At 40.4% G+C, this 49,878-nt stretch carries 60 protein-coding genes and 1 pseudogene; 41 read left to right on the top strand and 20 right to left on the bottom strand.

From position 1 onward, the window contains the following. The 3 genes from H7U02_RS09395 to H7U02_RS09385 all read right to left on the bottom strand — a co-directional run. The coding region (locus tag H7U02_RS09395; protein ID WP_201043240.1) for a diacylglycerol/lipid kinase family protein at window positions 1-657 on the bottom strand (657 nt) is incomplete at its 3' end. A 103-nt stretch (window positions 658-760) separates the two neighbouring features. Beyond that, window positions 761-1,786 (bottom strand): DUF389 domain-containing protein, encoded by a 1,026-nt coding sequence (locus H7U02_RS09390; protein WP_037603941.1) that lies wholly within the window; start codon window positions 1,784-1,786, stop codon window positions 761-763. A gap of 43 nt (window positions 1,787-1,829) precedes the next feature. Further along, complete coding sequence (locus tag H7U02_RS09385) at window positions 1,830-2,201, bottom strand: hypothetical protein (protein WP_037604021.1); 372 nt, start codon at window positions 2,199-2,201, stop codon at window positions 1,830-1,832. A gap of 699 nt (window positions 2,202-2,900) precedes the next feature. On the opposite strand from H7U02_RS09385, the gene H7U02_RS09380 reads away from it, so the two are divergent. From H7U02_RS09380 to H7U02_RS09340, 9 genes are all read left to right on the top strand, one after another. Next, on the top strand, window positions 2,901-3,140 hold the full coding sequence (locus H7U02_RS09380; protein WP_049545819.1) for a GlsB/YeaQ/YmgE family stress response membrane protein: 240 nt from the start codon (window positions 2,901-2,903) through the stop codon (window positions 3,138-3,140). 61 nt (window positions 3,141-3,201) lie between these two features. Then, entirely contained in the window at window positions 3,202-3,768 is a 567-nt protein-coding gene (gene amaP / locus H7U02_RS09375) for an alkaline shock response membrane anchor protein AmaP (RefSeq protein WP_070574846.1), read from the top strand. 11 nt (window positions 3,769-3,779) lie between these two features. Then, complete coding sequence (locus H7U02_RS09370; RefSeq protein ID WP_070574849.1) at window positions 3,780-3,950, top strand: DUF2273 domain-containing protein; 171 nt, start codon at window positions 3,780-3,782, stop codon at window positions 3,948-3,950. Between the two features lie 14 nt (window positions 3,951-3,964). Next, window positions 3,965-4,525, top strand: coding sequence for an Asp23/Gls24 family envelope stress response protein (locus H7U02_RS09365; protein ID WP_049546105.1), 561 nt, complete (start codon window positions 3,965-3,967; stop codon window positions 4,523-4,525). An 85-nt stretch (window positions 4,526-4,610) separates the two neighbouring features. Continuing rightward, on the top strand, window positions 4,611-4,814 hold the full coding sequence (locus H7U02_RS09360; RefSeq protein ID WP_038675683.1) for a CsbD family protein: 204 nt from the start codon (window positions 4,611-4,613) through the stop codon (window positions 4,812-4,814). Window positions 4,815-5,372: 558 nt separating this feature from the next. Continuing rightward, the gene (gene lpdA / locus H7U02_RS09355) at window positions 5,373-6,713 is read left to right on the top strand and encodes a dihydrolipoyl dehydrogenase (RefSeq protein WP_201043238.1); all 1,341 of its coding nucleotides are present in this window, start codon (window positions 5,373-5,375) and stop codon (window positions 6,711-6,713) included. A 103-nt stretch (window positions 6,714-6,816) separates the two neighbouring features. Further along, entirely contained in the window at window positions 6,817-7,890 is a 1,074-nt protein-coding gene (locus tag H7U02_RS09350) for a thiamine pyrophosphate-dependent dehydrogenase E1 component subunit alpha (protein WP_049545232.1), read from the top strand. A gap of 16 nt (window positions 7,891-7,906) precedes the next feature. Next, on the top strand, window positions 7,907-8,938 hold the full coding sequence (locus tag H7U02_RS09345) for an alpha-ketoacid dehydrogenase subunit beta (protein WP_002890539.1): 1,032 nt from the start codon (window positions 7,907-7,909) through the stop codon (window positions 8,936-8,938). Window positions 8,939-8,948: 10 nt separating this feature from the next. Next, complete coding sequence (locus H7U02_RS09340) at window positions 8,949-10,178, top strand: dihydrolipoamide acetyltransferase family protein (RefSeq protein WP_201043237.1); 1,230 nt, start codon at window positions 8,949-8,951, stop codon at window positions 10,176-10,178. 181 nt (window positions 10,179-10,359) lie between these two features. Here the strand turns inward: H7U02_RS09340 and H7U02_RS09335 are convergent, their stop codons facing one another. After that, complete coding sequence (locus H7U02_RS09335) at window positions 10,360-10,953, bottom strand: class I SAM-dependent methyltransferase (protein ID WP_201043236.1); 594 nt, start codon at window positions 10,951-10,953, stop codon at window positions 10,360-10,362. 155 nt (window positions 10,954-11,108) lie between these two features. Between H7U02_RS09335 and H7U02_RS09330 the strand changes: the two genes are divergently transcribed. The 3 genes from H7U02_RS09330 to H7U02_RS09320 all read left to right on the top strand — a co-directional run bounded on the left by H7U02_RS09330 (window position 11,109) and on the right by H7U02_RS09320 (window position 12,964). Next, on the top strand, window positions 11,109-11,696 hold the full coding sequence (locus H7U02_RS09330; protein WP_201041585.1) for a TetR/AcrR family transcriptional regulator: 588 nt from the start codon (window positions 11,109-11,111) through the stop codon (window positions 11,694-11,696). A gap of 110 nt (window positions 11,697-11,806) precedes the next feature. Then, on the top strand, window positions 11,807-12,118 hold the full coding sequence (locus tag H7U02_RS09325; RefSeq protein ID WP_037600327.1) for a hypothetical protein: 312 nt from the start codon (window positions 11,807-11,809) through the stop codon (window positions 12,116-12,118). 96 nt (window positions 12,119-12,214) lie between these two features. Further along, window positions 12,215-12,964, top strand: a complete 750-nt coding sequence (locus tag H7U02_RS09320) for a type II CAAX prenyl endopeptidase Rce1 family protein (RefSeq protein ID WP_201043235.1) — start codon at window positions 12,215-12,217, stop codon at window positions 12,962-12,964. 257 nt (window positions 12,965-13,221) lie between these two features. On the opposite strand, the gene H7U02_RS09315 is transcribed toward H7U02_RS09320, so the two are convergent. Beyond that, on the bottom strand, window positions 13,222-13,419 hold the full coding sequence (locus H7U02_RS09315) for a bacteriocin immunity protein (RefSeq protein ID WP_201043234.1): 198 nt from the start codon (window positions 13,417-13,419) through the stop codon (window positions 13,222-13,224). A 98-nt stretch (window positions 13,420-13,517) separates the two neighbouring features. Next, window positions 13,518-13,937 carry an SP_0198 family lipoprotein gene (locus tag H7U02_RS09310; RefSeq protein ID WP_201043233.1) on the bottom strand — a complete coding sequence of 140 codons (420 nt, stop codon included), beginning with the start codon at window positions 13,935-13,937 and terminating at the stop codon, window positions 13,518-13,520. 175 nt (window positions 13,938-14,112) lie between these two features. Between H7U02_RS09310 and H7U02_RS09305 the strand changes: the two genes are divergently transcribed. The 8 genes from H7U02_RS09305 to H7U02_RS09270 all read left to right on the top strand — a co-directional run bounded on the left by H7U02_RS09305 (window position 14,113) and on the right by H7U02_RS09270 (window position 19,624). Next, window positions 14,113-14,505 (top strand): YbgA family protein, encoded by a 393-nt coding sequence (locus H7U02_RS09305; RefSeq protein ID WP_060972385.1) that lies wholly within the window; start codon window positions 14,113-14,115, stop codon window positions 14,503-14,505. Further along, on the top strand, window positions 14,502-14,864 hold the full coding sequence (locus tag H7U02_RS09300) for a TIGR02328 family protein (protein ID WP_037603926.1): 363 nt from the start codon (window positions 14,502-14,504) through the stop codon (window positions 14,862-14,864). Before H7U02_RS09305 ends, H7U02_RS09300 begins: the two co-directional genes overlap by 4 nt. Before the next feature lie 12 nt (window positions 14,865-14,876). Further along, window positions 14,877-15,254 carry a hypothetical protein gene (locus H7U02_RS09295; RefSeq protein WP_183137125.1) on the top strand — a complete coding sequence of 126 codons (378 nt, stop codon included), beginning with the start codon at window positions 14,877-14,879 and terminating at the stop codon, window positions 15,252-15,254. A 4-nt stretch (window positions 15,255-15,258) separates the two neighbouring features. After that, window positions 15,259-15,621 carry a hypothetical protein gene (locus H7U02_RS09290; RefSeq protein ID WP_183137126.1) on the top strand — a complete coding sequence of 121 codons (363 nt, stop codon included), beginning with the start codon at window positions 15,259-15,261 and terminating at the stop codon, window positions 15,619-15,621. Window positions 15,622-15,724: 103 nt separating this feature from the next. Then, the gene (locus tag H7U02_RS09285; RefSeq protein WP_014634191.1) at window positions 15,725-16,336 is read left to right on the top strand and encodes a CPBP family intramembrane glutamic endopeptidase; all 612 of its coding nucleotides are present in this window, start codon (window positions 15,725-15,727) and stop codon (window positions 16,334-16,336) included. 26 nt (window positions 16,337-16,362) lie between these two features. Then, the gene (locus H7U02_RS09280; protein WP_183137127.1) at window positions 16,363-17,004 is read left to right on the top strand and encodes a GDSL-type esterase/lipase family protein; all 642 of its coding nucleotides are present in this window, start codon (window positions 16,363-16,365) and stop codon (window positions 17,002-17,004) included. 95 nt (window positions 17,005-17,099) lie between these two features. Next, complete coding sequence (locus tag H7U02_RS09275) at window positions 17,100-17,714, top strand: hypothetical protein (protein ID WP_022495941.1); 615 nt, start codon at window positions 17,100-17,102, stop codon at window positions 17,712-17,714. A gap of 248 nt (window positions 17,715-17,962) precedes the next feature. Next, window positions 17,963-19,624, top strand: a complete 1,662-nt coding sequence (locus H7U02_RS09270) for a SulP family inorganic anion transporter (RefSeq protein WP_201043232.1) — start codon at window positions 17,963-17,965, stop codon at window positions 19,622-19,624. Between the two features lie 52 nt (window positions 19,625-19,676). On the opposite strand, the gene H7U02_RS09265 is transcribed toward H7U02_RS09270, so the two are convergent. Genes H7U02_RS09265 through H7U02_RS11525 form a run of 3 tightly spaced genes read right to left on the bottom strand, consistent with a single transcriptional unit; the run spans window position 19,677 to window position 21,531 of the window. Beyond that, window positions 19,677-20,492, bottom strand: a complete 816-nt coding sequence (locus tag H7U02_RS09265; RefSeq protein WP_037620388.1) for a TIGR03943 family putative permease subunit — start codon at window positions 20,490-20,492, stop codon at window positions 19,677-19,679. Beyond that, window positions 20,492-21,394, bottom strand: coding sequence for a permease (locus tag H7U02_RS09260; RefSeq protein WP_201043230.1), 903 nt, complete (start codon window positions 21,392-21,394; stop codon window positions 20,492-20,494). The genes H7U02_RS09265 and H7U02_RS09260 overlap by 1 nt, the downstream gene beginning before the upstream one ends. Window positions 21,395-21,399: 5 nt before the next feature. After that, window positions 21,400-21,531 (bottom strand): SPJ_0845 family protein, encoded by a 132-nt coding sequence (locus tag H7U02_RS11525; RefSeq protein ID WP_002885949.1) that lies wholly within the window; start codon window positions 21,529-21,531, stop codon window positions 21,400-21,402. Window positions 21,532-21,811: 280 nt separating this feature from the next. On the opposite strand from H7U02_RS11525, the gene H7U02_RS09255 reads away from it, so the two are divergent. From H7U02_RS09255 to H7U02_RS09225, 7 genes are all read left to right on the top strand, one after another. Continuing rightward, window positions 21,812-23,944 (top strand): Tex family protein, encoded by a 2,133-nt coding sequence (locus H7U02_RS09255; RefSeq protein ID WP_201043228.1) that lies wholly within the window; start codon window positions 21,812-21,814, stop codon window positions 23,942-23,944. Further along, on the top strand, window positions 23,931-24,371 hold the full coding sequence (locus tag H7U02_RS09250; protein WP_002890560.1) for a SprT family protein: 441 nt from the start codon (window positions 23,931-23,933) through the stop codon (window positions 24,369-24,371). The genes H7U02_RS09255 and H7U02_RS09250 overlap by 14 nt, the downstream gene beginning before the upstream one ends. A gap of 65 nt (window positions 24,372-24,436) precedes the next feature. Continuing rightward, window positions 24,437-24,700 carry a PspC domain-containing protein gene (locus H7U02_RS09245; protein WP_002885986.1) on the top strand — a complete coding sequence of 88 codons (264 nt, stop codon included), beginning with the start codon at window positions 24,437-24,439 and terminating at the stop codon, window positions 24,698-24,700. A gap of 126 nt (window positions 24,701-24,826) precedes the next feature. After that, window positions 24,827-25,756 (top strand): HPr(Ser) kinase/phosphatase, encoded by a 930-nt coding sequence (gene hprK / locus H7U02_RS09240; RefSeq protein ID WP_155198148.1) that lies wholly within the window; start codon window positions 24,827-24,829, stop codon window positions 25,754-25,756. Continuing rightward, window positions 25,756-26,547 carry a prolipoprotein diacylglyceryl transferase gene (gene lgt / locus H7U02_RS09235; protein WP_155198149.1) on the top strand — a complete coding sequence of 264 codons (792 nt, stop codon included), beginning with the start codon at window positions 25,756-25,758 and terminating at the stop codon, window positions 26,545-26,547. Before hprK ends, lgt begins: the two co-directional genes overlap by 1 nt. Before the next feature lie 124 nt (window positions 26,548-26,671). Further along, a complete protein-coding gene (locus tag H7U02_RS09230) occupies window positions 26,672-27,070 on the top strand; it encodes a DUF948 domain-containing protein (RefSeq protein ID WP_179968731.1) in 399 nt (132 codons plus the stop codon). 12 nt (window positions 27,071-27,082) lie between these two features. Next, entirely contained in the window at window positions 27,083-27,523 is a 441-nt protein-coding gene (locus H7U02_RS09225; protein WP_179968732.1) for a YtxH domain-containing protein, read from the top strand. Between the two features lie 56 nt (window positions 27,524-27,579). Here the strand turns inward: H7U02_RS09225 and H7U02_RS09220 are convergent, their stop codons facing one another. Continuing rightward, complete coding sequence (locus tag H7U02_RS09220) at window positions 27,580-27,876, bottom strand: DUF3270 domain-containing protein (RefSeq protein WP_179968733.1); 297 nt, start codon at window positions 27,874-27,876, stop codon at window positions 27,580-27,582. Between the two features lie 248 nt (window positions 27,877-28,124). Here H7U02_RS09220 and H7U02_RS09215 point away from each other — a divergent pair, with 248 nt between their 5' ends. The 3 genes from H7U02_RS09215 to H7U02_RS09205 all read left to right on the top strand — a co-directional run bounded on the left by H7U02_RS09215 (window position 28,125) and on the right by H7U02_RS09205 (window position 30,753). Then, window positions 28,125-29,054 carry a peptidase U32 family protein gene (locus tag H7U02_RS09215; protein WP_070839865.1) on the top strand — a complete coding sequence of 310 codons (930 nt, stop codon included), beginning with the start codon at window positions 28,125-28,127 and terminating at the stop codon, window positions 29,052-29,054. A gap of 95 nt (window positions 29,055-29,149) precedes the next feature. Continuing rightward, complete coding sequence (locus H7U02_RS09210) at window positions 29,150-30,436, top strand: peptidase U32 family protein (RefSeq protein ID WP_004182776.1); 1,287 nt, start codon at window positions 29,150-29,152, stop codon at window positions 30,434-30,436. Next, the gene (locus tag H7U02_RS09205; protein WP_118171917.1) at window positions 30,436-30,753 is read left to right on the top strand and encodes a CHY zinc finger protein; all 318 of its coding nucleotides are present in this window, start codon (window positions 30,436-30,438) and stop codon (window positions 30,751-30,753) included. The genes H7U02_RS09210 and H7U02_RS09205 overlap by 1 nt, the downstream gene beginning before the upstream one ends. Before the next feature lie 47 nt (window positions 30,754-30,800). On the opposite strand, the gene H7U02_RS09200 is transcribed toward H7U02_RS09205, so the two are convergent. After that, the gene (locus H7U02_RS09200; protein WP_037600379.1) at window positions 30,801-31,340 is read right to left on the bottom strand and encodes a biotin transporter BioY; all 540 of its coding nucleotides are present in this window, start codon (window positions 31,338-31,340) and stop codon (window positions 30,801-30,803) included. Between the two features lie 95 nt (window positions 31,341-31,435). Then, complete coding sequence (locus H7U02_RS09195) at window positions 31,436-31,720, bottom strand: hypothetical protein (protein WP_004182773.1); 285 nt, start codon at window positions 31,718-31,720, stop codon at window positions 31,436-31,438. 124 nt (window positions 31,721-31,844) lie between these two features. On the opposite strand from H7U02_RS09195, the gene H7U02_RS09190 reads away from it, so the two are divergent. Beyond that, window positions 31,845-32,057 (top strand): YdbC family protein, encoded by a 213-nt coding sequence (locus H7U02_RS09190; protein WP_002886106.1) that lies wholly within the window; start codon window positions 31,845-31,847, stop codon window positions 32,055-32,057. Between the two features lie 35 nt (window positions 32,058-32,092). Here the strand turns inward: H7U02_RS09190 and H7U02_RS09185 are convergent, their stop codons facing one another. Next, window positions 32,093-33,427 (bottom strand): Nramp family divalent metal transporter, encoded by a 1,335-nt coding sequence (locus H7U02_RS09185; RefSeq protein WP_021144417.1) that lies wholly within the window; start codon window positions 33,425-33,427, stop codon window positions 32,093-32,095. A 196-nt stretch (window positions 33,428-33,623) separates the two neighbouring features. Here H7U02_RS09185 and H7U02_RS09180 point away from each other — a divergent pair, with 196 nt between their 5' ends. Further along, entirely contained in the window at window positions 33,624-33,932 is a 309-nt protein-coding gene (locus H7U02_RS09180; RefSeq protein WP_201043226.1) for a hypothetical protein, read from the top strand. A gap of 39 nt (window positions 33,933-33,971) precedes the next feature. Here the strand turns inward: H7U02_RS09180 and H7U02_RS09175 are convergent, their stop codons facing one another. After that, the gene (locus tag H7U02_RS09175; RefSeq protein ID WP_179968737.1) at window positions 33,972-34,517 is read right to left on the bottom strand and encodes a hypothetical protein; all 546 of its coding nucleotides are present in this window, start codon (window positions 34,515-34,517) and stop codon (window positions 33,972-33,974) included. A 53-nt stretch (window positions 34,518-34,570) separates the two neighbouring features. Further along, window positions 34,571-36,061: a lysine--tRNA ligase gene (gene lysS, locus H7U02_RS09170; RefSeq protein WP_179968738.1), complete on the bottom strand. Its 1,491-nt coding sequence runs from the start codon at window positions 36,059-36,061 to the stop codon at window positions 34,571-34,573. Between the two features lie 227 nt (window positions 36,062-36,288). Between lysS and H7U02_RS09165 the strand changes: the two genes are divergently transcribed. The 4 genes from H7U02_RS09165 (at window position 36,289) to H7U02_RS09150 (ending at window position 39,789) form a co-directional block, all read left to right on the top strand. After that, complete coding sequence (locus H7U02_RS09165; protein ID WP_179968739.1) at window positions 36,289-37,596, top strand: LysM peptidoglycan-binding domain-containing protein; 1,308 nt, start codon at window positions 36,289-36,291, stop codon at window positions 37,594-37,596. A 13-nt stretch (window positions 37,597-37,609) separates the two neighbouring features. Further along, window positions 37,610-38,089: a hypothetical protein gene (locus H7U02_RS09160; protein WP_004182767.1), complete on the top strand. Its 480-nt coding sequence runs from the start codon at window positions 37,610-37,612 to the stop codon at window positions 38,087-38,089. 319 nt (window positions 38,090-38,408) lie between these two features. Continuing rightward, complete coding sequence (locus H7U02_RS09155) at window positions 38,409-39,311, top strand: HAD family hydrolase (protein WP_002890593.1); 903 nt, start codon at window positions 38,409-38,411, stop codon at window positions 39,309-39,311. A gap of 58 nt (window positions 39,312-39,369) precedes the next feature. Then, a complete protein-coding gene (locus tag H7U02_RS09150; RefSeq protein ID WP_145516258.1) occupies window positions 39,370-39,789 on the top strand; it encodes a hypothetical protein in 420 nt (139 codons plus the stop codon). Window positions 39,790-39,888: 99 nt separating this feature from the next. On the opposite strand, the gene H7U02_RS09145 is transcribed toward H7U02_RS09150, so the two are convergent. The 4 genes from H7U02_RS09145 to H7U02_RS09130 form a co-directional block, all read right to left on the bottom strand. Then, complete coding sequence (locus H7U02_RS09145; RefSeq protein WP_129852396.1) at window positions 39,889-40,527, bottom strand: histidine phosphatase family protein; 639 nt, start codon at window positions 40,525-40,527, stop codon at window positions 39,889-39,891. 2 nt (window positions 40,528-40,529) lie between these two features. Then, a complete protein-coding gene (locus H7U02_RS09140; protein ID WP_014634221.1) occupies window positions 40,530-41,003 on the bottom strand; it encodes an aminoacyl-tRNA deacylase in 474 nt (157 codons plus the stop codon). A 112-nt stretch (window positions 41,004-41,115) separates the two neighbouring features. Then, window positions 41,116-42,018: a glycoside hydrolase family 25 protein gene (locus tag H7U02_RS09135; protein ID WP_037600402.1), complete on the bottom strand. Its 903-nt coding sequence runs from the start codon at window positions 42,016-42,018 to the stop codon at window positions 41,116-41,118. A 190-nt stretch (window positions 42,019-42,208) separates the two neighbouring features. Further along, window positions 42,209-42,598: a hypothetical protein gene (locus H7U02_RS09130; RefSeq protein ID WP_037600404.1), complete on the bottom strand. Its 390-nt coding sequence runs from the start codon at window positions 42,596-42,598 to the stop codon at window positions 42,209-42,211. A gap of 151 nt (window positions 42,599-42,749) precedes the next feature. Between H7U02_RS09130 and H7U02_RS09125 the strand changes: the two genes are divergently transcribed. After that, on the top strand, window positions 42,750-43,592 hold the full coding sequence (locus H7U02_RS09125) for an HAD family hydrolase (RefSeq protein WP_118189085.1): 843 nt from the start codon (window positions 42,750-42,752) through the stop codon (window positions 43,590-43,592). Between the two features lie 37 nt (window positions 43,593-43,629). Here H7U02_RS09125 and H7U02_RS09120 read toward each other — a convergent pair whose 3' ends face one another. Continuing rightward, the gene (locus H7U02_RS09120) at window positions 43,630-44,256 is read right to left on the bottom strand and encodes a Pr6Pr family membrane protein (RefSeq protein ID WP_002890606.1); all 627 of its coding nucleotides are present in this window, start codon (window positions 44,254-44,256) and stop codon (window positions 43,630-43,632) included. Between the two features lie 110 nt (window positions 44,257-44,366). On the opposite strand from H7U02_RS09120, the gene H7U02_RS09115 reads away from it, so the two are divergent. The 4 genes and pseudogenes from H7U02_RS09115 to H7U02_RS09100 all read left to right on the top strand — a co-directional run. Then, on the top strand, window positions 44,367-45,524 hold the full coding sequence (locus H7U02_RS09115; protein ID WP_201043224.1) for an Mbeg1-like protein: 1,158 nt from the start codon (window positions 44,367-44,369) through the stop codon (window positions 45,522-45,524). Window positions 45,525-45,555: 31 nt separating this feature from the next. Continuing rightward, window positions 45,556-46,320, top strand: a complete 765-nt coding sequence (locus H7U02_RS09110; RefSeq protein ID WP_201043222.1) for an SDR family NAD(P)-dependent oxidoreductase — start codon at window positions 45,556-45,558, stop codon at window positions 46,318-46,320. A gap of 121 nt (window positions 46,321-46,441) precedes the next feature. Beyond that, window positions 46,442-49,432: a type I restriction endonuclease subunit R gene (locus H7U02_RS09105; RefSeq protein WP_201043220.1), complete on the top strand. Its 2,991-nt coding sequence runs from the start codon at window positions 46,442-46,444 to the stop codon at window positions 49,430-49,432. Between the two features lie 18 nt (window positions 49,433-49,450). After that, window positions 49,451-49,878, top strand: a pseudogene (locus tag H7U02_RS09100) (hypothetical protein); the annotation flags it as partial.

The raw sequence follows: 49,878 nt of genomic DNA, 5'->3' as shown, positions 1-49,878 counted from the left end.
AATCAAGATATTTCCATATCCATCTGTATTTTCATCAAATAGTTTTTTGTCTGCATAGTAATTAGATAGAAGAACTAGGACCTGACTAGCTTCACCTTCATAATTGCCATTTTCGCTTTCAATACGAACATTAAATATATCGTCTTCCACAACGGACTTCATCGTATTGATTGCATATGCAAAGATACCGTACTTTGTTTTATCTTCAATATCAACGTTATGAATAGCTTCTGGTAAAGATCCAACACTAAAAATATAGCCAAAATAATTTTGATTAGCTTTTCCAACATCAATGGTTTTAGTAAAATTGAAATCAAGTTCTTCAATCGCTTGATCAATACTTTGGTTGATTTCTAATAGCTTAGTGATTAAATTACCAGTTCCACCAGGAATAATCCCAAGTTTTGGAATGTGATTTTTTTCAGCAATCCCTGAAATAACCTCATTTACAGTACCGTCTCCACCAAAAACAATTACTGCATCATATTTTTCTTTAGAGGCTTTTTCAGCAAATTGAGTTGCATCTTTGGCTTTTTGCGTAATCTTAGTTTCAACATAATCAAAATACTCTTTAGCCTTATTCTCCAAGCTCTCTTTATAATCTAATGCTGTTTCTCCTCCAGAAGTTGGATTAATAATTATCATTACTTTTTTCATTGATATTTTCTCCTATGGACTACTAGTGACAATACTTTTCAACGGTTTCTTATGCTTATCAAATTAATATCTCACATTACTTGTTGTTATTTGGGGATTCTTTTTACTTATCCTTTTCTATTTGTTGAAGATCATCATCGTTTTTATATTGAATGATGTAGTCGACTAATTCTTTTTCAGTTAATCTATCATTTGTTAATTGTGAAACCTGAATCGAGATATTTTTCAAACCATATTCATTTTGTTTGTTAATGATACCTTGTAACTCAGCTTCTGAAAGATATTTACCTGAAATGGTTAGCTTTAGTGTATTATTTTCTTTACTATATTTCTTTTTCAAAATAGTATGGTTTTCAAATTGATCAGATAGATAATTATTGATAGACTCATTGATTAGCGTATCTCTAACTAAGGTAGTTGCAGAAGCTAAACTTGGAATAATAAGAACAAGCGAGACTAGAATTAATATTTTTCGCATTTTAGAGGCTTTACGATTATGTTTAACATAAGGATTATTAACCATCATCACATTAGTGCCAATATATGTAGCAATCATAATAAAACTGCAGTTAATGGAGAACAAATATGACGCCCCTATCATATACTCAAGATTTCCTGTGGCAATAGAATACCCCACGGTACAAACAGGTGGCATAAGAGCAGTTGCAATGGCGACACCAGGAACAATGTTATTAGCTTCTTTCTTTCGTGCTCCAATAATGCCGGCTAATCCACCGACGAATGCTATTACAACGTCCCAAATTGTGGGCGAAGTTCTAGCAATAATTTCCGTACTTGCATAAGAAATGGGCGAAATTAAAAAATAAAGTGTAGAGGCTAAGAGGCTTACTGCAACTTGAATAAAAAGAACTTTAAACGATTTTTTGAGAAGTTTTGTATCTAATATTGCTAACGCAAAACCTACTCCAAGGATAGGTGTCATCAATGGAGAAATCAACATTGCCCCTATAATTGTTGGAATAGAATTCATATTCAAACCAATAGATGCAATCAATATCGCACACAATAAAGTGGTTAAGTCACTTTTTGATAAATCTAAATCCTCATAGATTTTGTCCCTAAATTCTATGAGAGAATAAAGTTTACCATCCTTCAAAACTTTTTCCATAACAGTACTCCCTCTTTGTTACTATAGTCAACTTTTGAAGAAGTTAATCGGTATCGTTTGATCTCTTTTGTAAGGAAAGGATTTCCTGAAGAAATAACTTTTTAGCTTCGTCCTCTGATGATGTTTCTAAATCGTCAATCATTATTTTTGCAACTTCTTTACGAGAGCTTGTTCCATATTCTTCTTTCAATTCATAATCAATTCTCTCCTCAAAATTGGTATAAGGATATTGACCAAGTAGTACATTTATACGTTGATCAAATTCATAATCAATCCACCACTTCTCAAACAATTCTTTGAAAGCTTGCAAATCTATTTCAGAATCCAATAGGGTTAATGCATCCATAAAACCTGTTTTATATCCATTAATTTCTGAGCATAAACCAACGACCTCATCCTTATTAATTTTGGCCAATTCCTGACGCATTTCAAGCAAATCCTTGTCTGCAAAGAGTCGTTCAAAGCCCTCAAGTTGTTTACTAAATTCGTCTAATTTAGTGTAATCCTGACGATTCAATGTTTCTCTAATATCCATAATTATCTCCTTTTTGAATTTTAAACTCCTACTGAAAATAACACAGTATCCTGTGTATGATTTAGGTTTTTTATTGGATGATACTTCATAAAGAAAAAGTGTGTAAGGGTTTACATATTTCAATTATACATTTTATTTCCACTTTCGTCACTCTCACTTCTTAGGGAGTTTTTTTAACGTTTTAATTGGCTAAAAATCTTATGGTCATACCAACATAATCAAATGTTTTATTGATGAATCATTCAATTATCAGAATGGTCTGATAATAATAACTATAAATGTAGAGTATTTACAAAACTGTTCAAAAAACTACAAGAATCATAACATAAAATACTTGCAAATCTATGCAATCGTTTGCAAAAACGATTAATGCTTTCATTCTATTTTTTTGTAAGCGCAAACATTTTCATTGACTTATCAATTTGATTAACTTATACTGTTATTAACAGGTATATACTTACATTAAACTTATGATTGTTAAGATTAATATAAAAAATGTTTTAGCTAAAATGTAACTCTTTAGATTGTTTGATTTTCCAAACAATCTAACTTTCCTCAATTTAGAAAGGGGGAGACATTATGCTTTGGGCTATTATCGTAGGAGGCTTTATCGGTCTTATTGCAGGTGGAATCACTAAAAAGGGAGGTTCCATGGGAATAATCGCTAATATCTTTGCAGGTTTAGTAGGTTCATCTGTTGGACAATCACTTTTCGGTGCATGGGGACCTAGTCTAGCAGGAATGGCATTAATTCCATCAATCTTGGGAGCGGTCATTGTTGTTGCAGTAGTATCATTTTTCCTAGGGAAAAAAGAATGAACTTGAATCTTTTTGACAGGAATAGATCACAGTTCAAATTCTGTTGATGAAAGGATTCAATATGTCAAAAACCAAAAAAATACTTTACCTTATTTTATGTATTTTAATCTTGACAATTTTGATTCCTATTTTGCTAGATTATCATAAAGTCAGTGGCTTAGGACTTCATTTAGTTGATTGGAAACAAATTTCCTTTCTGGAATTTTATCTTTCAAGATATATTTTCTGGGGTACTCTAGTTCTTTCAGCTGTAGTGTTGTTCCTAATGCTTGTTATACTCTTTTATCCTAAACAATATTTAGAGATTCAATTACCTGATGTTGATGGTGAACTAAAATTAAAAAATTCAGCTATTGAAGGATTTGTGCGTTGTGTGGTTGCTAATCACAATTTTATAAAGGATCCTACTATTAAGGTAAACAGTCGTAAGAATAAATGTTTAGTTCACGTAGAAGGACAAATGCTTCCATCAGACAACATTATTAAACGAACTCAAATAATTAAAGATGAGATTGCTGATGGATTGACACAGTTTTTTGGAATGAATCATCGTGTAAAACTGTATATTTCTGTAAAAGAATACAAGCCAAAACCACCACGTAAAAAAACTGTTAGTCGTGTAAAGTAAGGAAGTAAAAAATGGAATGGTTTAAAAAATACCAATATCCATTTCTTTCCGGATTAGCGGGTGCTATCTTAGCTTGCTTCATCCTATCCTATGGTTTTTTTAAGACTTTATTTGTCTTGATTTGCGCCACTCTAGGAGTTGGAATTGGATATTATATTCAACAAAAACAATTATTTAAATAGTAAAGGAGATTCATATGTCAAAAGTAGAAAAAAAAGTAGAAGAAGTAAAAGGCGAATTGACCTACGAAGATAAAGTCATTCAAAAAATTATTGGTCTTTCTTTAGAAAATATTCCAGGCTTGTTGGCTATTGATGGAGGCTTTTTCTCAAACCTAACTGAAAAACTTATCAATACTGATAACGTTGCAAGCGGAGTCAATGTTGAAGTTGGTAAAGAGCAAGTTGCTGTTGATTTGAACGTAATTGTCGAATATCAAAAGAATGTTCCTGAACTATACAAGAAAATCAAAGAGGTTGTTGTTTCAGAAATTTCTAAGATGACTGATTTGGAAGTGGTTGAAGTTAATGTAGATGTTGTTGATATCAAGACTAAAGAGCAACATGAAGCAGACTCAGTAAGCCTACAAGATCGAGTAACTGGAGTTGTTGAATCAACAAGTGAATTTACTTCCGATAAATTTGAAAGCGCAAAACAGGGATTGAGTGATGGCTTCTCAGCTGCAAAGGAAAAAGTTAGTGAAGGTGTTGAAGCTGTCTCTGAAGCGACTGCTAAAGCAGAACCAAGAGTTCACTAAATTCTTTTATGCCTAAAAAAATTTAAATGAATTGTTTAAAAACGTTCATTTTCAATAATCTGATTTTCCAATGGAGGGTAACACTATGTCAGTAGAAGAAAAACTTAATCAAGCTAAAGGCGCTATTAAAGAAGGTGTCGGAAAAATAACTGATGATAAAAAAACTGAAAAAGAAGGAGCTGCTGAAAAAGTAGTTTCAAAAGTTAAAGAAGTTGCCGAAGATGCCAAAGAGGCTGTTGAAGGGGCTATCGAAGGCGTTAAAAATATGGTTAAAAAGGACGATAAATAGTTCTAAAATCGATTGATTTTTCACTTAAAACATGGAAATTGCTCTACAAGAAATTTAAGGTTGTTTTACTCCTAACTACTCACTTTTAAAACAACACCAAAAACTATGACAAATCCTTAACATTACGATATTACTCAGGTGAAAAATCAACTTTCTTTAGATTAATTTAAATTCCTTTTTAAATCCATATATTCTTTCTAATAGTAAAAGCACTCTAATTTCTATAGTTTTATCCAAGCTATAGACGCTAGAGTGTTTTTTATAACATTTTGAAGAATTATTTAATGATTGGGGGAGATTTGTATTTTTCTAGTTCTTATACAAATTAGCAAAGTATAAGTGCTAACGTCATCCCGAATAGGGAATGGCAAACGTTTGCATTACTTGTGAATGTTTTCACCACCAAAACATCGCATTTTCAGTGAATTACTTGATTTTCATAAGTATTAGTTTTATAATCAAAGTATAGAAAACGCTTTCAAAAATATCTCCGAGTTTTTGTCCTACTTGAAGTGGTTCGGCTAACAGCCGACTTCCATTCTAGAAAGGAGTATTGTTTTGAGTCAATGTGATATTCTCATTATAGGGGCAGGTCCTGGTGGTTATGTTGCTGCTGAAGAAGCTGCCCGTTTAGGTAAAAAGGTAACTGTCATTGAGAAAAACTTCATAGGTGGCACCTGTTTGAACGTTGGATGTATCCCATCCAAAGCCTATCTTGAACATGCCCATTGGCTATTAGCTGCTAAAGAAGCCTCTCAGTATGGAGTGACAGTTTTAAATGATAATCTTGATTTTCAAAAACTTGTTGCTCGCAAAGATCAAGTCGTAGCAACACTACAGTCTGGTATTCAATCAAGTTTTAAACAATTAGGTATCACCTATATTGAAGGTGAGGCAGTTTATATTTCTGATAAAACCTTCCAAGTTAATGGTGAAAGAGTCTCAGGTAAGTCTGTTATTTTGGCGACGGGGAGTCATCCATTTATTCCTCCTATTCCTGGTATTAACGATGTTGACTACTTGACAACAGATAACTTTTTCAACTTAAAGGAACTTCCTCAACGTTTGGTTATCATTGGTGGAGGTATTATTTCCGTTGAGTTAGCTTTTGCCATGGCTCCACTTGGTGTGGATGTGACAGTGATAGAGGTTGCACCAACAATTTTAGCAACTGAAGATGACGAAGCACGTTCCATTATTAGAGAAAAGATGAAACAACTTGGAATTACCATTCTAGAGGGAGTTAGCATAGATAGGGTTAAAGAAAATGTTGTAATTTTAGCAGATGGCAAGTCCTACTCTTATGATAACTTACTTGTAGCAACTGGGCGTAAGCCAAATATTGAGTTAGCCCAAATGATGGGTTTGGAGCTGACCGAAAAAGGCTTTATTAAGGTAGATAGTTATTACGAGTCATCTCAATCAGGTGTTTATGCGATTGGGGATTTGATTCCTGGATATATGTTAGCTCATGTTGCTAGTAGCGAGGGAATCAAAGCTGTTCGAGCCATTTGTCGTCAGGCTGAGGAACCGGTTGATAATTCAAGTGTTCCACGGTCGCTCTTTACAACGCCGGAGATTGCTTCCTTTGGCTTGTCAGAAGAGGAGGCGGTACAACAAGGATATGATATATCAGTTGGTCAACTTCCTTATGTTTATAATGGTCGAGCCATTGCGTCTAATTCAGCAAAAGGTTTTGTTAAAATTGTCTCCGAAAAACGCTATCACCTATTATTAGGTGCCGTTATCGTTGGTCCACATGCAACTGATATTCTACAATCCTTGATTGTCTTGAAAGATGCTGAAGGAACACTTGATCAGCTTGATAAGACAATTTTTGCACATCCAACAATTTCTGAGTTGGTTCAGGAAGTTGCAAGACTGATTTTAAGGTCCTAAGGTCGATGGATAGGTTTAGCACAGCCATTCTCATTTTTCAAATCTATATATCTGTCAATAATATTTGTTTTTTATAAAGCTCTCTATAGAAGGAGGAAACAATATGACACATTATCAAGAATTGCCACAAGCCCTAATGAAAGAAAAACATCAGGGACAAACCTTAACCAAGGAAGAAGTTAAGGTTCAAACTGCCCATGATCTTGGTGTGGAAAATGTTTCAAAAGAAGAGGCTAAATCCATGTATAAAACTATGTGGGATATTCGAAATTTTGAAGAAAATGCACGACATTTCTTTTCAATCGGTCAAATTCCAGGATTTGTTCACCTTTACTCAGGTGAGGAAGCTATTGCGACTGGGGTATGTGCTAACTTGACTGATAAAGACTACATTACTAGCACACATCGAGGACATGGACACTGTGTGGCTAAAGGTGGAGACCTTAAAAAAATGATGGCTGAAATCTTTGGTAAGTCTACTGGGCTTGGTAAAGGTAAGGGTGGCTCTATGCATATCGCTGACTTGGATAAAGGAATCCTTGGTGCTAATGGTATGGTAGGCGGAGGCTTTGGTCTTGCGACTGGGGCTGCTATGCGCAACAAATATCTAAAGACTGATGATGTTGCTGTATGTTTCTTTGGTGATGGTGCTGCCAATGAAGGTAATTTTCATGAGTGCTTAAACATGGCCTCTATTTGGAATCTACCTGTGGTATTTGTAAATGAAAACAACCTTTTTGCAGAATCAACACCACAATGGTATTCATCAGGTTCTCCAACAATTGCTGAACGTGCACAAGCTTACAATATGCCTGGAGTTCGCGTTAATGGTAAGGACTTATTTGCTGTTTATCAAGTGGCTAAAGAGGCCGTTGAACGTGCGCGTCGTGGAGATGGTCCAACGTTAATTGAAGCTATTACTTATCGTAACCATGGCCATTTCGAAGGAGATGAGCAAAAATACAAAGCACCAGATGGAATCGAAAAAGAATGGGCAGATGTGGATGCCTTGGAAGTATTTCGTGACCTGGTAACTGAAAAGGGTATCCTTAGCCAAGATGAATTGGATGAGATTGTTGCCCAATCACAAAAAGATGTTGAAGATGCAATCCACTTTGCTCAAGAGAGCCCAATTCCAAAAGAAGAAGCTCTCTACGAAGACGTATTTGCAGACTGATTGAGGAGGATTCATAATGACTAGAGAAACATTATTTATGAAAGCCATCAATGAAGGGCTCGATCAAGCCATGGAAAGAGACGAGCGAGTTGTTCTCCTAGGAGAGGATATCTCAGGTGGTGTTAATGTTGAACACTTAGAAAATAATAACGAGGATGCCTGGGGCGGTGTCATGGGTATCACACGAGGATTGATGCCAAAATATGGCAGGGAACGTGTTATTGATACTCCGATTTCTGAGCACGGCTATTTATCAGCTTCGGTGGGGATGGCGCTTACGGGACTAAGACCTGTACCAGAGTTAATGTTTAATGATTTTATTGGATTCTGTTTTGATGCCCTATTAGGACAGGCTTCTAAGATGCGTTACATGTTTGGCGGTAAAGCTAAAGTTCCCATGGTTGTTCGTACTATGCACGGGGCAGGAGCTTCAGCTGCTGCGCAACACTCTGGATCCTATTACGGTTTATTTGGATCGATTCCTGGTATTAAGGTGGTCGTTCCTGCTACCCCTTATGATGCCAAAGGATTACTCCTAGCATCAATAGAGGATGATAATGTAGTTATCTTTTCTGAAGACAAGACTTTATATGGCTTAAAAGGGGAAGTGCCAGAAGAATACTATACTGTACCAATTGGTAAGGCTGCCGTTCGTAGAGAAGGTAAGGATTTAACAATTGTGACAATTGGGAAGATGTTGTATGTAGCTTATGAGGTCGCCGACCGCTTGGCAAAAGACAACATTTCTGTAGAAGTGATTGATCTTCGTACAGTTGCTCCATGGGATGAAGAAACAGTGTTAAATTCCGTGAAGAAAACTGGTCGTTTAATTATTGTGGATGAGGCCAATCCACATAACAATACTGCAACTGATATTGCATCTGTAGTTTCAGATAAAGCTTTTGATTATCTTGATGGACCAGTGAAATGTGTTTGTGCTCCAAATACTCCTGTTCCATTTGCGACAAACTTAGAACAAGCCTATATCCCTGATGCGGATAAGGTTTTGAAAGTAGCTGATGAATTGATTCAGGACTTGAAAGGATAGGAGGGCGCTTATGGCAACAGAAATTTTAATGCCCAAGCTCGGCCTAACCATGACTGAAGGACTCATTCAAAAGTGGTTGGTCCAAGTTGGTGATACAGTAACAAGTGGTCAGCCTTTATTGGAAATTAGTTCTGAAAAATTAACTAGTGAAGTCGAATCCCCTGCTTCTGGGGTTGTTCTAGACATTGTGCATGATGAAGGTGCTACAGTTAAATGTAAGGAAGTCGTTGGATGGGTTGGTCAGGAAGGAGAAAATGTAGGAACCCAAGAAGCTCCTGCACAAGAGGAAGCTCCAACTGAAGTCGCTAAAGATTCAACACCGTCTAGTCCTAAATCTACTACAGAACCTATAGCTCGTACTGGTGGGGAACGAATTTTCATTACACCGGTGGCTCGTAAGATGGCTGCTGAGAAAGGCTATGATATCTCCCTTATTAAAGGGACAGGTGGGAATGGTCGTATTACAAGACGTGATGTAGAAGCTTACCAACCAAGTCTTGTTGTTGATAAGGTCGTTGAACCTCTACCACAAGCTATGACCTCAGGCCAATACGGTGAGGGACTCCAAGGCATGCGTAAGATTATTGCCGAACGTATGATGAATAGTCTTCATTCTTCTGCTCAAGTGACACTCCATCGTAAGGCTGATTTGACTGAGCTTTTGAAATTCCGTAAAGAACTTAAGGCCAAGGTACATACTCCACTTGAAAATGGTGAACTAGGTATCACAACTCTATTAACTAAAGCAGTAACCAAAGCTTTGAGAGATTTTCCAGCTTTGAATGCTTGGTATGGTGGCGGAATTCATCAGATTCACGAACGCATTCATATTGGTATGGCAACAGCTTTGGATGATGGCTTGGTTGTCCCTGTGATTCGAGACGCAGACCGTATGACTTTAGCAGATCTTGGTCAAAGCATTAAGACTCTGGCTAATCAAGCTCGAAAAGGTACACTTCCATCTGACCTATATAGTGGTTCTACTTTCTCAATTACGAACCTAGGGGGGCCAGGTGTAGAATACTTCACACCAATCCTTAACTCCCCAGAGGTGGCAATTCTTGGAGCAGGAGCAACTCAACAAGCTTTGGCACTTAATGAGGAGGGAGAGGTTGTTCAAAAAGACTATCTTCCATTGAGTCTGAGCTTCGACCATCAAATCATCGATGGCCTTCCAGCAGCTGAATTTTTAGCACAAGTTATATCTTATCTGGAAGACCCGTATCTCCTTATTTTCTAACAGAATTATCCATTTGTAAGATGCAATTGTGGACGAATAGGACTTACTAGAGGTATAAAAGTAAAGTAATTGTTGATGTTCCGCAACCTAGTATGAAGAGAAGACTAAGTTAGTCTTCTCTTTTCGTGTTGCTAAGGGGAGAGCTTTTCTTAAGTCAAGTGGGAATTTGTCTATCAATTTCCTAATGTCTTTTAATAACAATGTACAAAACCCATTTGTGATTTTGCCTTTCTTCAATCTTTGAAAAGCCAATACTTGTTAATAACTGACTCAATTCAGAACTTGTTCCATAATCTGTCATATGATACTTAATTTTTTCTTTTTCGGAAGCAATAATCAGAGTGGAAGGATTGGACATGACTCGATAGATTTCCTGAAAGCTTTGTTTTAAATCTTTCCAGAAAATATGGGTCTGAATGGCAAAGACAAGATCAAAATAATGATTTTGGTAGGGGAGGTTTTCGACATTGCCAACCATCAGCTGGACACTATCATTTTCTATTGACTTTAAAAGCATCCGTTTAGCAGTTTGATAAGACTCCTTGGAAATATCAATGCCATGAATGTCAAGATTTTTATCTAAAGCAAGTAGGTTTTTGATAGTGCTACCACCGCCATAACCGACTTCTAAAATACGACTATTGTTAGGGATAGTGGTTTGTTTTATTGCCCAAAGGCTTAGTTCCTTAAAATAGGACGACCAGATGTTGGTAATCACTCGGCCAACAAGACCACTCGGATTTCTAGATTGCTTTATAAGATATTGAATGAGCATGTTCCCTCCCATTTTTGAAAATAAAGTTTGAAATATAGATGGTTTAAATTCAAACTTTATTATAGAGAAAGCTAGTAAGAATAGCAAGAAAAAATGAAATATACAGGTATATATTTCAAACTTATGCTACAATTGGTAATAACAGAGGTATTCACATGAATCAATATCAAAAGACGACTGAGAAAAAGAAGCAAGCAATTATTCAAGCAGCTTTGCGTTTGTTTAAAGACAAAGGTTTTAAGGAAACGAGTATAAAATCTATTGCAGAGGCAGCAGAAGTATCTCCTGTTTCTATCTACAATTATTTCGGGAGCAAAGATAACTTGGTAACTCTCTGTGTTAATGACTTGTTTGAAGAAATAACCCAGCAAGCCGAGGATATTTTAAAAAGTAATCTAGCTTTTAATACAAAATTAGACCAGGCTTTAGACCTATGTCAGGAGAAAATGAGTCAGCAAATCTCGGACTATTTTCAAGATAAAATGGTGGAAGATTCCGTTTTCTCAACTCTCCTAACGAAAGCAATCACTGCAAAAAAACGTGACATCTATCGTGCTTATATTCATCTCGGAAAAGCAGAGGGCCTTATTGCTGAAGACCTATCGACAGAGCTTATCTTAAATGTCATGGATGCTCTTAATGGTATGGGAAATCAATTAGCCCATAGTGACAATTTAGAGACAGAGGTTGAGCAAATTCATCAGATCTTTTTGTACGGTATTTTAGGAAAAAAGAAATCATGATTTTCCTAATTCTATTATTGTTCACAGCTAGCAACATCCCATCCCAATCAGTTGTATATTCTCATGCATGGGTGTAAAATTTACTATATAAAGATAAAGAGGAGCAAGTTATGGAATTAAAAGATTTTACAGAACAAGAACAAAAGCAAATCGAAAAAGGTTTGAGCACAGCTGAGATTTCTGATAAGGAAGCTGCTAAGAAGTTGCTCGCTCTCGTACCGCAAGAATGGATTAAACGTATTCCTTTCTTTGTCAGAGGGCATGCGACGACTAAGACAGTCGAGCGTGTAGCCAAGCAATATCCTGAACTTTATGCAGTGGCTAAGCGCCAAGGGGACCTTCCTGAAAAAGAGAGAGAAGAGCTCCGTAAAATCATGACAGACATCTTTGAAGAAAAAATGAACAAACACAAGATTAAATAAGATTTTTAAAGACAATGTGTTTATTTCTACAATTACGAATCAAGCTTCCATAAAAAAGAGATACTGTCAATTTTACCATCCCGTTACGGAGAAAAAATGAGCAAATTTATTTCAAAACAATCAGTCGCTATCTGGTATGCACTTTCTGCCCTCTTTTCTACATATATAGTAGGGCAAGTTATCCTATGGTGTTTCCCAGACAGGAGTAGTCTGGGTGCCTCACTACTGTTTATCCTAATGAACTGTGTTCCCCTGATTATGGCGGCTGTCTTTTCTCTTGTGTTGAGTGAAGTCAAATCCTTGGGTGAATTCTTCAAAAAGGTCTTTCTTCAAAAAGAAAGTCCCCTGTCCTGGATTCTAGCTCTCTTCATTCCAGTCATCTACTATGGAATCTCATTCTTTCTCAGGAATGTTAGCTTTACTGGGAACACCTTCTTGGCCTTCTTACTATATTTTCCCTGGACCTTTTTATATGGGGGGCTGGAAGAAGTAGGTTGGCGTTGGTTTTTACAAGAACATCTTTACTTTAGTAAGCACTTTATAACTAAAATGATGGCTCTTTCCATTGTCTGGTTCCTCTGGCATATCCCTATCTATCAACTCCCTTGGATTACAGCAGGTTCCTCCAACTATCTCATTTTTTACCTGATGATTTTAGGAAATACTTTTCTATTTGGAGCTCTCAAAGAGTATTCGAAAGGAGCTGCTCCTTGTATCCTTGCCCATATGCTGATTGATAGTCTGGCTGCCCTTATGCTGGTTCAGAGCTCTCTTACCCAGATTATCCTTCTGGTTATTTGCGAAATCCTACTAGCCTCTTGGCTGGTGGCGGTACGAAAATCATAGAATTAGAGTTGAACCTCCCACTGAATTTCAGTGGAAGCTTTTCATTCCTATCAGTTGATATAATGACACAGTTTCATTTTTAGGAGATGACTCGTTTGGCCAAGGATACATTTCATCATCAAAAGGTTGAAAAAGAATGCCAAGAGTTGAGTAAAATCATGACAGGCATCTTTGAAGAAAAAATGAATAAACACAAGATTAAGTAATGTTGTATCAAAAGAGGTATAAGTTTACAAACTTATACCTCTTTCATATCTTTACTTCTTACTTGATTTGGATAGGGTGATGGCAACCATTGTCGAACACAGGAAAAAGGCTGATAGTAAACCTTTTGTAGTCGTGGTCATAAAGGGTTTATCAAAGACATAATAGTTATAGGCAGAAAATCCCAGTCCAATAAGAGTTACAATAATCGATATAACAAATAGCGTCACCCATAATCTTCTTTGAGTCATCGTCAACCTCCTGTTTGTATTCGTTTTCTTTCTACCTATAGTATAACATAAAAAACCTTAGCTAAATTCCAGAGAGTGGTTTGGCTAAGGTTTTCATATTATTTCGTCAAGACAACCGTATCATTTGGATCGTGGTCATCATCTTCAATAGTCAGCTGATTACCGTCGAGTTTGTAGAATTTGGTATCATCACCAATCGTTATACTTTGATTGTCAGGGTTAACTGTTACAGACATGCTTTCCTTCTCGCCATCTGCTTCGTCCTCTTCCCAAGTTCCAGTATTTCCAGAGATGGTAAGAGTAATACGATTATTTTCATCAGTTCCTTTATAGGTGCCATCTAGCCCTTCAGTCTGTTTAGAAACTTCAGAACTTTGTGAAGATGAAACCTTACTTGAACTTTGTTGGGTGCTAGCAGAGCTTTCAGGTGTTTGAGCTTTCTGGTTTGAGCAGGCTGCTAAAAGACCAAGAACTGCCATAGAGGCAAGAGAAAGTGTGAGTTTTTTGGACAATGTCATAGGCTTTGTCTCCTTTCTTTGATACCTTAAGTATAGCAAACGCTTACAAGCAAACCAAGCAAAAGCCCTTTTCTGAAAATAGTTGGAAATCACTCTTCAAATTCTCAAAGGCATAATCTATTATCCCCATTTAAACTATGCTATACTGATAAAAAGCAATCAAGGAAGGTTCCTAATGACAACTACCAATCCACGTCGCCAGTGCGAGCGACTTTGGGCAGCCAATAAGTACCTGGTGCTCAGCCATTCAAACAAGATTTACTTAGAAATCCGTAACTATCTCAAGAATGATGAGGTTAGTTTGGATCAGGTTCAGGCCTACATTGATCAAGCCCTGGACCTTCCTGAAAATCCTGGTCAGGTCGTCAATGCTTTCCAACATATCTGGGGGTATTTTAAGAAAAAAGCAACCACTAGTGAGAAGGAAAAGTTTATGGCTCAGTTAGATAGCTATGCAGCAGGCCAAATTCCTCAGCATGGTTTAGTGGAATCTGTCAAAGAGCTCCTCAGCAAGTATCCTAATCGCTATCTGGAGGAGTCAACCTTAATTAATGGGGGTTCAAAATGAGACTGTGGCATCAAGACTTGATTGCAAAACTACCCCGTCAGCAATTATTAGGACAACACCGAGAATGTTGTGCCCTTCGTGGCAAGGGATGGCAACGCAAGCATGCTACGGTTAACTATGTTTTTGACTATTCTCCATACCGCCTGTTTAAATACCATGAGCTTATTATGCAAGAAATGACGAAACGTGGCTATCGTGTCAGCCCTGAGTGGTTAGACAAGGAGTATCGAGGCAAGCAGATGCCAGCCTACGACAAGCTTGAAGCGGAGACATTACCAGCCATCATTTATCCTGAGCATGATACCGCCTATTTACAGGAATGTCTGGACAATCTCAAGCAAAAAGGAATCATCATCTAAAGGAGGAAAACGATGCATTTATTTAAGTGGCTAGCACCTAAAAAGAAAGTAGAAGAAGGCCTTGTCATGCGTATATCGACAGCGGATCAGGTGGACTATGCGACGATTACAGCCCCAAGTGACAGTGATATCTGGGATGCCTTGGTGCAACTCCCAGCATCCTACGATAGTCTCTATCTTACCTATGGCGATAAAAAGTCAACGAGCTTTATCTTCGTTGAATACGAGGATGATCAGTATCGTTTGGAACACGACACACCTGAGCTAGGACTAGACTTGACCAATGTCGCGCGTGTATCCCAACAAGTTGCCAGAGACATCCTTATTCGCTTTTCTAAAGAGCACACAGTGATTTTGGATGACCATTGGAAGCAAGAGAAAGTAAGGTAGTCCTATGGCACACCTTACCCCAGAAACTAGACCAAAACTGCGAAAAGCCTTGTGCTTAATTATCGAAATCATTTGTCTGGTTCATTTTGCAATCATTGTCCCTCGTGATCGGGTGTTTACGTCTGAAAAATGGGCTCAAACACCAGCTCCCATGCGACACAAACTCATGTGGAGTTTTCACCGTCAGTATCAGCTTGAGGGTATGACGAGAGAAGAAGTGGAGAAACTCTTGGGCAAGGGTGACGACCTTCAAGGAAGTGTTGAGTACAAGCTGAAGGACGATTGGATTGGTGGCTGGCGTGTTTACCATATTGACTATGAGCAAAAACGTGTGATTCGTGCCAAAGAAACCTGGCAAGATTGGTGAGAATGAGCTTTCTCTTCCTCTAAAAGTAGTATAATCAAGGTGTAAAGGTAATCGTTTTCAAAAGAACGAAGCTGTCTTTTGATTAGAAATGGAGGACAAACTTATGACCCTATTTATGTCTAAACTTATGAGCGGTATTATGGAACTGCTCATAGTCTCTGTCATTCCTTTTATCACTTGGTTAATTTGGAGCAGGAAAAAGGTCGGTTTCTTTGACTGGATTGGGTTGAAGAAAGTTCAAACCCAGCAGAAGAGGCGATTACTACTGACCATTTTGGGTATTAGTCTACTTTTTCTTCTTTTTTCGATTGTGGTCTTTAGTTGGTTTGACTCTAGCCAAACGGCCACAGCAGATTTTTCTGGAAATGGAATTGGAGCTCTTCCTGCTATTCTAGCCTATGCTATCTTAGGGACTGCCTTGCCAGAAGAAATCTTCTTTAGAGGTTTTCTATTAAAAAGGATGCAAGGAAAACTAGGATTTCTAGGAGCAAATCTGGTTCAGTCTCTCTTATTTGGTCTCATCCATGCACTTATGTTTATGCAACTAACTGGTTACCTTAAGGCTTTTGCCATTTTGGTCTTTATCAGTCTCATAGCTTACGTTTTTGGTGCTATCAATGAGAAAAAAGCAAGTGGGTCCATTCTTCCAAGTGTCTTTATCCACGCCTTGGCCAATACGGTTGTAGGGTTGCTCTTTGCCTTCTCCCTCATTTAGATAAAATTATATAGAAGAAAGTTATCATGGATGAATTAAAAGATATCAAACTTAAAAACTATCAGTACCTAAATGAGGTCGCTATCAAGGGAGAGACGCTCTTCACGGGCTCCTCTCTCATGGAGCTTTTTCCCATTTGTGAAATCGCTAGGAGTAGAAGTATCGACGACATCATCTACAATCGAGGTATCAGCGGTTTGAATACGGATGAATTTCTCCAGCATATCCATCCTCTACTTTTGGATTTGCAACCGAGTAAGGTTTTCATCAATATCGGTACCAATGACATGACCGAGGAGCCTTATGGAAATCAGTGGTTCCAACATCTGACAGCAAATATTAGTCAAATTCTGGAGCAAACACAAGCTATATTGCCAAATACCAAGATTTACCTGATGGCTTTTTATCCAGCCAATCTTCATCTGCCTTGGCAGACCAAGGCTTCAATTCAGTGGATGAAACTGCGGACACCTGAAAATCTTGACCGTTGCAACCAGGCTCTTGAGGAAATCGCCAAAACCTATGGCTGCCACTTCATTAATTGTAATGCTGATTTGGTCAATGATAGGAAAGAGCAGAAGGCTGAGCACACCTATGACGGCGTCCACCTTTATGCCAATGCTTACTTAAAAGTCTTTGAAGTTCTGGAGCCATATCTCCTGCATTAAGAAAATATGAGAGAATTTCCAGTTCTTACTCGCTTTTTTCCCTTGATTACAGTACAATAGACGTCAAAAGTGAAAAATTGAAATGAGGTATCCCTATGTGGAAATGGTTTAAACGACTCATTGTCCTCGTCATTGTGCTCTTTTTTGCAGTGGCGGCTCTACTTATTCCGGACAAGATCGACAGTCAGGACCAATTAAAAAATGTATCAACACAAACATCCCTTGCTGATTTAGCCCAGGCTGGTATTGGTGGGGCGTCCCTTTCATCAGGCGGGGTTTCAACTGAGATTAATCTTGACAGTAATCAGTTTCGTCAAATCCTAAAAGCAAGCATGGCTGATTCTAATGACGAGACCTTGCAAAACAGTAGCGTAGAGTTGAATGATTCCTATCTAACAGCTAAGGTTCCCGTATCTCTTGGGCCTATCGGATCAACATTTAGCCTTGATTTTACGGTCAGCACTAACAAGGAAGTCATCCTACTAGATTTGGCAGGTGCCCACCTGGGTCGCCTTCCAGTTCCAAAATCACTGGTTCTGCCTTACCTCAAGAAGAGTATTGCCCAGTCAAGCAGTGGTGTTCGCATGGTTAACAATCAGATTCAGCTCAAGCTTCCTGAAATCGGCTACGAAATTGAGCAAGCCACTGTAACCAACAGCAAGATGAAGGTCAAGCTTAACATTCCGATTTCCTTACCAACCAGTTGGTAATGTAAGAGAAATCTATCAAGCCATGAAAAGTCAAAACAAGTCCATAGTCTGGACTTTTTTTTTTGATGCCTTCATTTCTAAACTAAGAAAGTTGAAAAATTCTTGAAATAATACGTTTACATCTCCCAATCCCCTAGAAAATGGGGACTTCCTGTGCTATCATAAGACTGTAAAAATGATAAGCGTCTGACACTCATTGAAAAAAGAGTTAAGTCAAAGAGTTTTAGGATAGTAGTTAGGAGGAAAAAATGGACGCTTTAAAATATATCACACCAAAATTTTTCACAACCATCAGGAATTATTCTAAGGGGCAGTTCATCAAGGACCTGATTGCAGGAGTTATCGTGGCTATTATTGCCCTGCCCTTGTCGATTGCCCTTGCCATTGCCTCTGGTGTCAATCCCGAACAAGGTCTTTACACAGCAGTAGTTGCAGGCTTTTTTATTTCTTTTTTGGGAGGTAGTCGGGTTCAGATTGGTGGACCGACTGCAGCATTCGTTGTTATCATCTATGGCATCATTGCCCAGTATGGTATGGCTGGTTTGACCCTTGCCACGCTCATGGCGGGACTCATGCTTATTATCATGGGACTCCTGCGTTTTGGTGACCTGATCAAGTTCATTCCCAAAACCATCACACTTGGTTTTACCTTGGGGATAGCTGTTGGGATTGTGGCTGGACAGGTTAAAGATTTTCTGGGCCTTGAGATGAAGTCCGTGCCAGCTGAGTTCTTAGAAAAACTTCTAGCTTATGGGAAGCATCTTTCAAGTATTAGCTGGCTGACACTTGCAATTGGTATCTTGGCCCTAGTCATTCAAATCTTTTGGCCACGCCTTTCTCAGAAAATTCCGGGGTCTTTGGTTGCAATTATTGTGACCACAGCCATCGTAGCTTTTGGTCATCTCCCAGTCAAAACCATTGGTGATCTTTACACCATCAAAGCAGGACTTCCAAGTTTCACAGTTCCTGACCTATCATTTTCTTTGATTCGTCAAATGATGTCGCCAGCCTTCACCATTGCCATACTAGCAGCCATTGAATCCCTACTTTCTTGCGTTGTTTCAGACGGGATGATTGGTGGTAATCATCGCTCTAATGCTGAATTGATTGGCCAAGGTGTTGGGAATATCATGTCATCCCTCTTTGGCGGGATTCCTGCAACGGGTGCCATCGCCCGTACCGCAGCCAATGTTAAAAATGGAGGACGGACACCAGTAGCGGGGATGGTTCATGCTCTTACCTTGCTTCTGATTTTACTCTTTCTCATGCCTTATGCCTCATTGATTCCTATGACCTGTTTGGCCTCAATCCTAATGATTGTCGGTTATAACATGAGCGGTTGGCGTACTGTCGTTCGTATGATTCAACGTGCTCCTAAGAGTGACGTAGCAGTCCTTATCGTAACCTTTATCTTAACCGTTTTCTTTGACTTAGTGATTGCCATTGAATTTGGTATGGTCCTAGCAGCCTTCCTCTTCCTCAAACGCATGTCAGACGTGGCTCAAATCCGTCAGTGGGTGGACAAGGAAAATCTGGACGATCCAGTTTTGTCCGAGGACAGCGACTTGAAACAAGTCCCTAAAAATGCAGTCGTCTATGAAGTTTTTGGTGCCCTCTTCTTTGGTGCAGCCAATAATTTCTTGAATGTGATCAATGACGACGGTAAGAATGTCCTTATCCTACGCATGCGCAATGTTCCAGCCATGGATATCTCTGGTCTGGATGCTCTTGAGGAAACGCTTGCTATCTGCGAAAAACGTGGAATGACCTTGCTTCTTTCTCACGTTAACGCCCAACCCTACCGAGTTCTCGAAAAATCAGGCTTCATCCAGACTATTGGTCCAGATAATATCTGTGAGTCGACGGACCAAGCCCTTGAAAAAGCAGTAGCCCTAGCAAAAGAAGCCTAGACAAATCCATTTTGCACAAGAAGAAAAAGCCAGTTCAACTGAACTTGGCTTTTTAAAATACGCGATAAACATAGGGATTGTCAGGCTGACCGACCTCTTTGACCTCAGTCAAATTGAGAATAGGCAGGCTCTGTTTGAGATTTTGATAATAATCCACAGTGATGGTACCAGTGACTTTCACCCAGGTATTGTCCTTAAAGGTTTGGTCACTTCCTGTCGTCGCCAGTCCGTAAACACCTGAATCGGCGATACAGTGGATAATACCGAAACGGAAGATGAACTGATAACCCTTGGTTTGTGGGTCATTGTAGACAAAACCGGTATAGGTGACCTTCTTGCCCACAAAATCGTTAGGATAGAGGTAGATGAGCTCCATGACTTCCATGTAATTTTCCGTGGTAATCTGGATGGTTTCACTTCCCTTATACTTGGCGAGCTCTCTGGTCATTTCCTTCTCATAAGCTGAAGAGGTGAAGTAGGAGCTGGTGTCTGGCTTCAAGTACTGAATAGTCGTTCCCTCTTGGTCGGCCTGATTAGGATCGCTCCCTGCCGCCAGTGGAAAATGATAGCCCTTAGCTGACACGGTATTGGCATCCAAGGTTACTGTTGGCACCAAGAGCCCCGTGAGGACTGGAAAGGCCAAGAGAACGATGCTGGCTACCTTGGCTACTCGACCTGACAAATGCGAGTGAACCTTCATCTGTTTCATCCAAACAATGAGTTGAACCACAGCGAGGATAAAGGAAAGCACCATGGAAATGTAGGCCAGGTAGGAGTAGTGGATATTAATGTACTGGTTGAGCTTGCCAGAAACTTGCAAGTACATGACCAGCTCAAAATACCCAGATAAGATGAGAAAACGTAACATTAAATCACCCCCAATACCAGACAGTAAATGATTGTCACCAGACTTGCGGTTCCTACGAAGAGACCAACAAAGCGTGTCTTAAACTGGTGTTTCATCATAATCAAGTTCTTGATATCAACCATAGGACCAATGATAAGGAAGGCCACCGTTGGTGCCACTCCGAAACTAGAGAGCAGCGAAGCCCCGATAAAGGCGTCGGCTTCTGAACAAAGGGAGAGGATGAAGGCCAGGAGCATCATAATCAGGATGGCTGTCACTGAATTATGACCGATTGTCGTGAGGATACGGGTCGGTAGGTAGGTCTGCATCCCTGCGGCCACCAGGCTCCCGAAAATCAGGTAACGCCCAGTGTCGAAAAATTCATCTACCGCATGAACCAAGGCTTGAAAAACTTTCTTACCAGCTGACAAACCACTATAGTCGTGCACATGACTGACCTTACGATTATCCTTGAGAATCTGGTCATCCACCACAAAGCCCAGCAAGATTCCCAAAATTATGGCAATCAAGAAAGCCCCGAGGAAACGTAAAATTACGTAGTACCAAGAGTTCCCAAAGGCCGTATAGGTCGCAAAGAGAACGACTGGATTAATGATAGGAGCTGTTGCCATGAAAGGAATAGCCGTGTAGCTAGGCACTTTTTTCTCTAAAAAGCGCGTGATAATGGGAACAATCCCACACTCACAAGAAGGGAAAATAAAACCAATTAGAGTTCCAAAGAGAATAGCCAGGACCTTGTTTTTCGGCAGGAAGTTTTGGACCTTTTCAGGAGTCACGAAGATTTCGATAAAGCCAGACAAGATGCTTCCTAGTAAAACGAAGGGCAGGGCTTCGATAATAATAGATAGAAAAACTGCCAGAAGCTGCAAAACGCTATCTGGTAGTTGATGAAAAATAGCCATAACTATTATTTCTTCTTATCTTCTTGAAGACGTTTGTCCTTCTTAGGATCAGTTCCCGCCTTCTCAAAATCAGGGATAGCCGCAAAAGATGCCATCATGCTTTCAAGTTCATTTGTTTTTTTCTGAATAACCGCCATAAAAAGCCTCCGAGTTTAAATAAGATACTAAGGGCGTCATTTCTAAGAGAAAATTAGGGCATCAGACGAAGAAGCTCTGCTTCTAGGAAGATGCATCTATTTTCCGAAAGAAATAGCCCGAGTTCAGTTGCAAAAAGATACTAAGGGCATCATTTCTGTTAGAAATAGCCCCTAACAATAGGTTTACCTTTCTATTATACTACCTCTTGCTCAAAAATTCTCGCTTCAGCTACAAGGTTTTCTGCCCAAGCAAATCTCCTATCGTGGTATAATAGAACTTATGGAAAATCGTAATCTAGAGACATTGGCTCAGGAATTGGGCCTAAAAAAACAACAAGTTGAAACAGTTTTGGAATTGACCGCAGAAGGCAATACCATTCCTTTCATTGCCCGTTACCGTAAGGAAAAAACAGGCAATCTGGATGAAACGCAAATCAAGGCTATCATTGATATGGACAAGTCCTTGACCACTCTTCAAGACCGCAAGGAAACGGTTTTGGCTAAGATCGAGGCACAGGGCAAATTGACTGACCACCTCAAGGCAGCCATTGAAGCTGCTGAAAAGTTGGCAGACGTGGAAGAACTCTACCTCCCCTATAAGGAAAAACGCCGCACTAAAGCGACTATTGCTCGTGAAGCAGGTCTTTTCCCCTTGGCTCGTCTTATCTTGCAAAATAGTCCCAACCTCAAGGCTGAAGCTGAAAAGCTGACATCTGAAGTCTTTCCAACAGCTGATAAGGCTCTTGCGGGTGCTGTGGATATTTTGGTTGAGGCCTTTTCTGAGGACAATAGCTTGCGCTCTTGGACCTACAACGAAATCTGGAACAACAGTGACATCACTTCAACCCTCAAGGATCAATCGCTGGATGAAAAAGAAACTTTCAAGATTTACTATGATTTTGAGGATAAGGTGTCTAAACTTCAAGGTTACCGTACGTTAGCCCTTAACCGTGGTGAGAAACTAGGCGTTATTAAGGTAAGTTTTAAGCACAATCTTGAGAAAATGCACCGTTTCTACAGTGCTCGTTTCAAACAAAAAAATGACTATATCGAGGAAGTTATCAATCAATCTCTCAAGAAGAAAATCATTCCAGCTATGGAGCGTCGTATCCGAAGTGAATTGACTGAAGCAGCAGAAGATGGTGCTATTCAACTTTTCTCTCAAAATCTTCGAAGCCTCCTTCTAGTATCGCCACTTAAAGGCAAGATGGTACTTGGTTTTGACCCAGCCTTTCGTACAGGGGCTAAGTTGGCCGTGGTTGACCAAACTGGTAAGCTCATTACAACGCAAGTTATATATCCAGTAGCTCCAGCAAGTCAGGCTAAAATCGCACAGGCTAAAAAAGACTTGGCTGACCTCATCAAAAAGTATGCCATTGAGATTATTGCGATCGGTAATGGAACAGCAAGCCGTGAAAGTGAAGCTTTTGTGGCAGAAGTCCTCAAGGATTTCCCAGAAACTTCTTATGTCATTGTCAATGAAAGTGGTGCCTCTGTCTACTCTGCATCAGAGTTGGCTCGCCATGAGTTTCCAGATTTGACGGTCGAAAAACGCTCTGCCATTTCTATTGCCCGTCGTCTCCAAGACCCATTGGCCGAGTTGGTTAAGATTGACCCTAAATCAATCGGAGTAGGCCAATACCAGCACGATGTTAGCCAGAAGAAACTGTCTGAAAATCTTGATTTCGTCGTTGATACCGTGGTTAACCAAGTCGGTGTCAATGTCAATACGGCAAGTAGTACCCTCTTGTCACATGTGTCAGGACTCAACAAGACCATCTCTGAAAATATCGTCGCCTACCGTGAGGAAAATGGTGAGATTGCATCACGTGCTGAAATCAAAAAAGTTCCACGTCTCGGTGCCAAAGCCTTCGAACAAGCAGCTGGTTTCCTCCGTATCCCAAATGCCAAGAATATCTTGGATAATACAGGGGTCCACCCAGAGTCTTACCCAGCGGTAAAAGACCTCTTCAAGCAGTTGGATATCACAGATTTGGACGACTCTGCCAAAGAGAAATTGAAGGCTCTTAATCTTAAAGAAACAGCAGAAGAGCTAGGGCTTGGTCAGGAAACCCTTAAAGATATCATCGCTGACCTTTTGAAACCAGGTCGTGACCTCCGTGATGATTTTGAAGCACCAGTGCTTCGTCAGGATGTTCTTGAACTCAAAGACTTGTCAGTCGGACAAAAACTTGAAGGGACAGTCCGAAATGTTGTGGACTTTGGTGCCTTTGTGGATATCGGTGTCCATGAGGATGGACTTATCCATATCTCTGAGATGAGCAAGAGCTTCGTTAACCACCCAAGTCAGGTCGTTTCTGTTGGGGATTTGGTTACCGTGTGGGTATCAAAAGTTGATTTGGAGCATGAAAAACTTAACCTCTCCTTGGTGAATCCACGTGAATCTAACTGATTATGTTAAGACTGTTTCTATAGAAGATTTTGGCTGGGAATTTAAACATCAAGCCTTGTGGAACAAGCGTCTCCGGACCACTGGAGGGCGGTTCTTTCCCAAGGATGGACACTTAGATTTCAATCCAAAACTCTATGAGGAACATGGTCTTGAGACCTTTCGAAAAATCGTCCGCCACGAGCTTTGTCATTATCACCTTTATTTTCAAGGTAAGGGCTACAAGCATGTTGATAGAGATTTTAAGGACTTACTAGCCAAGGTTGAAGGCCTTAGATACGCTCCAAAGATGCAAGGTCAAAAGGAGAAGTACTACCTCTATCAGTGCCAATCTTGTGGTCATATCTACCGTCGCAAACGCCGTGTCAATACACAGAAGTTTGGATGCGGTCTGTGTCGAGGTAAGCTCATTTTTCTAAATCAGTCCTAGGGCTGATTTTTTTAATTTAAAAAAATCATATAATTAAATCAAAGAAATGATGGGAGAAGAAGACCATGTCAAATCGTTTTTATAAAACACGAAAAAATAGACTCGTCGCCGGTGTTGTTGCAGGTTTGGCAGATAAGTTTGGTTGGGACCTAGCTTTGGCTCGTATCTTGGCTATCATTCTCATGGTTTCAACACAGTTTGGAATCTTTCTATACTTGGTTTTAGCCTTTCTCCTTCCTTACAAAGAAGATATTTATCCCGAAATCAAACTCAAGGATGGACGTAAACGTAAAAACGCTGAACCTGTAGAAGACGAGTGGAATTGGTGAGTAAATTATAATAGAAAAGATCTATGATTGGCCTTAGTGCTAGTCATAGGTCTTTTTTGCTTTGAGAACCGCATTGAAAACCTTTTTATGATACAATGAAACTAGTAAATAATCGGAGGAAATAACATGACAGTAACTGTTAAAATGCTGGTTGATAGGCTTAAACTCAAGGTTGTCTATGGAAATAAGGAGCTTTTGGCAAAAGCGATAACAACAGCTGATATCTCTCGTCCTGGTTTAGAAATGACGGGGTATTTTGACTATTATTCACCTGAACGACTTCAGTTGGTTGGGATGAAGGAGTGGTCCTACCTTAAAACCATGACTGATTACAACCGTTATTCTGTTTTTGCGAATATGTTTAAAGCGGAAACTCCAGCTGTTATCGTGGCGCGTGGTCTTGAGATTCCGGAAGAGATGCTTCGAGCTGCTAAGGAAAATGGTGTAGCAGTTCTTCAAGGACGAAACGGCACATCGTCGCTTTCAGGTGACATGTCTTGGTATCTTAACTCGCAATTAGCTGAACGAACTAGTGTCCATGGTGTTTTGGTAGATATCTACGGGATGGGAGTTCTTATTCAAGGAGACTCTGGCATCGGTAAGAGTGAGACAGGGCTTGAGTTGGTGAAACGTGGTCACCGTCTTGTCGCTGACGACCGTGTGGATGTTTATGCTAAGGATGAGGAGACTCTCTGGGGTGAGCCCGCGGAAATCCTCCGCCATCTTCTTGAAATTCGTGGGGTTGGTATCATTGATGTCATGAGTCTCTACGGAGCTAGTGCTGTCCGTAATTCCTCTCAAGTTCAGTTGGCCATTTATCTTGAAAATTTTGAAGACGGTAAGATCTTTGATCGTCTTGGAAACGGAAACGAAGAAATAGAATTGCAAGGCGTTAAGATTCCACGTGTCCGTATTCCTGTTAAGACAGGACGTAACGTATCAGTTGTTATCGAGGCTGCAGCTATGAACTACCGTGCTAAGCAAATGGGATTTGATGCAACCAAAACCTTTGAGGAACGCTTGACCAACCTCATTAGTAAGAATGGTGAAGACTAATGTTAGCTACTATTGATCCTATTGCTCTAAGGATTGGCCCCATTAGTATTCATTGGTATGCCATCTGTATCGTATCTGGTCTTTTACTAGCCGTTTATCTGGCTCAGCGTTGGGCTCCCGAAAAGGGAATTGACCCTGAAAACATCCTAGATTTTATTCTTCTTGCCTTTCCTATAGCCATTGTTGGTGCAAGGCTCTACTATGTGATCTTCCAGTGGTCTTACTACAGTCAGAATCCTTCAGAAATTTTTGCGATTTGGAATGGCGGAATTGCCATTTATGGTGGCTTGATTGCTGGTGCAGCTGTCCTCTATTGGTTTTCGAAACGTCATGCCATTGCTGTCTTGGATTTTCTAGATATCGCGGCACCTGGCGTTATGATTGCTCAGAGTATCGGTCGCTGGGGAAACTTTGTTAACCAAGAGGCTTACGGAAGAGCAGTTAGTCATCTGAATTATGTCCCAGAATTTATTCGCCAGCAGATGTTCATTGATGGGAGTTATCGTGTACCGACCTTTCTTTATGAAAGTCTCTGGAACTTAGTCGGATTTATCACTATCCTAGGACTAAGACGCTTTAATAAGAAACTACGTCAAGGAGATGTGACCTCATTTTACCTTATCTGGTATGGTCTTGGACGTTTTGTCATTGAAGGCATGCGTACCGATAGCCTCATGTTTGCTGGCTTGCGTGTTTCTCAATGGGTCAGCATCGCCATTATCATCTTGGGTGCTATCTTACTATATTTGCGAAAGCAACGTCCAGAGGCAGATTATAAAATGAAAAACTAGTCATATAGCTCAGACTTTGTTATAATATAATGAAAGTTATCATAACAAAGGTCACTGGAAACTGGAGAGTTTACTTCAGTTTTCTTGTAGCGACCTTTTAAAAAGGTCAAAGGAGTTCTAAACTATGGCAGAAATTGCATTTCTTATTATCGCAATCGCACTTGCTGCGTTCCTCATTGCATTGATCCCTACCCTACTTCGTACACGTCATGTGGTCAAAGAAGTTGAAGAAACAGTTGCTGTGCTTCGTACAGACATTAATGTAACCCTTCATCAAACAAATGAAATCTTGGCTAAGGCAAACGTCTTGGTTGAAGATGTTAATGAAAAAGTTCAAACAATCGATCCTCTCTTTGTAGCAGTGGCTGAGCTTTCAGAAAGTGTTTCTGACTTGAATACTGAAGCTCGTTACCTCGGTGCTAAAGCAAGTGCAGCAGGAGCAAGTGTCGGTAAGGCGGGTTCAGCCTTTACTATCGGTAAAGTTGCTTCAAAACTATTTGGTAAAAAAGACAAGAAAAAATAAGGAGGTCTTTTCATGAGTAAATTTTTAAACATCCTAATCATTGGTGCAGCTTCTGGAGCTGCGGCAGCTTACTTCTTTACAACTGAAAAAGGTAAAGCTGTTAAATCACGTATCGATGAAGAAATCGCTTCATTCAAAGAAGATCCTAAAGCTTATCAAAATCAAGTAGTGGAAAAAGCTAGCGACTACAAAGATTTGGCAGTCGATACTTTCCAAGACTACAAAACAAAATTTGAAAATGGTGAAATCACTGCAGATGATTTGACAAAAACCGTTCAAGAAAAAACAGCTCAAGTTGCTGACTTTGCAAAAGAAAGCTTTGAACTTATCAAGGAGAAAACAGCTCAAGTAACTCCTGAACAAGCGGACGTTGAAGCAGAAACAAAAGCTATCGTTGATGATATCGTCATTGATATTAAAGATATCTCTGAAGAAGCAGCAGAAGTAAAATAATAAAGAAAGCACATGATGCTTTCTTTTTTTAGTACGAAAAAAACGTTGACCAGCAGTCAACGTTTTTGTTCTTTATAATATTCGATTAGGACATAAATGCCTATCTGACCAATGACGCTAATGGTAATAGCCCAGAAGAAGGCCCAGAAGGTAGCCACCTGTGCTACTAAGAAAAGGAAGGCAACTAGGACTGTTGAAACACAGAAGCTTGAGATACGTCCAAAGAAAATCATATCTTGTAGCTTAATACTATTACTATTTAGACCTTGATAATCTTGATAATTCGTCGTTTGAGGATGCTCAGTCTCGAAATCTTCAATGTGATCAAATTGACGGTGTAAGTTGTCAGCCATGTCTGCCTCCTTTCTATATAAAATACCTAAACATACCTAAACCACTTTTTCGTGTAGGTTAAAATACTTAGTCAGTATTTCACTATTTAGAATCTCATTAATAATACCATAAAAATTTTATATTGAAAAGTTTTTTTTGATTTTTGTGAAAATTATAGTATTAAAAAACTATTTTAAAATATTTAGATACTGATATTTGAACCTAAAAATTCTAAAAAAATCAAATCATTTGTGCTATAATGTGAGTTATGGAAAAAATAGTGATTACAGCGACTGCTGAGAGCTACGAGCAGGCACGTGAGCTCCTAGAACTTGGCGTAGATCGTATTTACATCGGCGAAAAAGCTTTTGGCCTTCGTTTGCCTAAGCCTTTTTCATTCGCAGAGATGCGAAAGATTGCAGAGCTGGTACATGAGTCTGGCAAGGAATTGACTGTTGCCGTTAACGCCCTCATGCACCAAGGTATGATGGATGCTCTTCCAGACTACCTTGATTTTCTTGAAGAAATCAAGGCAGATTACATCACGGTTGGTGATGCAGGGGTTTTCTACATCTGTAACCGTGACAAACGTCCCTTCAAAATGATTTATGATGCTTCAACCATGGTAACCTCTAGCCGTCAGATTAATTTCTGGGGCAAACAGGCTGGAGCTTCTGAAGCTGTTTTGGCTCGTGAAATTCCGTCTGCGGAACTCTTCATCATGGCTGAAAATCTTCAAATTCCAGCTGAGGTTTTGGTTTACGGTGCAAGTATCATTCACCATTCAAAACGACCACTTCTTCAAAACTACTACAACTTTATCAAAACGGATGAAGCTGTTACCAAAGAACGTGACCTCTTCCTTTCTGAGCCAGGAGATCCAGATTCTCACTACTCAGTTTACGAAGACTTGCATGGAACACATATCTTTGCCAACAATGACTTGGATATGATGACTAAACTTTCAGAACTCGTTGAACATGGTTTTGACCACTGGAAGTTAGATGGTGTTTATTGCCCAGGTGAAAACTTCGTAAAAATCACTGAGTATTTTGTGAAGGCTCGTGACCTCATCGAGGCTGGCGAATTTTCACAAGATCAAGCCTTCCTCTTTGATGAGGCTATTCATAAATTACACCCAGGCAACCGTGGTTTGGACACAGGTTTCTATGATTATGAACCTGACCGTGTAAAATAATAACCCTTCCTCCTTCGTTTGAGAGTTTTCCATTTTCAGGGAACGAAGGAGACTTCTAAAAACAAAAATCGACAATCTTGCAAATTGGAGAAATTATGACTACAACTAAAAAACGCCCAGAGGTTTTGGTACCTGCTGGGACTTTGGAAAAATTGAAAGTCGCTGTAAATTACGGCGCAGATGCTGTTTTCGTTGGTGGACAAGCCTATGGTTTGCGTAGCCGTGCCGGAAACTTTACCATGGATGAGCTTCGCGAAGGTATCGAATACGCTCACGCACGAGGTGTTGATGTGCACGTCGCTTCAAACATGGTTACCCATGAAGGAAATGAAAAAGGAGCTGGTGAGTGGTTCCGTGAATTGCGTGATATGGGACTCGATGCCGTTATCGTATCTGACCCAGCCTTGATTGAAATCTGTTCAACCTACGCTCCAGGACTTAATATCCACTTGTCAACGCAAGCATCTGCGACAAACGTTGAAACCTTCCATTTTTGGAAACAGTATGGCTTGACCCGTGTTGTTTTGGCACGTGAGGTTACTATGGAGGAATTGGCTGAAATCCGTAAACGTACGGACCTTGAAATTGAGGCCTTTGTCCATGGTGCTATGTGTATCTCATACTCAGGTCGCTGTACCCTTTCTAACCACATGTCAGACCGTGATGCCAACCGTGGTGGTTGCTCACAGTCATGCCGTTGGAAATATGATCTTTACGACATGCCATTCGGCCAAGAGCGAAAGAGTATCCACGGTGAAGTTCCTGAAGAATACTCAATGTCAGCCGTTGACATGTGTATGATTGAAAATATCCCAGACCTTATCGATAATGGTGTTGACAGCCTTAAAATCGAAGGTCGTATGAAATCTGTCCACTACGTATCAACAGTTGCCAACTGTTACAAGGCTGCCTGTGACGCTTACATGGAAAGTGCAGAAGCCTTTTATGCCATCAAAGATGATTTGATTAACGAACTCTGGAAAGTTGCCCAACGTGAATTGGCAACAGGTTTCTACTACAAGACACCAACAGAAAACGAGCAACTCTTTGGTGCCCGTCGTAAGATTCCACAATACAAATTCGTTGGTGAAGTAGTAGACTTTGATCCAGCCACTATGACAGCTACAATCCGTCAACGTAACGTTATTCTCGAAGGTGACCATGTTGAATTCTACGGACCAGGCTTCCGTCATTTTGAATGTGATATCAAAGACCTTCACGATGCTAATGGTAACAAGATTGACCGTGCACCAAACCCAATGGAACTTCTTACAATTACCGTGCCACAAGAAGTTAAACCTGGTGACATGATTCGTTCAACTAAAGAAGGTTTGATTAACCTCTACCAAAAAGATGGTTCAAGTAAAACTGTTCGTGCCTAATGACAAGACAAATCAATGGCCTCCTGGTAGATGACCAGAGTAGGTGCCAGCACTACCATTCCACACTAGATATTGTTGCCTTAAAATGCTTTGAGTGTCTGAAGTATTATGCCTGTTATCAGTGTCATGATAGCTTGGAGGAACATAGCTTTCGAGCTTATCCCTGTCAGTTGAAACAGGACAAGGTCCTTATTTGTGGCGTTTGTCGGCATGAGATGACTATTGAGGAATATCAAGAGGCAGTAGCCTGTCCCAATTGTCATAGTGCCTTCAACCCAGCTTGTTCAAAGCACTATGATATTTATTTTGAAAAATAAAAAGATTGAAGATTCTGTTCACACGAACAAAGTCTTCAATCTTTTTTTTAGTTAAAGTAGCTATGATTTTTAAGAGCCTTTAAAACTGGCTTAGTCACCAAAGCGACAATCAGACCTTTTAAAAGGTCTGGGATGATAAAGGGTGTCAAACCGACTGCTACAGCTGCAGACCATCCCATCTTTCCAAGAAAGTGCAGGCTAAGGATACCACCGACAAAGACAAGTGCATCTCCCAAAACAAAAGCCAAAAAGATCTTCCAGATAGGAGTCTTAGCATGAGCCAGTGCAGATGTGACAAGTGCAAAAAATGGGTAGGCAAGCAGATAGCCAGCTGAAGGACCAAAGAAGGCTTGGAGCCCACCGCCACCTCCTGCAAAAACCGGTAGACCAATAGCGCCTAGGATAAGGTAGAGGGTGGCAGCAAGAGTTGCCTCTCTTGGCTTAAGGATGGCAGCAACCAGTCCAACAGCAAAAGTCTGAAGCGTAATGGGAACTGCACCGATAGGAATAACAATTTGAGCCAGTGCGGCAATGATAGCAGCACCGAAGGCGGGAAGTATGAGTGACAATGTACGATTTTGCGTCATTTTTAGTTAACCTTTCATAAATTAATAGTTAACTTATTATAACAAGCACTTCTGAAATAGTCAACCTCATAATAAAACGAGGTTAACTGATAAACTTAACCTCGTTGTGATATGATTTTTAGACGTTTGATTTCTTTTAGTTCAATCATGCTGATGATCTTATCTTGCTCGATAAAGATGGCTTGTCGCTCTCTGTCATAACGGTTGATGTAGCCCTTATAGGTCTTCTGATTGGATGTCAGCATGACCATTTGGTTATGATCTATAGCGTGATAGATATCATTGATAAGCTGATTTTGCATTAGGTGGACAGGTTTGCTGTGACCTGTTTCCACAAACTGATGAAGCTGATGCTTTACCGCTTCTAAAAAGTTTATCATGGTCATTTCCCTCGTTTCTTGATAAAATAATTATAGCATGAAAGGTGAAATTTTGTGGATAACTTCTTTCTAAAACACACAATTTTCACAGAAAAAAACGAATAAAGCTAGTGGAGGTAAGCAAATGGCAGAATTTTCATTTGAAATTGAAGAAAAACTCTTGGTCTTGTCTGAGAATGACAAGGGCTGGACTAAGGAACTCAATCGTGTGAGCTTTAATGGCGCACCGGCTAAGTATGACATCCGTACATGGAGTCCAGACCATACCAAGATGGGTAAGGGGATTACCCTTAGCAATGAAGAATTCCAAGTTCTCGTTGACGCCTTCAAAAACTAAAACAAGGTCAGCATGGCGCTGGCCTTATTTTTTGTTTAAAACGTATCAATGATAAGTTTGAGATTGAGAATGGTTAGGACAATAGCGATGGCATAACCAAGGAAAGTATTCCACTTAGCATTGACGTGTTTTCCCATGAGTGATTTCTTAGAAGTGTAGTAAATCAAAGGGAAGATAGAGAATGGCAAGGCAAGTGAAAGGAAAACCTGTGAATAAACTAGCAGTTGATCCAGAGTCTTTTCTTGATCACCGTAGAGAATAGCTACAACGATAACAGGTAGCAAGGCGAAGAGACGTGTGAATAAACGAATTACCCACTGCGGTAACCTCATATGGAGAAAGCCTTCCATGACAATTTGGCCAGTCAGAGTACCAGTAATGGTAGAGTTTTGACCACTAGCCAAGAGCGCCAAGGCAAAGAGTGTTGAAAGTGTCGAACTAGCTACCGCACCAGCAATCTTAGAGTCCTGAAGAGCATTGTACATCTGTGAGAAAGCTGAAATATCAGAAGCATGACCAAAGAAGAGAGCTGCCCCCAAAATCAAGAGGAGGGAGTTAACCACAAAAGCCAAAGTCAACTGGATGTTAGAATCCCAGGTCATGAAACGGACAGCCTTAGTCACGTCTTTGCCATCAGAATAGTCAACCTTACGAGTCTGTGACAAGGATGAGTGCAAGTAGAGGTTATGTGGCATAACGGTCGCACCCACAATCCCAAGCGCCAAGGTCAACTGGTTGGTATGTCCAGCAGCATGTGGCTCGAAGAGCGTTGGCGTAGGGAGATAACCCTCTAGGATTCCCGTAATACTAGGCTCAGACAAGGCTACCAGATAGACAAAGATAACCAAGATAGTCAAAATCAAGGTTGAAACAATAGCCTCGATTTTTTTGAATCCCAGCTTCATGATGAGCAGTAGCAGGAAGACATCAAGGACTGTCACCAGAATGGCAACCATAATTGGAATACCAAAGAGCAGGTTAAGAGCAATGGCAGAACCAAGCACCTCAGCCAAATCCGTCGCCATTAAGGCCAGCTCCAGAATCACCCAAAGCGTGTATCGCAACCATTTGGGCGAGTGATAGGCAGTCGCTTGAGCTAGGTCCATTTGGGTCACAATCCCTAATTTCCCAGCCATTTGTTGCAACTGCATAGCGATTAAAGATGAAATTAAGATGACAAAAAGCAGACTATACTTGTAGGTCGCCCCACCGACGACACTGGTAATCCAGTTCCCTGGATCCATGTAACCCACTGCCACAAGAGCCCCAGGTCCTAAGAAAGCCTTAAGATTTTGCCAAAAACGATTATTATTTGGTGTATCTATGGATTGGTTTACCTCAGAAAGGGAAACCTTCTTTGAATATGTCATAAACACCTCTTTCTAAGTCATATCTGCCTAAAAGTGTATTATTTCTAGACAGACCGACATCTTTATTATAGCACCATGAGGAAGATGTGCAAGGTTTTGACTTATCTTACATTGGTGTCATAGAGGACTTTTCAGAATTGCCTTTTTATACTAAACTATATGAGTAGATTATTTCATAAATGAGGGAGAAAAATAATTGAAAACATTTCAACTAACAGCTAAGAAAAAGATTACCCTGGCAATCCTAGTTGTCATTGCGCTTGCTTTGCTTATCTTTATCATTAACGTGCAGATGAATCAGCCTGATAACCTACCTGCCAATTACATGGAGCGCCTTAAAAATCCTGGAATGACCGGAGATTACATCGGCCTCTGGAAGTCTCGCTGGCATGAAGAAAACAAAGCATGGATTTATCCTGCGAAACAATACGCTATCTATGCGGTAGTAGCCCTTGCTTGTTTGTCAGCTTGGGTCGCAGCTTCAAAAGCAAAATTTTGGAAATAAGAAAATGCTTCTCTCGATTGAGGGAAGCGTTTTTAAATATTATCTGATGTGAGTCTTATATTGACTAAACATCTCGTCAATATCATCTTCAACTAAGTGATAGATTTTCCAGTCAAATTCAGTTCTAGCAACATCATCAACCAAGACTGTATAACAGAAATCCATGTAATCTTCATAAAAATCAGAGATGAAGGGAAGGAGTGTGTTACTGATATCAGTTGAATAGAGTTTTTCATCAAGATGTTTAAAGAGATAGTCTGTACCCGTAATCGTTTCATTCTTGAGTTTTTGTGCATCCTCAAGGTTAAATCCATCACTTTGGGGATTCAGGAAATCATGTTTTGCTAGCCAGGCGACGAAGATACTGAGATGAAAAGCAGCTCTTTTACTAATCCCTTGCATATCTGATTGGCTTAGTTTTTCTGAAGGGATATCGTTTTCTTCACAATAAAATACAAGTGCGTGATCGAAGAAATAATCTGTGCGGTCTATGAGAAAGTCTACTTGGCTTTCTTCTATTTTTGTATCAGCCTGTTCACCCACACTTGATTTTTTCTTAAATAGGGACTGTAATTTTTTGAACACGTTTATACCTCATATAAAAATATCCCATTATTTGACTAATGGGATATCACTTTTTATTTCATCGTTGGGAACAACAAGACATCACGGATGGTTGTTGTGTCAGTGAGAAGCATGCAGAGACGGTCGATACCGATTCCGAGTCCACCTGTTGGTGGCATACCGTATTCAAGGGCTTCAACGTAGTCGTAGTCGATGCCTGTTGCTTCGTCGTCACCGAGTTCTTTAGCAGCAGCTTGTGCTTCGAATCGTGACAATTGATCGATTGGGTCGTTCAATTCGGTGAAGGCATTTCCGTACTCTTTTGTCATGATGAAGAGCTCGAAACGGTCAGTGAAGCGTGGGTCTTCTGGGTTTTTCTTAGCCAATGGAGACACAGCAACTGGGTGACCGTAAACGAATGTTGGTTGAATTAAGGTTTCTTCAACGAATTCTTCGAAGAAGGCGTTGATGATATGACCAACTTCAGTGTAGTGTTTTTCAACTGGAACATTCTTTTCAGCGGCGATAGCTTTGGCTTCGTCCAAAGTCATGTCTTGCCAGAAGTCAACGCCAGTGATTTCCTTGATTGCATCAACCATGTGGATGCGTTTGAATGGTTCGTTGATCTTGATTTTAGTTCCTTGGTAGTTGATAGGTCCATCACCTTTAACCGCTTTAGCAGCGTGTTGGATGATACCTTCAGTCAAGTTCATGATATCGTGGAAGTCAGCGTAAGCTTGGTAAACTTCGATAGATGTGAACTCAGGGTTGTGAGTGGCATCCATACCTTCGTTACGGAAGATACGTCCGATTTCGTAAACACGCTCCATACCACCAACAATGAGACGTTTGAGGTGGAGCTCAGTCGCGATACGAAGTACCATGTCGATGTTTTGTGCATTGTGGTGAGTGATGAAAGGTTTAGCAGCAGCACCACCAGCTTCATTGTGAAGAACAGGTGTTTCGACTTCAAGGAAACCTTGAGCATCGAGGTAGCGACGGATTTCAGAAATGATTTTTGAACGTGTGACAAAGCGGTCAAAGCTTTCACGGTTAGAAATCAAATCGAGGTAACGTTTACGGTAGATGGTTTCAACGTCTGAAAGTCCGTGGAATTTCTCAGGCAATGGGCGAAGGGCTTTAGACAAGTGCGTGATATGAGTAGCCTTGATAGAAAGTTCTCCCATATCTGTACGCATAACTTCACCTTCGACGCCGAGGAAGTCACCAAGGTCAGCTTTCTTGAAGATGTCGTAGTTTTCTTCACCGACAGCATCTTTACGTACGTAGATTTGGATTTGACCATCGCGGTCTTGGATGTGGGCGAAGCCAACTTTACCTTTGCCACGTTTAGTCATCAAACGACCTGCGATAGTAGCAGTTTCGTTGATTTCGTGCAATTCTTCTTTTGTTTTGTCAGCGTATTTTTCTTTTAATTGACCAGATGTAGCTGTGCGTTCGAATCGCTTACCAAAAGGATCGATTCCTTGTTCAGCCAAGGCCGCCATTTTTTCACGACGGACAATCTGTTGATCGTTCAATTCTTCCATGTGTTGATTTGACATGTTAGTCCTCCATAAAATAGTCGTAATTATTGTATCATAAATCACCTTCTAAAGATAGGACAAATGATTAAATGTCAGATAAATAAAGCTAGGATTTGTCTATTTTTAGGACAAATCGTTAACTAGCATTAATCTTTGATTAGAAAGTTATAGAATTTATTGACAAATATAATAAAAAGGGTGTACAATAGCAAAGTAAGTTTCGTATGATATAAGGAGGAAATACGATGAAAAAGAAAAATTATGTTAGTAAAGCCGTGATGCTTGGCGCTTTACTAGCACCTATTGGGATGCCTACGGTATCTGTGTTAGCAGATAGCTTTTATCAAAATCAAACGAGTGCTCACGCTGCTGATATTACAAACTGGATTGCCAGCACACCTGAACAAATTACAAATAATTTGACAACTCAGAATATCAATCCACAGCAGTTAGATGGTCAACAGTACGTGATTCAATGGGGAGATACCTTGTGGGGAATTTCTCAAGCGACTGGAATTTCTATTGAAAAATTAGCCTACGATAACAATATTCAGAATATTGATCTTATCTTTGCAGGTGATGTCCTCATCTTGAAACGTGATGGTGATGTACCAGCAGGTTATCATGTGACTGGTAATGGTTACCGTTGTGCACATTCTAAGATTGTTATCAACAACTACTACGGTGATAACAACCGAGTGATTATCAATAACAGCACTTTTGTTTCTGATGACCATTCTAAGAATACAGTGATTTACGCTCCAGATAATTCTGACAATAGCGTTTCATTCTCAAATAACACGACAAACAATAATAACGATAAAGACAAAGATACTAAAGATTCTAAAGATGGCAAGGACTCTTCTTCGTCATCATCTGAATCTAAAGATGCTTCATCAAGTTCAACAAGTGGATCATCATTTTCTGCATCAAGCTCAACAGCAAGCAGTAGTGAAAGCAAAGCAAGTACAGAAAGTTCTAAGGAAAAAGAATTGACTGATGATGCTTTCCAAGACAAGGTTCAAGAAGAATTCTCAAATATTTATCGACAAAATCGTTCAGGTGGTCCAGCATGGACTTTCTTCTCACATGCAGATGATAAGACTGGTGTAAATGCTACAGCTAAGAAGGACACTGAAAGCACAGCTCTCTACCTTCAAGGTGAAACGCCAAAGGCTAAAGATATTGTTGATGGACCTAAAGATGGTGCCAAAACGGAAGCTAATGCCAAGGCTCTTGCTCAAAAGATTTATGACGCTCTTAACAGGGATAGTAAGATGTCAGATCTTATCAAGTCAAAATATGCTCAAATTCAGGTAAGTTATAAGGGTGATAAGTGGGCTTTCAACGTTGATGTTTACAAGGAAAAAGAAAGTTCATCATCAAGCACTGAAAAATCATCAGAATCTAAGTCGTCATCAAGTGATGATTCTCAAACAGAAACACGCATGAGTTCAAGCTCATCAAGTGTTGAACGTTCATCATCAAGTTCTTCAAGCCACACTGAAACAGACTCAGAGGCAACTTTCTCTGATCTAACTGGTGATGAATAGAGAGGGGCAAGACATGTCAAAGAGAAATATCATTATTAGTGTCGTTCTTGCTTGTCTCTTGGTTACGGGAGCTGGATTTGGTGCTTTCTATTACTGGGGAACACACCATTTAGATAGTGTTGTGCCTGGTAAGGTTTACCAATACTCAAGTTCTCTAAACGGAGAGGTCAATAATCGTGTCATGTATGTAGCCTTCCAAGAAGGTGGTAACAAGGCACTTGTGAGTCAAGATCGTACGACAGTGGTTAATGCTGCTAAGAGTCAGACTGATTTTGACAAGGCCTATAATGACCAAACAGCTAAGTGGGAATACAGTGTGACAAAAACTACCTTGACTCTTGGTAAAAAAGAGGACGATCAGTTGTCACAATGGCAGTATAATAAGGTCTTTGCTTATGGTGACCACTTCACATCAAAAGACTTCTATTATCAGATTGCCAAAGGTGGTCAGGGTGAAGTCAAACAAAAAATGACCTTCAAAGAAATTAAATAAGTATCTGAATATGACAAGATGCTTTAGGTTTGGGACAAATTGTTCCAAACCTTTTTCTATCTTCAAAACACGAATAATCTTTTCTTAAGTGGGGTCAAAAATTGAAAAGAAAGGGCAAAAACGGTATAATAAGACTGTTTGGGCAATTGCGTTCTGATAAACAACAGACGAGCAAGATTGCCACAAGACAGTTGACTTAAAGCTTACTTTTGCAAGACTGAAGATTAAATTAGGAGCGGCTGATGCAGTAGTTTAGTTGTTAGACCTCTTAATTTATCAAAGTCTCTGACAAGAGAATGATATAAGAAAGAACGGACAGATGATTACCTCTATTGTTTTTGACGTTGACGATACTATTTATGACCAACAGGCACCTTATCGTATTGCCATGGAAAAATGTTTCCCTGACTTTGATATGAGTCACATGAATCAAGCCTACATTCGTTTCCGCCACTATTCTGATGTTGGTTTTCCACGTGTAATGGCTGGTGAGTGGACAACCGAGTATTTCCGTTTTTGGCGCTGTAAAGAGACCCTTTTGGAGTTTGGCTACCGTGAAATTGATGAAGAAACGGGTAACCATTTCCAAGAGGTTTACGAGCATGAGTTGGAAAACATCACCATGCTTGATGAAATGCGCATGACCCTTGATTTCCTTAAGGAAAAAAATGTTCCTATGGGGATTATTACCAATGGACCAACAGAGCACCAACTTAAAAAGGTTAAGAAGTTGGGACTTTATGATTACGTTGATCCTAAGCGTGTCATCGTCAGTCAGGCGACAGGTTTCCAAAAACCTGAGAAGGAAATCTTCAACCTCGCAGCTGAGCAATTTGACATGAATCCATCGACGACGCTCTATGTTGGAGATTCTTATGACAATGATGTCATGGGGGCCTTCAATGGTGGTTGGCATTCTATGTGGTTTAACCACCGTGGACGTAGCCTTAAACCAGGTACTAAGCCAGTCTTTGACTTGGAAATTGATAGTTTTGAGCAACTCTTTGGAGCGGTGAAAGTCCTTTTCGACCTTCCAAATAACAAATATATCTTTGATATCAATGATAATGAAAATCCAGTCCTTCAACTAGGTATCAATAATGGTCTTATGATGGCGGCTGAACGTCTTCTTGAGAGCAATATGAGTATTGATAAAGTGGTTATCCTTCTTCGTTTGAATGCTAACCAGGAAAAAATCCTTCGTATGAAATATGGAAGATAAATAGAGCGGCCTCGTGTGGCCGTTTTATTGTCTAGAACGTGAGATAAGGAGTTTGAAAATGGTAGAAATCAACAACTTAAAACATGATATTGAAGCACTAAGTGCTGAACGTGAGGCTTTGAGAAAAGAAGTAGAAGCACTCGAAGCCAAACGTGACGATCTCTTCGAAGGTGTTAGAGACGCAGAACAGATGAAGTGCGTTGCTTGGGATTCTTATTATGCCTTAGCGGACCACCTTAATGCTGAAGAAAAGCAAAGAGGGTTTGCTAACAACTATTGGGAACATGTCCATAGAACTGCCAAAATAGACGTGGAATTTATCTTGAGTCGTGGTCTTCGTTTTAAGCGTTTATTGTCTGAAGGACAGTATGATCTTGTCTTACAGGAACTAGACGATTTTGAAAATGAACTAGAGGACTTGGCACGAGACTTTGGTGTCGAATTAAATCGTTTGCCAGATGAACCGAAGTGGAAATAATGGAAGTGAAGCTCTTAAAGTATTAGATTTAAGGGCTTTTTGAGTGCAAAAAAGCGACCCTTGTTCAGGATCGCTTGTCTTATGAAGTCAGTCGATGGTTTAGCTAATCTTGTTTTGTTCATCCATATAAGATGTATCGTTCCAACATTTGAGAGTGAAGTGCTCGAAATCATTGGTTTCGAGAATAGTGACAGAAGCATTGTCAAGACCTCCTGCCTTACGAAGAAGACCCGGTTCAAAACCAAGGAGGGTACGGATAGAAGCTGTTAGGTTAGCTCCGTGACCAACAATGAGGACATTTTTAGCATTACTATCTTTAAGTGTTTTGACAAATTCGGCCACACGTTTGGTTGTCTGGTAAACAGATTCAGCTTGGAAGTCATTAGCACGGAAGTTGGCTAGGTTATGACGGAAGGCATCCATTTCTTTTGGATAGATGGCCTGAACGAGTGAAATTTTTTGTCCTTCCAGTTTGCCAAGCTGCCATTCACGCAAAGCTTTAGTGTAGGTAACTTTAGCTTTAGGTTTTTGAGACTCCATGATGAGCTCTGTAGTTTTTTTAGCACGTGGTAGGTCACTTGAGAAGACCAAGTCAAAATGAGTGTCACTGAGGTAGTGACCTAGCTCACGTACTTGTTCAACAGATTCTTTAAGCAAAGGCGAGTCTCCCTTGGCGCCTTGAAGTCGGCCTTCCAAGTTCCACTCAGTTTTACCGTGACGTACAAAATACAGTTTCATGATTACTCCTTAATATCAGCAAATTCAGCATTAACAAAATCAGCAAGTTCTTGACTATTGATACGGATAGAGCGCCCAATTTCTCCCGCTGAGACAATAAGGAAACCAGCTTCTTGGGCAGACTGATCGATGTAAATAGGGAAATTGTGTTTTTGGCGAATTCCCACTGGGTTGTTGGCTCCGTGAACATAGCCAGTCGTTTTTTGGAGATCCTTTTGTGGAATCATTTGAACTTTCTTGTTCCCTGAAATTTTAGCTAATTTCTTTTCAGACAGGTGCTCGGTGATAGGGACGATGCCGATGACTGGTCCTGTCTTATCTCCCTTAAGGGCGAGGGTTTTATAAATGCTCTCACGTGCCACATCTTCTGGAAGCTCTCCTTCTAAACCATTGAAGGATAAGCTATCATGGTCAATTTTAGCTTTATCAAGAATTTGGTCAACCAAGGTTTTCTTGACTTTGCCTTTCTTAGCCATTGTCATATCTCCTTTTAAAGTTATACATTTCTACCATCCATTATAACACAATCGTCTTAACACGCCTAAACCAATTTGACAAGAAGAAAACCAGTGCCTTAGACACTGGTTTTTACTGACTACTAGATGAACTTGTCGAAGTAGTCTTCTTATTTTTAGTTGGTTTTTGCTTAATCTTACCAAAGAGTTTTTCAAAGGTTTTACGTTTGTTTTTCTCTGGATTGATTTGGTTAAGATCTAGGATGTTGTCGAAACCTGGAAGGCTTCCTTGAGACGTATACTGGTGAAGGTCATAGTCGATTTCAGTGTTTGGTAAAGCCTCGTAATAACCAGAATCGGTACCGTAGGCTGGAATCCAAACAGCGTCGAAGTTTTTAGTTGAAACTTCTTGCTCGAGCATGAAATAAGCACCAATATAGAGACCAACATTTTCAGCTCCAAGTCGTTTGAGCTCAGCGAGAAAGGCTTGGACACCTTGCTCCATGTTAGACATGGTTTCCTCTTCGACGTCAATCCAGTAATAAGTCGGTTTGTATGGAGAAGCATTTTTGTAGAAAATACGAGCTTCTTCCTTCATCTCCTTGACAGAAGTACCTTGAGCGTAGGAATAGACGGCAACTGGAACGTCACGTTTTTTGAGTTCTTTAATATGTGTTTTAAAAGATTTGTCGACCCCATTCGAACTAGCGGCATTGCTATCCTTACTAATCAGTGATCCACCGAAGACGCGGACGATAGCACCAGAAATATGATTTGACAAGACATCGTAATCGATATCCTGAGGTAGTTGCCACCCTGAAAGGTCGATAATGGGATTGAGTATCAGCTCCTCGTCGGAACTGCTAGATGTACTACTGGTTGTTGTTTTTGGTGTAGTAGCATAAGGAATAGCAGATTTCACGTTTTGAAGATGCGCCTGTTGTTTGGACGTATTGTGAATATTTGCAATAACTAATGCTAATCCTAAAAGAGCTAGAACCACGTAAACAACGATCGGTTTTATTCTTTTTCTCATTACTCCCATTCTACCTTAAATAGCGCAAAAATGCAAAATAGAATGTTTATAAATTCTGTGAGAGATATTAAAGTGACTGATTTCCAAAAAGCCTTTGTAGTGCTGACTTAGGCACATTTTATGAATAAAGGTGTTTTGAGCTATCCTTGAATTAAGTGAATTTTTCATTTATTAAAGCAAGAAATTTAGCTTAAAAGTCAGTTTCTTCCTTGAAACTAGCGCCACTAGTGGCATCAGACCAGGCGACAAGAGCTTGAGCAGAGTTATCCAGATAGGTCTTGAGAGGTTGCTTCAAATCATAAATAGTCTCCCAAAATCCTAGGACCTTTCCTTCGTTGTCGATAGCAGCTTGGTAGGTCTGGATGAGGACTTGATCAAAACTGTCTGTTGGAATCTGATAACTTCTTTCTTTGGTAGGAGATGCTAGAACTTCAGACATGATCCAATCGGGCAGATTTTCAGGCTCACGGGGGAAGAAACTACCGTCAGCGCCACCGTTGTCGTAGAGAAAGTTTCCTTGGGCATCATAGGCTGCTAATTTATAGGACAGGTGATTCAGTAGTGTTTTTAAATCATTCATATCTTCATCATAGCTTCTTTCAGGAGAAATGGCAATGCTTTGGATTGGAGACAATATTATCGTAGGATAGTATCAGTTTGTCTGAGGAAAGTATTATCTCTTGGAGCAGTATCAGGGTATAATAAAGTAAAAGAAGACTCGAGGTGAGAACATGTCAAAACTTATTTTTCTAGATGTTGATGGGACATTGGTGGATTATCATAACCGCATTCCAGAGTCAGCAGTAAAGGCAATTCGTCAGGCGCGTGAAAAGGGGCATCTGGTCTATGTTTGTACCGGACGTAGTAAGGCAGAAATGCAACCTGAATTATGGGAAATTGGCTTGGATGGGATGATTGGTGGCAATGGCTCTTATGTGGAGCATCATGGCCAAGTCCTCATGCATCAGCTGATTTCCAAGGAAGATGCAGCAAAGATTGTGGATTGGCTAACAGAGCGCCATCTTGCCTTTTATTTGGAGAGTAATAACGGCCTCTTTGCCAGTCCTGATTTTCGGGAGCGGGCGCGTGAGACACTTAAGACTTACGCTATTCAAAAGGGGCAATCTGCAGAGTCTGTTGAGGGTAAGGAACCAGAAGATTTCATTCATGGCCTCCAGTATGGTGGGGAACTCTACCGTGACGACCTAAACAAGGTCAGTTTCGTTTTGGAGTCCTATCAGGATCACTTGGATTCCAAAGAAGCTTTTCCACAGCTTGAAGCCCATACTTGGGGAGGACGAGGTGAAACAGCCTTATTTGGTGACTTGGGTGTTAAGGATATTAACAAGGCCCATGCCATTGATGTCCATTTGGAACATTTAGGGGCTAAGCGTTCGGACACCATTGCTTTTGGTGATGCCAAGATTGATATCCCTATGTTGGAATACTGTGAGATTGGTGTTGCCATGGGAAATGGTGGTCCAGAAATCTTGGCTATGGCAGACCTAGTCACAGACGATGTTGAAGCTGATGGCTTGTACAAAGCTTTTGATAAATTGGGCTTGTTGCAATAGAAAAAACTGAGTTCCTTTTTGGAGCTCAGTTTGTATTTTATGCTGGTTTACGACCGATAAATTTTTTCAAGAGATATAAGAGATAGCCAACAGCGATATACCCAGCACTGATGACCAGGACGTTTACCAAGACCTTGTTCCAACCAAATTTATTGACATTGATAAAGAAGTAGGCGAAAGGGCTATCTTTGGCACCTGGGATTGGGAGTTTTAGAACCAAGCCATTTAGAAGGGCAAAGGCAAAGTAAGACAGAGGGACCACTGACCAGTAAATTGGTTCACGGAGACGGTAGGCTTTCTTAGCATCGAAAATGAGGGTATCAAGCACCAATCCCCAAGGGACAATATAGTGAACCAAGAAATTGCGGAGGGTCCAGAATTTCTCAGGTTCTGTAATAGGAGCCAAGAGGATGTGATAGATGACTCCAGTGATGAGGATGGCCATGGTTACGCCACCCTTGTAACGCAAGAGTTTTGTGTTAGTCGTCGCATCTCCTTTTTTGAAGTCATAGATGATAAAGAAAATCAAACTAGAAAAGACGAGGATATTGGACAAAACGGTGTAATAGAGTAGCATGCCCCAACCATCATCATGGATTTGGATAGAGACTCCTACCAGTCCACAAAGAGCTAGTAAAATACGGTAAAATCGTGAAATAGTCATAAGCTTCCTTTTCCTAATAAATAATCTCTCTTATCATATCACATTTTTCACTAACAATTTTTTGAAAATTCTAGTAAAATCAAAGTAAGAAAGACTTCAAGGAGATTACTATGTCCAATCTAATCGATTATCTTGAAAAGGTAAAGGAACTTACCTTTGATCAAGAGCCTCTCAATATCTTGGATAAGGTTTGCATCAATGAAATTGGCTACCTGACTTATGAAAAATACCTCACAGCAAGTGATTTACAGAAAACCATCAATTTACATGACTATGCCGAGGGTAAAGAGCTAAATCCTGAGTATACCTTCATGGTGACTAAGGAACGGGTAGATTTGGCTGAAGCCATGGTCAGGTCGAAGCGTTTCGCTGGACTTAATCTAAGTGACTACTGTAGTGTCTTGGACAAGGAAGTCGAAAAGCAGTTTGCAGCCATGATTTTTAGCCTGCCTGAACTGGACTACCAACAGATTGTTTTTCGTGGGACTGATGATAGTGTTATTGGCTGGAAGGAGGATTTTCAGCTGACCTACAGTCGGGAAATTCCAGCCCATCGCTCAGCTATTGCCTTTCTGTCTGAGCACTTGCCAAAACTCAGTGGCCATATCGCTGTTTCTGGACATTCCAAGGGTGGTAATCTTGCCCTCTATTCGGCTGTTCAAAGCTCGACTGCTCTACGCGAGCAAATAGCAGAGCTATTGCTTCTGGATTCTCCGGGATTGATGAAGCCCCTCTTAGAGAAGCCTTCTTACCAAGAGTTAAAAGCCAGGATGACAGTTATTAGACCTCAAGATTCTGTTGTGGGGGTTATGCTCTATTGGGATAGGCCTGCCCAGCTAGTCGCAGCAGAAGGCATTGGATTTGCTCAACATAACGCCTTGACTTGGGAGGTTGACCTAGAAGCAGGAGATTTTGTTTATGAGGACCAGCCAACAGAGTTGAGTCAACGTTTGGAAGAAACCTTCCAAGAGTGGATTGAGACCTTGCCCAATCAAGAACTCAAGCAGGTCTGTGATTTGTTCTTTGATACCATTCTTGATTCTGGAATTGAGAGTCTAGACGATATTAGTATCAAAACTCTCCCTAAGTTAGGTCAGTTGTTGCAAGAATTTGGCAATCTTACTGACCAACAAAAAAAGGTTCTTCAAGATGGTTTCAACCAATTACTCTCGATATTTTGGAAGTCAGGAAATAAAAAATCTACCCTGCCCAAGCTTGAACTTCCTGATTTTATCAAGAAGTTGAGTGAATTGACAAATAACGATTAGGGTAAGCTGAACTATAGGAGTGGAGGATATCATGCCTAAAAACGTACTTATTACAGGAGCAACATCAGGAATTGGCGAAGCAACGGCGCGTGCCTTTGCTAAAGAGGGAGAAAATCTCATCCTAACAGGTCGCCGTGTGGAGCGTCTTCAAGCCTTGAAAGAAGAGCTCCAAGCAACCTATCCCAATCAAAAAGTTTGGACTTTTGCATTGGATGTTACCGATATGGACATGATCAAGGATGTTTGCCAAGCCATTCTCAAAAGTGTGGGGCAAGTCCATGTTTTAGTCAATAATGCAGGCCTGGCACTAGGCCTAACAGCCTATCAAGATTATGAAGAGTGGGATCTGCTGACCATGCTCGACACCAATGTCAAGGGCTTGATGATGGTGACACGTCAGATTCTACCAAGCATGGTTGCTGCCAATGAGGGACATATCATTAATATGGGCTCTACGGCGGGCATCTATGCCTATGCAGGTGCAGCTGTGTATTCAGCTACAAAAGCCGCAGTGAAAACTTTCAGCGATGGTTTGCGTATTGATACCATTGCCACAGATATCAAGGTGACAACCATTCAGCCCGGTATCGTTGAGACCGACTTTTCACAAGTTCGCTTTCACGGTGACAAGGACAAGGCAGCCAAGGTTTATCAAGGTTTGGAAGCCCTCCAAGCCCAAGATATTGCGGATGCTGTCCTCTACGTTACCAAGCAACCACGACGCGTCCAGGTTTCAGACATGACCATCATGGCTAACCAACAAGCCACAGGGTTTACGATTCATAGGGGGGAATAAATAGATGATAAAAACATGACCTTCGGGCCGTGTTTTTTTGTTTGAATTTTCCCAAAACTATGAAAGAAACCGTGAAAATGCTATAATGTAAGGGATTACGACAGTGTTGAAAGGATAAGTCATGCCAGCAGTTACTCCAGAACTTGAGATAGAACGTCAATTAATCGAGCAATTAACCTCTGGTGAGAGCCAGTGGACCTATCGCCCAGACTTAAAAAATGAAGGTCAATTATGGGACAACTTTTTTGAAAAGTTAGCTCAGAATAACGTTGCCTTACTTGCTGACCATCCCTTGACCGACCAGGAGAAGCGCCAAATCAAGAACCAGCTTAACTTCATTAACTATTATGAAGCTGCTAAGTGGTTGGCGGGTGAAAATGGTATTGCCAAAGTCGAGGTGCAACGTGAGGATGCTAGCCTTGGGACTATCCGACTTTCTGTCATCTGGCGTGACAATATCGCTGCTGGAAAATCCAGTTACGAAGTGGTCAATCAGGTGGAACGTGACAAGGCTTATCCACAAGATCAGGACCGTCGTTTAGATACAACTCTGATGATAAATGGCCTTCCTCTTATCCATATCGAGCTCAAGAGTCCTCGTGTGGCTTTTTTGGATGCCTTTCATCAAATCAAAAAGTATGACCGTGAAGGAAAGTTACGTGGCATCTATTCTGCCCTTCAGATGTTTGTTGTAACTAATAAGGTTGATACACGTTATATCGCAGCTGCACGAGAAGATAAGCTCAATAAACAGTTCTTGACATCTTGGGTGGATAAAGATAATAAACCCATGACCAGTCTCATGGACTTTGCCCACGAAGTCCTGTCTATTCCACGTGCCCATCAGATGGTGATGCAGTACTCCGTTATTGATGATAGTAAGAAAGCACTCATCCTCTTACGTCCTTATCAAATCCATGCCATCGAGTCTGTTCAGGATGCCTCTCGCCGTCAGGAATCTGGCTATATCTGGCATACCACGGGTTCTGGTAAGACCCTGACCTCCTACAAGGTGGCTCGCAACCTCTTGCAGATTCCAGCCATTCAAAAGACAATTTTCGTCGTCGACCGTAGGGACCTTGACCAGCAGACGACCTCGTCCTTTCTCTCTTATGCGGCCAATGATGTTATCGATATCGACGAAACAGACAATACCCATGATTTGGTCAAGCGTTTGGCAGGAAATGATAAGCGAGTGATTGTGACGACTATCCAGAAAATCACAACCATGATGCGCAAGTTTGGGGAAGGTAAATACCAAAAGGATTCGGAAAAAATCAAGGACCTCCGTGTAGCTTTCGTTGTGGATGAATGTCACCGTGCGGTCACGCCTCAGACGCAAAAAGATATCAAGGGCTTTTTCCACAATTCGCTCTGGTATGGCTTTACAGGCACACCGATTTTCAAGGAAAATAAACGCAAGCAATTAGGCGATTTGGCACAAACCACCCACCAACAATATGGGGAACGCCTACACGAGTATACGGTCAAAGAAGCCATCCATGACGGGGCTGTTCTTGGTTTTAAGGTGGATTATCGAAATACCATTATTTCGCCGATTCCTGAAAAAGACCTTCCTGACTCTGTTTATGAAGATAAAGAGCACATGCTAGAAGTCTTGGATGCTATCCTAAACAAAAGTTATCAACAGTTGGGCTTTCCAAATGGTGTGGGCAAGACCTACGAGGCTATCTTAACGGTTAAGTCCATTCCACAAGCTCAGGCTTATTACAATCTGCTCAAGAGTATCAAGGCAGGACAGGAACGTGTCAAGGTGTCAGAGCGAGCTAAGCGCGTGCTACCCGACTTTCCAAAGATGACGGTCACTTACTCAGTGTCGGAAAATGAAGAAGAGTCTATCGACTACCAAGACCACATGAAACAGGTCATGGACGACTACAATCAGGAGTTCAGTACCCATTTTACTATGGCTGATTTGCGTGGCTTTAACACGGATATCAATAATCGTTTAGCCAGAAAGTTAGATAAATACATTCCTCGCAATGAGCAGTTGGATTTGGTCATCGTCGTTGACCGTCTTTTGACCGGTTTTGATGCCCCCTGTCTATCAACTCTCTTTATCGACCGTAAGCCCATGCGTCCACAGGATTTGATTCAAGCCTTTAGTCGCACCAACCGCATCTTTGACAGTAAAAAGCGCTATGGCCATATCATCACCTTCCAAAGACCAGAAGCTTTTAAAGAGGCTGTGGATAACGCCCTTAGACTCTACTCAAACGGTGGTGAAAATGATGTTACTGCCCCAGACTGGGCAGAAGAAAAAGCCAATTTCATCCAAGCCTGGATAGACTTCCAAGTAAAAGTGGAAGATGTGGAAAACTATGTCATCACGATTGAGCAGGCTACTAGCCCACAACTCCGTCGCATTGCCAAGGCTTATCAAACTTTTGACAAGTATCTGGCGTCTATCCGTGTCTATAGTGAATATGATGAAGCGGCTATCTATGCGGAAACAGGACTATCAGATGAAAAGCTCGAAACCTATCTAGGAATCTATCAAAATATCCTAGCAGAGCTCAAAAGCAGAGCAGAAGATGATGGTGATGATAATCTCTTTGATATCCACTACGAACTGGAATCCGTCCAAGTCGATGAGATTAACTATGCTTACATCCTGACCCTGATTCAAAGTATGATTCAGCAGGAAGAAGATAGTCCACAGGCCCTCAGTGACAAGGATATCGAAACTGTTGATAACTATATCCAGAGTCTGGAACGCACCAATCCTAAACTAGCAGAAATCATCCGAAATTTGTGGAAAGAAGTCCAAGCCAATCCTAAAGATTACCAAGGACAATCTATCACTGGTGTCTTGGACACTATGATTGAAGCCCTCATAGACGACCATCTCAAACGCTTTGCCAGAAAATGGTATGTCGGACTCGATGAACTTCGTTACTACGTTCAACACTATCGTAAAGGTGCTAAGAAGCAATCTGGTGAAAGCCAGCTCACCAAGAGCCAACGCTACAAAGATTACAAAGCAGAAACAGCTGATGCCCTCAACCCGCTCAGCTACAAAAAACACATCAAAGAAGCCTATACCAAACTCATTGAAGAGGTCATTGAACCATTGAGAGTGGGGAGGTAGAGGAAGGAGAGATGAATAGTGCAGGAATTTAATATTGAACAATTTAAAAGAAATGTTCTTACTAAAAATTTGAATATTTTAATTGGTTCTGGAGTGTCATATCCAGCAATTCCTTTAATGAATTTCTTTTCAAAAGATGATAAAGGTATGCCTGTAAGTAAAGAAGTTGCAAATGCTAATTTAGAGAATTATATATGGAAAGTTAGTTCTTTTTTACCTTTTAATCATAATGATAGAATAAAATATTTTGTTGAAAACATGGATAAACAGACTTTGTATTCAACGGAATATTATACTAAACTAATGAACTTCATCATCCTTGAGAATAATGTTGATTATGTACTAGAACGATATATAAAGTTCTTAGAAAAAGTAATTACATTACTTTACATATCAAATTCTAGAACGGTTTCAAAGAATGTTAAGATTTTTACCACAAATTATGA

This window comes from Streptococcus sp. 3.1, assembly GCF_016648915.1.
GTDB classification, from domain to species: domain Bacteria; phylum Bacillota; class Bacilli; order Lactobacillales; family Streptococcaceae; genus Streptococcus; species Streptococcus salivarius_E.
Note: the sequence above shows the minus strand (reverse complement) of the source record. Positions and strands in the feature narration are given on the sequence as shown.

Excerpts from the sequence above, each read along its gene's own strand:
- H7U02_RS09300 (WP_037603926.1), top strand. The coding sequence starts at position 14,502 with ATGAGACTGTGGCATCAAGACTTGATTGCAAAACTACCCCGTCAGCAA.
- H7U02_RS09130 (WP_037600404.1), bottom strand. The coding sequence starts at position 42,598 with ATGAATGATTTAAAAACACTACTGAATCACCTGTCCTATAAATTAGCA.
- H7U02_RS09155 (WP_002890593.1), top strand. The coding sequence starts at position 38,409 with ATGATTACCTCTATTGTTTTTGACGTTGACGATACTATTTATGACCAA.
- H7U02_RS09215 (WP_070839865.1), top strand. The coding sequence starts at position 28,125 with ATGGAAAAAATAGTGATTACAGCGACTGCTGAGAGCTACGAGCAGGCA.
- H7U02_RS09205 (WP_118171917.1), top strand. The coding sequence starts at position 30,436 with ATGACAAGACAAATCAATGGCCTCCTGGTAGATGACCAGAGTAGGTGC.
- H7U02_RS09135 (WP_037600402.1), bottom strand. The coding sequence starts at position 42,018 with ATGAGAAAAAGAATAAAACCGATCGTTGTTTACGTGGTTCTAGCTCTT.
- H7U02_RS09330 (WP_201041585.1), top strand. The coding sequence starts at position 11,109 with ATGAATCAATATCAAAAGACGACTGAGAAAAAGAAGCAAGCAATTATT.
- H7U02_RS09350 (WP_049545232.1), top strand. The coding sequence starts at position 6,817 with ATGACACATTATCAAGAATTGCCACAAGCCCTAATGAAAGAAAAACAT.
- H7U02_RS09335 (WP_201043236.1), bottom strand. The coding sequence starts at position 10,953 with ATGCTCATTCAATATCTTATAAAGCAATCTAGAAATCCGAGTGGTCTT.
- H7U02_RS09305 (WP_060972385.1), top strand. The coding sequence starts at position 14,113 with ATGACAACTACCAATCCACGTCGCCAGTGCGAGCGACTTTGGGCAGCC.
- H7U02_RS09160 (WP_004182767.1), top strand. The coding sequence starts at position 37,610 with ATGTCAAAGAGAAATATCATTATTAGTGTCGTTCTTGCTTGTCTCTTG.
- H7U02_RS09185 (WP_021144417.1), bottom strand. The coding sequence starts at position 33,427 with ATGACATATTCAAAGAAGGTTTCCCTTTCTGAGGTAAACCAATCCATA.
- H7U02_RS09230 (WP_179968731.1), top strand. The coding sequence starts at position 26,672 with ATGGCAGAAATTGCATTTCTTATTATCGCAATCGCACTTGCTGCGTTC.
- H7U02_RS09120 (WP_002890606.1), bottom strand. The coding sequence starts at position 44,256 with ATGACTATTTCACGATTTTACCGTATTTTACTAGCTCTTTGTGGACTG.
- H7U02_RS09310 (WP_201043233.1), bottom strand. The coding sequence starts at position 13,937 with ATGACATTGTCCAAAAAACTCACACTTTCTCTTGCCTCTATGGCAGTT.
- H7U02_RS09150 (WP_145516258.1), top strand. The coding sequence starts at position 39,370 with ATGGTAGAAATCAACAACTTAAAACATGATATTGAAGCACTAAGTGCT.
- H7U02_RS09260 (WP_201043230.1), bottom strand. The coding sequence starts at position 21,394 with ATGGCTATTTTTCATCAACTACCAGATAGCGTTTTGCAGCTTCTGGCA.
- H7U02_RS09280 (WP_183137127.1), top strand. The coding sequence starts at position 16,363 with ATGGATGAATTAAAAGATATCAAACTTAAAAACTATCAGTACCTAAAT.
- H7U02_RS09245 (WP_002885986.1), top strand. The coding sequence starts at position 24,437 with ATGTCAAATCGTTTTTATAAAACACGAAAAAATAGACTCGTCGCCGGT.
- H7U02_RS09275 (WP_022495941.1), top strand. The coding sequence starts at position 17,100 with ATGTGGAAATGGTTTAAACGACTCATTGTCCTCGTCATTGTGCTCTTT.
- H7U02_RS09210 (WP_004182776.1), top strand. The coding sequence starts at position 29,150 with ATGACTACAACTAAAAAACGCCCAGAGGTTTTGGTACCTGCTGGGACT.
- H7U02_RS09380 (WP_049545819.1), top strand. The coding sequence starts at position 2,901 with ATGCTTTGGGCTATTATCGTAGGAGGCTTTATCGGTCTTATTGCAGGT.
- H7U02_RS09345 (WP_002890539.1), top strand. The coding sequence starts at position 7,907 with ATGACTAGAGAAACATTATTTATGAAAGCCATCAATGAAGGGCTCGAT.
- H7U02_RS09270 (WP_201043232.1), top strand. The coding sequence starts at position 17,963 with ATGGACGCTTTAAAATATATCACACCAAAATTTTTCACAACCATCAGG.
- H7U02_RS09295 (WP_183137125.1), top strand. The coding sequence starts at position 14,877 with ATGCATTTATTTAAGTGGCTAGCACCTAAAAAGAAAGTAGAAGAAGGC.
- H7U02_RS09190 (WP_002886106.1), top strand. The coding sequence starts at position 31,845 with ATGGCAGAATTTTCATTTGAAATTGAAGAAAAACTCTTGGTCTTGTCT.
- H7U02_RS09325 (WP_037600327.1), top strand. The coding sequence starts at position 11,807 with ATGGAATTAAAAGATTTTACAGAACAAGAACAAAAGCAAATCGAAAAA.
- H7U02_RS09255 (WP_201043228.1), top strand. The coding sequence starts at position 21,812 with ATGGAAAATCGTAATCTAGAGACATTGGCTCAGGAATTGGGCCTAAAA.
- H7U02_RS09140 (WP_014634221.1), bottom strand. The coding sequence starts at position 41,003 with ATGGCTAAGAAAGGCAAAGTCAAGAAAACCTTGGTTGACCAAATTCTT.
- H7U02_RS09340 (WP_201043237.1), top strand. The coding sequence starts at position 8,949 with ATGGCAACAGAAATTTTAATGCCCAAGCTCGGCCTAACCATGACTGAA.
- H7U02_RS09195 (WP_004182773.1), bottom strand. The coding sequence starts at position 31,720 with ATGATAAACTTTTTAGAAGCGGTAAAGCATCAGCTTCATCAGTTTGTG.
- H7U02_RS09265 (WP_037620388.1), bottom strand. The coding sequence starts at position 20,492 with ATGTTACGTTTTCTCATCTTATCTGGGTATTTTGAGCTGGTCATGTAC.
- H7U02_RS09290 (WP_183137126.1), top strand. The coding sequence starts at position 15,259 with ATGGCACACCTTACCCCAGAAACTAGACCAAAACTGCGAAAAGCCTTG.
- lysS (WP_179968738.1), bottom strand. The coding sequence starts at position 36,061 with ATGTCAAATCAACACATGGAAGAATTGAACGATCAACAGATTGTCCGT.
- H7U02_RS09165 (WP_179968739.1), top strand. The coding sequence starts at position 36,289 with ATGAAAAAGAAAAATTATGTTAGTAAAGCCGTGATGCTTGGCGCTTTA.
- hprK (WP_155198148.1), top strand. The coding sequence starts at position 24,827 with ATGACAGTAACTGTTAAAATGCTGGTTGATAGGCTTAAACTCAAGGTT.
- H7U02_RS09145 (WP_129852396.1), bottom strand. The coding sequence starts at position 40,527 with ATGAAACTGTATTTTGTACGTCACGGTAAAACTGAGTGGAACTTGGAA.
- H7U02_RS09365 (WP_049546105.1), top strand. The coding sequence starts at position 3,965 with ATGTCAAAAGTAGAAAAAAAAGTAGAAGAAGTAAAAGGCGAATTGACC.
- H7U02_RS09315 (WP_201043234.1), bottom strand. The coding sequence starts at position 13,419 with ATGACTCAAAGAAGATTATGGGTGACGCTATTTGTTATATCGATTATT.
- H7U02_RS09370 (WP_070574849.1), top strand. The coding sequence starts at position 3,780 with ATGGAATGGTTTAAAAAATACCAATATCCATTTCTTTCCGGATTAGCG.
- H7U02_RS09220 (WP_179968733.1), bottom strand. The coding sequence starts at position 27,876 with ATGGCTGACAACTTACACCGTCAATTTGATCACATTGAAGATTTCGAG.
- H7U02_RS09200 (WP_037600379.1), bottom strand. The coding sequence starts at position 31,340 with ATGACGCAAAATCGTACATTGTCACTCATACTTCCCGCCTTCGGTGCT.
- H7U02_RS09225 (WP_179968732.1), top strand. The coding sequence starts at position 27,083 with ATGAGTAAATTTTTAAACATCCTAATCATTGGTGCAGCTTCTGGAGCT.
- H7U02_RS09110 (WP_201043222.1), top strand. The coding sequence starts at position 45,556 with ATGCCTAAAAACGTACTTATTACAGGAGCAACATCAGGAATTGGCGAA.
- H7U02_RS09320 (WP_201043235.1), top strand. The coding sequence starts at position 12,215 with ATGAGCAAATTTATTTCAAAACAATCAGTCGCTATCTGGTATGCACTT.
- H7U02_RS09115 (WP_201043224.1), top strand. The coding sequence starts at position 44,367 with ATGTCCAATCTAATCGATTATCTTGAAAAGGTAAAGGAACTTACCTTT.
- amaP (WP_070574846.1), top strand. The coding sequence starts at position 3,202 with ATGTCAAAAACCAAAAAAATACTTTACCTTATTTTATGTATTTTAATC.
- H7U02_RS09125 (WP_118189085.1), top strand. The coding sequence starts at position 42,750 with ATGTCAAAACTTATTTTTCTAGATGTTGATGGGACATTGGTGGATTAT.
- H7U02_RS09105 (WP_201043220.1), top strand. The coding sequence starts at position 46,442 with ATGCCAGCAGTTACTCCAGAACTTGAGATAGAACGTCAATTAATCGAG.
- lgt (WP_155198149.1), top strand. The coding sequence starts at position 25,756 with ATGTTAGCTACTATTGATCCTATTGCTCTAAGGATTGGCCCCATTAGT.
- H7U02_RS09390 (WP_037603941.1), bottom strand. The coding sequence starts at position 1,786 with ATGGAAAAAGTTTTGAAGGATGGTAAACTTTATTCTCTCATAGAATTT.
- H7U02_RS09285 (WP_014634191.1), top strand. The coding sequence starts at position 15,725 with ATGACCCTATTTATGTCTAAACTTATGAGCGGTATTATGGAACTGCTC.
- H7U02_RS11525 (WP_002885949.1), bottom strand. The coding sequence starts at position 21,531 with ATGGCGGTTATTCAGAAAAAAACAAATGAACTTGAAAGCATGATGGCA.
- H7U02_RS09360 (WP_038675683.1), top strand. The coding sequence starts at position 4,611 with ATGTCAGTAGAAGAAAAACTTAATCAAGCTAAAGGCGCTATTAAAGAA.